Source organism: Pseudoalteromonas sp. SS15, from assembly GCF_049257195.1.
In the GTDB taxonomy this organism is placed as follows: domain Bacteria; phylum Pseudomonadota; class Gammaproteobacteria; order Enterobacterales; family Alteromonadaceae; genus Pseudoalteromonas.
The window spans coordinates 1-57671 of record NZ_JBMMUD010000005.1; the positions used below are offsets into that span (position 1 = coordinate 1).

General features: G+C 40.2%; 54 protein-coding genes. 39 read left to right on the top strand and 15 right to left on the bottom strand.

Features of this window, described 5'->3' with window-relative positions:
* Positions 1-666: 666 nt before the first annotated feature.
* Positions 667-2085, top strand: a complete 1419-nt coding sequence (locus tag AAEU28_RS11225; RefSeq protein WP_421964202.1) for an alanine/glycine:cation symporter family protein — start codon at positions 667-669, stop codon at positions 2083-2085.
* 67 nt (positions 2086-2152) lie between these two features.
* Here the strand turns inward: AAEU28_RS11225 and AAEU28_RS11230 are convergent, their stop codons facing one another.
* Positions 2153-2578 (bottom strand): exonuclease III, encoded by a 426-nt coding sequence (locus AAEU28_RS11230; RefSeq protein ID WP_138483030.1) that lies wholly within the window; start codon positions 2576-2578, stop codon positions 2153-2155.
* A 268-nt stretch (positions 2579-2846) separates the two neighbouring features.
* Between AAEU28_RS11230 and AAEU28_RS11235 the strand changes: the two genes are divergently transcribed.
* Together AAEU28_RS11235 and AAEU28_RS11240 are read left to right on the top strand one after the other, a co-directional pair.
* Positions 2847-5021, top strand: a complete 2175-nt coding sequence (locus AAEU28_RS11235) for a S9 family peptidase (protein ID WP_421964203.1) — start codon at positions 2847-2849, stop codon at positions 5019-5021.
* Positions 5022-5161: 140 nt separating this feature from the next.
* The gene (locus AAEU28_RS11240; protein WP_421964204.1) at positions 5162-5332 is read left to right on the top strand and encodes a hypothetical protein; all 171 of its coding nucleotides are present in this window, start codon (positions 5162-5164) and stop codon (positions 5330-5332) included.
* A 52-nt stretch (positions 5333-5384) separates the two neighbouring features.
* On the opposite strand, the gene AAEU28_RS11245 is transcribed toward AAEU28_RS11240, so the two are convergent.
* A complete protein-coding gene (locus AAEU28_RS11245) occupies positions 5385-6572 on the bottom strand; it encodes an alkaline phosphatase family protein (RefSeq protein WP_421964205.1) in 1188 nt (395 codons plus the stop codon).
* Positions 6573-6717: 145 nt separating this feature from the next.
* On the opposite strand from AAEU28_RS11245, the gene AAEU28_RS11250 reads away from it, so the two are divergent.
* Positions 6718-7545: a DUF417 family protein gene (locus AAEU28_RS11250; protein WP_421964206.1), complete on the top strand. Its 828-nt coding sequence runs from the start codon at positions 6718-6720 to the stop codon at positions 7543-7545.
* A gap of 39 nt (positions 7546-7584) precedes the next feature.
* Here the strand turns inward: AAEU28_RS11250 and AAEU28_RS11255 are convergent, their stop codons facing one another.
* A complete protein-coding gene (locus AAEU28_RS11255) occupies positions 7585-8250 on the bottom strand; it encodes a DUF1707 SHOCT-like domain-containing protein (protein ID WP_421964207.1) in 666 nt (221 codons plus the stop codon).
* A gap of 356 nt (positions 8251-8606) precedes the next feature.
* Here AAEU28_RS11255 and xthA point away from each other — a divergent pair, with 356 nt between their 5' ends.
* From xthA to rlmA, 3 genes are read left to right on the top strand one after another with little or no spacing between them, the layout of a single operon-like run.
* Positions 8607-9416 (top strand): exodeoxyribonuclease III, encoded by an 810-nt coding sequence (gene xthA, locus AAEU28_RS11260; RefSeq protein WP_421964208.1) that lies wholly within the window; start codon positions 8607-8609, stop codon positions 9414-9416.
* Positions 9417-9430: 14 nt separating this feature from the next.
* Positions 9431-10060 (top strand): energy-coupling factor ABC transporter permease, encoded by a 630-nt coding sequence (locus tag AAEU28_RS11265; protein ID WP_421964209.1) that lies wholly within the window; start codon positions 9431-9433, stop codon positions 10058-10060.
* Positions 10057-10857 (top strand): 23S rRNA (guanine(745)-N(1))-methyltransferase, encoded by an 801-nt coding sequence (rlmA, locus tag AAEU28_RS11270; protein WP_421964210.1) that lies wholly within the window; start codon positions 10057-10059, stop codon positions 10855-10857. Before AAEU28_RS11265 ends, rlmA begins: the two co-directional genes overlap by 4 nt.
* A gap of 74 nt (positions 10858-10931) precedes the next feature.
* Here rlmA and yfbV read toward each other — a convergent pair whose 3' ends face one another.
* A complete protein-coding gene (yfbV, locus tag AAEU28_RS11275; protein WP_421964211.1) occupies positions 10932-11384 on the bottom strand; it encodes a terminus macrodomain insulation protein YfbV in 453 nt (150 codons plus the stop codon).
* A 157-nt stretch (positions 11385-11541) separates the two neighbouring features.
* Between yfbV and AAEU28_RS11280 the strand changes: the two genes are divergently transcribed.
* From AAEU28_RS11280 to AAEU28_RS11310, 7 genes are all read left to right on the top strand, one after another.
* Positions 11542-12741: an acetate kinase gene (locus AAEU28_RS11280; RefSeq protein ID WP_421964212.1), complete on the top strand. Its 1200-nt coding sequence runs from the start codon at positions 11542-11544 to the stop codon at positions 12739-12741.
* Complete coding sequence (gene pta / locus AAEU28_RS11285; protein WP_421964213.1) at positions 12741-14897, top strand: phosphate acetyltransferase; 2157 nt, start codon at positions 12741-12743, stop codon at positions 14895-14897. The genes AAEU28_RS11280 and pta overlap by 1 nt, the downstream gene beginning before the upstream one ends.
* Positions 14898-14998: 101 nt before the next feature.
* Positions 14999-15379: an ACT domain-containing protein gene (locus AAEU28_RS11290; protein ID WP_390445990.1), complete on the top strand. Its 381-nt coding sequence runs from the start codon at positions 14999-15001 to the stop codon at positions 15377-15379.
* On the top strand, positions 15379-15888 hold the full coding sequence (locus tag AAEU28_RS11295; RefSeq protein WP_421964214.1) for a PTS glucose transporter subunit IIA: 510 nt from the start codon (positions 15379-15381) through the stop codon (positions 15886-15888). The genes AAEU28_RS11290 and AAEU28_RS11295 overlap by 1 nt, the downstream gene beginning before the upstream one ends.
* Before the next feature lie 9 nt (positions 15889-15897).
* Complete coding sequence (locus tag AAEU28_RS11300; protein ID WP_421964215.1) at positions 15898-16242, top strand: ArsC family reductase; 345 nt, start codon at positions 15898-15900, stop codon at positions 16240-16242.
* The gene (gene dapE / locus AAEU28_RS11305; protein ID WP_421964216.1) at positions 16242-17396 is read left to right on the top strand and encodes a succinyl-diaminopimelate desuccinylase; all 1155 of its coding nucleotides are present in this window, start codon (positions 16242-16244) and stop codon (positions 17394-17396) included. Before AAEU28_RS11300 ends, dapE begins: the two co-directional genes overlap by 1 nt.
* On the top strand, positions 17396-18076 hold the full coding sequence (locus tag AAEU28_RS11310; RefSeq protein WP_421964217.1) for a M15 family metallopeptidase: 681 nt from the start codon (positions 17396-17398) through the stop codon (positions 18074-18076). Before dapE ends, AAEU28_RS11310 begins: the two co-directional genes overlap by 1 nt.
* Before the next feature lie 2 nt (positions 18077-18078).
* On the opposite strand, the gene AAEU28_RS11315 is transcribed toward AAEU28_RS11310, so the two are convergent.
* The 3 genes from AAEU28_RS11315 to AAEU28_RS11325 all read right to left on the bottom strand — a co-directional run bounded on the left by AAEU28_RS11315 (position 18079) and on the right by AAEU28_RS11325 (position 19412).
* A complete protein-coding gene (locus AAEU28_RS11315; protein WP_421964218.1) occupies positions 18079-18393 on the bottom strand; it encodes a hypothetical protein in 315 nt (104 codons plus the stop codon).
* A gap of 68 nt (positions 18394-18461) precedes the next feature.
* Complete coding sequence (locus AAEU28_RS11320; protein WP_421964219.1) at positions 18462-18938, bottom strand: GreA/GreB family elongation factor; 477 nt, start codon at positions 18936-18938, stop codon at positions 18462-18464.
* A 21-nt stretch (positions 18939-18959) separates the two neighbouring features.
* On the bottom strand, positions 18960-19412 hold the full coding sequence (locus AAEU28_RS11325) for a hypothetical protein (protein WP_421964220.1): 453 nt from the start codon (positions 19410-19412) through the stop codon (positions 18960-18962).
* A gap of 306 nt (positions 19413-19718) precedes the next feature.
* Between AAEU28_RS11325 and ccoN the strand changes: the two genes are divergently transcribed.
* The 11 genes from ccoN (at position 19719) to ttcA (ending at position 29559) form a co-directional block, all read left to right on the top strand.
* Entirely contained in the window at positions 19719-21152 is a 1434-nt protein-coding gene (gene ccoN, locus AAEU28_RS11330; protein WP_058029593.1) for a cytochrome-c oxidase, cbb3-type subunit I, read from the top strand.
* Positions 21153-21166: 14 nt separating this feature from the next.
* A complete protein-coding gene (gene ccoO / locus AAEU28_RS11335) occupies positions 21167-21787 on the top strand; it encodes a cytochrome-c oxidase, cbb3-type subunit II (RefSeq protein WP_058029592.1) in 621 nt (206 codons plus the stop codon).
* Between the two features lie 6 nt (positions 21788-21793).
* Entirely contained in the window at positions 21794-21979 is a 186-nt protein-coding gene (locus AAEU28_RS11340; RefSeq protein WP_058029591.1) for a cbb3-type cytochrome oxidase subunit 3, read from the top strand.
* On the top strand, positions 21976-22941 hold the full coding sequence (gene ccoP / locus AAEU28_RS11345; RefSeq protein ID WP_421964221.1) for a cytochrome-c oxidase, cbb3-type subunit III: 966 nt from the start codon (positions 21976-21978) through the stop codon (positions 22939-22941). The genes AAEU28_RS11340 and ccoP overlap by 4 nt, the downstream gene beginning before the upstream one ends.
* A 115-nt stretch (positions 22942-23056) precedes the next feature.
* Entirely contained in the window at positions 23057-23560 is a 504-nt protein-coding gene (locus AAEU28_RS11350) for a FixH family protein (protein WP_421964222.1), read from the top strand.
* 5 nt (positions 23561-23565) lie between these two features.
* Positions 23566-25941, top strand: coding sequence for a heavy metal translocating P-type ATPase (locus AAEU28_RS11355; protein WP_421964223.1), 2376 nt, complete (start codon positions 23566-23568; stop codon positions 25939-25941).
* A complete protein-coding gene (ccoS, locus tag AAEU28_RS11360; RefSeq protein ID WP_130254465.1) occupies positions 25938-26114 on the top strand; it encodes a cbb3-type cytochrome oxidase assembly protein CcoS in 177 nt (58 codons plus the stop codon). The genes AAEU28_RS11355 and ccoS overlap by 4 nt, the downstream gene beginning before the upstream one ends.
* A complete protein-coding gene (locus AAEU28_RS11365) occupies positions 26101-26772 on the top strand; it encodes a sulfite exporter TauE/SafE family protein (protein WP_421964224.1) in 672 nt (223 codons plus the stop codon). Before ccoS ends, AAEU28_RS11365 begins: the two co-directional genes overlap by 14 nt.
* Positions 26773-26806: 34 nt before the next feature.
* Positions 26807-27541 (top strand): FNR family transcription factor, encoded by a 735-nt coding sequence (locus AAEU28_RS11370; RefSeq protein ID WP_138482988.1) that lies wholly within the window; start codon positions 26807-26809, stop codon positions 27539-27541.
* A gap of 90 nt (positions 27542-27631) precedes the next feature.
* Positions 27632-28555: a universal stress protein UspE gene (gene uspE / locus AAEU28_RS11375; protein WP_421964225.1), complete on the top strand. Its 924-nt coding sequence runs from the start codon at positions 27632-27634 to the stop codon at positions 28553-28555.
* A gap of 92 nt (positions 28556-28647) precedes the next feature.
* Positions 28648-29559 (top strand): tRNA 2-thiocytidine(32) synthetase TtcA, encoded by a 912-nt coding sequence (ttcA, locus tag AAEU28_RS11380; RefSeq protein WP_421964226.1) that lies wholly within the window; start codon positions 28648-28650, stop codon positions 29557-29559.
* Positions 29560-29935: 376 nt separating this feature from the next.
* Here the strand turns inward: ttcA and aspS are convergent, their stop codons facing one another.
* On the bottom strand, positions 29936-31717 hold the full coding sequence (gene aspS / locus AAEU28_RS11385; RefSeq protein WP_421964227.1) for an aspartate--tRNA ligase: 1782 nt from the start codon (positions 31715-31717) through the stop codon (positions 29936-29938).
* Positions 31718-31904: 187 nt separating this feature from the next.
* Here aspS and AAEU28_RS11390 point away from each other — a divergent pair, with 187 nt between their 5' ends.
* Entirely contained in the window at positions 31905-32753 is an 849-nt protein-coding gene (locus tag AAEU28_RS11390; RefSeq protein WP_421964533.1) for a DUF72 domain-containing protein, read from the top strand.
* 31 nt (positions 32754-32784) lie between these two features.
* Positions 32785-33294, top strand: a complete 510-nt coding sequence (locus AAEU28_RS11395; RefSeq protein WP_421964228.1) for a M48 family metallopeptidase — start codon at positions 32785-32787, stop codon at positions 33292-33294.
* Positions 33295-33343: 49 nt separating this feature from the next.
* Here the strand turns inward: AAEU28_RS11395 and AAEU28_RS11400 are convergent, their stop codons facing one another.
* The gene (locus AAEU28_RS11400; RefSeq protein ID WP_421964229.1) at positions 33344-34048 is read right to left on the bottom strand and encodes a DUF3334 family protein; all 705 of its coding nucleotides are present in this window, start codon (positions 34046-34048) and stop codon (positions 33344-33346) included.
* Positions 34049-34638: 590 nt separating this feature from the next.
* Between AAEU28_RS11400 and cmoA the strand changes: the two genes are divergently transcribed.
* The 5 genes from cmoA (at position 34639) to AAEU28_RS11425 (ending at position 38913) form a co-directional block, all read left to right on the top strand.
* Positions 34639-35364 carry a carboxy-S-adenosyl-L-methionine synthase CmoA gene (gene cmoA, locus AAEU28_RS11405; protein WP_138482976.1) on the top strand — a complete coding sequence of 242 codons (726 nt, stop codon included), beginning with the start codon at positions 34639-34641 and terminating at the stop codon, positions 35362-35364.
* 10 nt (positions 35365-35374) lie between these two features.
* Positions 35375-36343 (top strand): tRNA 5-methoxyuridine(34)/uridine 5-oxyacetic acid(34) synthase CmoB, encoded by a 969-nt coding sequence (cmoB, locus tag AAEU28_RS11410; protein ID WP_421964230.1) that lies wholly within the window; start codon positions 35375-35377, stop codon positions 36341-36343.
* Positions 36344-36516: 173 nt separating this feature from the next.
* A complete protein-coding gene (purM, locus tag AAEU28_RS11415) occupies positions 36517-37569 on the top strand; it encodes a phosphoribosylformylglycinamidine cyclo-ligase (protein ID WP_421964231.1) in 1053 nt (350 codons plus the stop codon).
* Positions 37569-38216: a phosphoribosylglycinamide formyltransferase gene (gene purN, locus AAEU28_RS11420; protein WP_421964232.1), complete on the top strand. Its 648-nt coding sequence runs from the start codon at positions 37569-37571 to the stop codon at positions 38214-38216. The genes purM and purN overlap by 1 nt, the downstream gene beginning before the upstream one ends.
* Positions 38161-38913, top strand: coding sequence for a DUF3108 domain-containing protein (locus AAEU28_RS11425; RefSeq protein ID WP_421964233.1), 753 nt, complete (start codon positions 38161-38163; stop codon positions 38911-38913). Before purN ends, AAEU28_RS11425 begins: the two co-directional genes overlap by 56 nt.
* Positions 38914-38974: 61 nt before the next feature.
* Here AAEU28_RS11425 and AAEU28_RS11430 read toward each other — a convergent pair whose 3' ends face one another.
* From AAEU28_RS11430 to AAEU28_RS11445, 4 genes are all read right to left on the bottom strand, one after another.
* Positions 38975-39739, bottom strand: coding sequence for a class II glutamine amidotransferase (locus AAEU28_RS11430; protein ID WP_349286090.1), 765 nt, complete (start codon positions 39737-39739; stop codon positions 38975-38977).
* 157 nt (positions 39740-39896) lie between these two features.
* On the bottom strand, positions 39897-41033 hold the full coding sequence (locus tag AAEU28_RS11435; RefSeq protein ID WP_421964234.1) for an ABC transporter permease: 1137 nt from the start codon (positions 41031-41033) through the stop codon (positions 39897-39899).
* A complete protein-coding gene (locus tag AAEU28_RS11440; RefSeq protein WP_421964235.1) occupies positions 41030-41764 on the bottom strand; it encodes an ATP-binding cassette domain-containing protein in 735 nt (244 codons plus the stop codon). The genes AAEU28_RS11435 and AAEU28_RS11440 overlap by 4 nt, the downstream gene beginning before the upstream one ends.
* Before the next feature lie 3 nt (positions 41765-41767).
* Positions 41768-43291, bottom strand: a complete 1524-nt coding sequence (locus tag AAEU28_RS11445) for an alpha/beta hydrolase (protein ID WP_421964236.1) — start codon at positions 43289-43291, stop codon at positions 41768-41770.
* 89 nt (positions 43292-43380) lie between these two features.
* Between AAEU28_RS11445 and AAEU28_RS11450 the strand changes: the two genes are divergently transcribed.
* The 3 genes from AAEU28_RS11450 to AAEU28_RS11460 are packed head-to-tail and all read left to right on the top strand — an operon-like array spanning position 43381 to position 45859.
* Positions 43381-43755 carry a GntR family transcriptional regulator gene (locus AAEU28_RS11450; RefSeq protein ID WP_421964237.1) on the top strand — a complete coding sequence of 125 codons (375 nt, stop codon included), beginning with the start codon at positions 43381-43383 and terminating at the stop codon, positions 43753-43755.
* A 2-nt stretch (positions 43756-43757) separates the two neighbouring features.
* The gene (locus tag AAEU28_RS11455; RefSeq protein ID WP_421964238.1) at positions 43758-44597 is read left to right on the top strand and encodes an ABC transporter ATP-binding protein; all 840 of its coding nucleotides are present in this window, start codon (positions 43758-43760) and stop codon (positions 44595-44597) included.
* Positions 44594-45859 carry a hypothetical protein gene (locus AAEU28_RS11460; RefSeq protein WP_421964239.1) on the top strand — a complete coding sequence of 422 codons (1266 nt, stop codon included), beginning with the start codon at positions 44594-44596 and terminating at the stop codon, positions 45857-45859. Before AAEU28_RS11455 ends, AAEU28_RS11460 begins: the two co-directional genes overlap by 4 nt.
* A gap of 263 nt (positions 45860-46122) precedes the next feature.
* Here AAEU28_RS11460 and topA read toward each other — a convergent pair whose 3' ends face one another.
* On the bottom strand, positions 46123-48768 hold the full coding sequence (gene topA, locus AAEU28_RS11465; RefSeq protein WP_421964240.1) for a type I DNA topoisomerase: 2646 nt from the start codon (positions 48766-48768) through the stop codon (positions 46123-46125).
* A gap of 237 nt (positions 48769-49005) precedes the next feature.
* The gene (locus AAEU28_RS11470) at positions 49006-53322 is read right to left on the bottom strand and encodes a hypothetical protein (protein ID WP_421964241.1); all 4317 of its coding nucleotides are present in this window, start codon (positions 53320-53322) and stop codon (positions 49006-49008) included.
* A 160-nt stretch (positions 53323-53482) separates the two neighbouring features.
* Here AAEU28_RS11470 and AAEU28_RS11475 point away from each other — a divergent pair, with 160 nt between their 5' ends.
* The 4 genes from AAEU28_RS11475 to sbcB all read left to right on the top strand — a co-directional run bounded on the left by AAEU28_RS11475 (position 53483) and on the right by sbcB (position 57656).
* On the top strand, positions 53483-54802 hold the full coding sequence (locus AAEU28_RS11475; RefSeq protein ID WP_421964242.1) for a dicarboxylate/amino acid:cation symporter: 1320 nt from the start codon (positions 53483-53485) through the stop codon (positions 54800-54802).
* A 228-nt stretch (positions 54803-55030) separates the two neighbouring features.
* Positions 55031-55303 carry a hypothetical protein gene (locus AAEU28_RS11480; RefSeq protein ID WP_421964243.1) on the top strand — a complete coding sequence of 91 codons (273 nt, stop codon included), beginning with the start codon at positions 55031-55033 and terminating at the stop codon, positions 55301-55303.
* Between the two features lie 43 nt (positions 55304-55346).
* Entirely contained in the window at positions 55347-55946 is a 600-nt protein-coding gene (locus tag AAEU28_RS11485) for a hypothetical protein (protein ID WP_421964244.1), read from the top strand.
* Between the two features lie 240 nt (positions 55947-56186).
* On the top strand, positions 56187-57656 hold the full coding sequence (gene sbcB / locus AAEU28_RS11490; RefSeq protein ID WP_421964245.1) for an exodeoxyribonuclease I: 1470 nt from the start codon (positions 56187-56189) through the stop codon (positions 57654-57656).
* Positions 57657-57671 lie beyond the last annotated feature (15 nt).

The window sequence follows — 57671 nt, forward strand, 5'->3', positions numbered from 1 at the left end:
CAAACTCTTCAATTAAAAGTTTTTTGTTTGAAGTAAACTTCAAACCATGCTCAATGAATTCTGATTTTGATTCTTTCGAATCGAATTGACTATGAAGTCACTCAGTTACATTTGAGACTCTAAATTTTTTGCTCCTGAATCAAGAGCTGTTAGAACTCAATCTGTACGAGTGCCCACACAGATGATTGCTTCATATTTTTAAAGAACATTCCGGTTACCGGATTGCGACTAAGCTTTTGCTTGTCGCCGCAGCCTTGCTGCGAACTAAGCTTTTGCTTGTCGCCGCAGCCTTGCTGCGAAGTGGGTCGCTATAATAACGACTTCACTTTTTATGTCAACACTTAATTTTAATCTTTTTCTTAAGAGAAAGTTTTAAGATTAAGTTTTATTTGACTAGACATCGTTTTGAGTTGCTTTTCAGCGTCTCGCCCCGTGTCAGTGGGGTCGCATTATAGGGAGAAATTAAAAGTGCGCAACCCCTTTTTAAAAGTAAATGCATTATTTTTTAAATATTTAAATATACAGAGTTACAAACCAGTTAATTACAACTTACCCACAAAACCCTGTGGATAAACCATGTTTTTGCCGCTGTTCTTTAGATTGCCTTCCTTATTTATGCTAGATTACGCCCCTCATTTATTTGTTCAATTTACTAGGCATTCAATTATGGCTGATATTTTAAACTTTATTAGTGGATTGTTATGGGGTCATGTCCTTATATATCTATTAATAGCAGCAGGTTTATTCTTTACCTTCCGTTTGGGATTCATTCAATTTAGACAGTTTCCTTATATGGTTAAGGTTATGGCTAATAGCAGACAAGGTTCTGATTCGGGCATTTCTTCATTTCAGGCTTTTTGTACTTCATTAGCTGCACGTGTTGGAACAGGTAATATGGCTGGTGTTGCTGTTGCACTCTATTTAGGTGGTGCTGGAGCAATTTTTTGGATGTGGTTAATTGCACTTATCGGTATGGCAACCAGTTTTGCCGAAAGCGCGCTTGCACAGCTATATAAAACAAAAGATGAAGATGGAAACTTCCGTGGTGGCCCTGCTTATTATATGGAGTATGGTTTAGGCAAGCGTTGGATGGGTGTGCTTTTCTCTTTATGCCTTATATTAGCATTTGGTCTTGTATTCAATGCAGTACAAGCAAACTCAATCACAGCCGCGTTCGAAGTGGCATTTGATATTCCAAAACACATTATGGGTGTTTTACTCGTTATCGGCTCTGGTTTTATTATTTTTGGTGGTTTAAAGACTATCTCTCGTTTTGCTGAGCTAGTTGTACCTTTCATGGCTTTGGCCTATCTAGCAGTTGCATTATATGTATGTGCTATCAATTTTGAGCTTTTGCCAGCTGTATTCAAGCAAATCATTTATAGTGCTTTTGGCATTGAACAAGCAGGCGCAGGTGCAATTGGTTATGCTGTCATGCAGGCAATGATCCAAGGAATTAAACGAGGACTCTTCTCTAACGAAGCTGGTATGGGTAGTGCGGCAAACGCAGCAGCTACAGCTACACCGAATCCTAACCACCCAGCATCGCAAGGTTATGTACAAATGCTTGGGGTGTTTGTTGATACTATTATCATATGTTCTGCAACTGCTGCACTTATTCTACTATCTAATCAACTAGTCCCTGAGTCTGGTGTTACTGGTATTGCCTTAACGCAAGCAGCTCTTGTTCAACATGTTGGCGAATGGGGTGCTATTTTCATTGCTATTGCCATTTTATTCTTTGCATTTACGTCTATCGTAGCTAATTACTCATATGCTGAAACAAACCTGATGTTTTTAGAACACAATCATAAACATGGCATGTTGATATTTAGATTATGTGTGCTGGGTATGGTGATGTTTGGCTCTGTTAGTGAACTGGGTTTGATTTGGACTATGGCTGATGTGTCTATGGGCATGATGGCGATTGTAAACGTAGCAGCCCTATTCATGTTATCAGGTGCTGTAATCTGGCTTTACAAAGATTACATCTCTCAGCTTAAACAAGGTAAAGTACCTGTATTCGACCCAAATAGTAATGAGAAAATTAAAGCTACATTACCTAAAGGCATATGGACTAAATAATTCATAAACATTAGAAAAGCCGTTGAAATATTCCAACGGCTTTTTTGAAATCTTTTCTAAAGCAATATTAGATTGCTGTTTTCGCAAACTCTTTTACAAATTCACGTACTGGAATATCGTTACAACGTAAGCTACGCGCTTTGTAACCAATTTCTTTAATTCCTTTTCTCGCCGCTGTCATACATAGAGACGTTTCTAAAGTTTGGTTTTTAGCAACTAATGTTACTTTTTTCTCTGAAGATGTATTCGCTTCACGCTCAGCACGTTCTGCAACTTTACGAATATCTTCGCCATTACATAATAAGCTCGGTGAGAAACGAGACACGTTTAAGCCATGTTTGCTTGCTTCTTTACGAGCTGCTGAAAAGCCTTCTGTTGAAGCAATAACACATACTTTCGTTTCTGCTGAGTTATCAGCTGACACGAATGCTGACGCTTGAGCATTCAAAGAAACAGTTAAACCAAAAGCCAAAAGTGAGATAGATTTAAGCATAATACACCTAATAAGAACGAGTTTGCGCGCATTATATAGCCACTTTTATTCTTGTAAATGCAATAAATCATTTATTTTGTACATTTAATAAACAGTTTACATTTGATTAAATGTCGTGTTCAAAGCATTTAAAACTTTATCTAATTTGTACAATTTGTTTAAAACTTAACGCATGCTTTTACTACTTTACATGTCTTTACAATCTTGGCTGGTGAGACTGTAAAATCTGAGTTAGCATCAAAAGGAATAATTTATAACAAGGATTACTATGAAACGATTTCTACCTCATGCTTTAAGCATCATTTCTTTGGCAGTATTAGCTGGCTGTAATAATGACAATAATACTCAAACTCAGCAATCAACTGCACAAGTACAAGATCAAGCTGTTGCAGCACCGATAGCCAAAAAAGTTCCACACGAAATGGAAATACACGGCCATAAACGTGTTGATAATTACTATTGGATGCGTGATGACGAGCGAAAAGATCCTGAAATCATTGCTCACTTAGAAGCCGAAAACGCTTATACTGCCGCGCAACTTAGTAACACCGAAAAGCTTCAAGAAACACTATTTGAAGAACTTAAGTCTCGGATTCAAAAAGACGATAATTCTGTACCGACCAAACGCGGTAACTATTTCTACTCTTCGGAAATGCGTGGTGATAACGAATACCCTATTTATGTTCGAAGCACTGACTTCAAAGGATCTGATAAAGTAGTCCTTCTTGACGTTAATGAACTTGCAAAAGGCCATGAATACTATAGTGCATCAGGCTTATCTGCGAGTCCAAATGACCAACTACTCGCTTATGGTGAAGACACAGTCAGTCGCAGAATTTATACTATTCAAGTTAAAGACCTAAAAACTGGCAAACTTTTAGACGATAAAATTGAAGGCGCGCAAGCGAGTGTTGTGTGGGCTAACGATAATGAACATTTCTACTATGTTAAGAAAGATCCGCAAACATTATTAGGCTATCAAGTATACCGCCATAAGTTAGGAACACCGCAATCAGCAGATGAACTGATCTACGAAGAAGCAGACAATACTTACTATACCTACATAGGTAAAACGAAAGATGGTTCAAATGTTGTCATTTACCATTCAAGTACCGAGTCTTCTGGCATGTCTTTTATAGACGCAAATGATAGTAAAGCAGAGGCCAAACGCTTTATTCCCCGTGAGAAAGGTCTTGAATATAGTGTTTCGAAACATAACGACATCTATTATATTTTAACCAATTTAAATGCGGTTAACTTCAAACTAATGCAAGTTAACGAAAAAGATTTAGGTGATAAATCTAAATGGCAAGAAGTCATTGCACACCGCCCAGCAGTTAAATTAGAAGGTATCGAACTTTTTGATAACCACCTTGTTTATCAGGAACGTAAAATGGGTCAGGTAAAAGTAATCGTTCGTTCTCTTAAAGATGGCAGTGAAAAAGCACTTAAATTTAATGATGACGCATTTGCTGCATATTTATATGGCAATAACGAATTAGACAATGACTCAATCCGTATTTATTACACCAGTATGACTACCCCAGGAACTCACTACGATTTCAACCTTGAGTCAGGTGAACCAAATATTCTCAAACAAAATAAAGTACTGGGTGATTTCAAAGTAGAAAACTACGCTTCTGAGCGTATTTTTGTTACTGCGAGAGACGGTGTAAAGGTACCTGTTTCTTTAGTTTACCGTAAAGACAAGTTCAAGAAAGATGGTACAAACCCATTATATCAATACGGTTATGGCTCTTATGGGGCAACGATGGATCCAAGCTTCTCTAGCAATCGACTTAGCTTGCTAGACCGAGGGTTTGTTTTTGCTATTGCACATATCCGTGGTTCACAAATGCTAGGCCGTCCATGGTATGAAGATGGTAAAAAGCTGACCAAGCAAAATACCTTTAATGATTTTGTAGACGTAACAAAACAGCTTGTTGAGCAAGGTTATGGCCATAAAGATCAAGTTTACGCTGTAGGTGGCAGTGCTGGCGGTCTGTTAATGGGTGCGGTGATCAACCAAGCACCTGATTTATATAAAGGCATTGCTGCACATGTTCCTTTTGTCGACGTAGTTACAACTATGCTTGATGAAAGCATTCCACTTACTACCGGTGAATATGACGAATGGGGTAACCCAAACGACAAAGCTTATTACGACTACATGCTAAGCTATTCGCCTTATGATCAAGTTAAGAAACAAGATTACCCTCATATTCTTGTAACGACTGGCCTACATGATTCTCAAGTACAGTACTTTGAGCCTGCAAAGTGGGTAGCAAAACTGCGCGACTATAAGACAAACGACAATAAGTTATTGTTTAAAGTAGATATGGAAGCGGGTCACGGTGGTGCATCAGGTCGCTTCAAACGCTTACATGATACTGCTCTAGAGTATGCATTCTTCCTAGACTTAGCAGGAAAAAATAACTTATAAATTAGTTATTCTGTAAATGTAAGGCCAGATTAACTGGTCTTACATTCTCTTACATTTGGCTACACTTCGACACACACTTTTCTGCTCATCATTGCTAAAATTAAAACATATCAAAAGTAGCTTAGGCTCAGGGAATTGTTATGTTTGCATCAGCGTATAAAAAGATTTTTAGTTTAGTTTTATGTTTTGGCTCAACCTCGGCTTTGGCTGAGCCTGTGTCTCATTTGAATAAACTAGATAAAAGTCACTCTCAATCAGCAAGCTTCAAACAAAACAATGGTGATAAAAAGTTTCCAACCAAAAAAGAGTAACCTCATGGTTACTCTTTTTATTTAAAATTTTAGTTTCCGAATTTTATTTTAATCATTCGTTTAGCGCTTTTAGAAGTGTTTCACCATTTGAATCTACATTTTGTATAAGCACTAAACCCAGTATTTTAGCTATTGTTGGGTATATTTCTAAATTACTCATTTCTTTAATTTGATAGCCCTTTTTAAAAGCAGGTCCGGTTGCTACAAACATAGCAGCCATATCATCTGTATTTGCAAATCCGTGACTACCTTTATAATCTAGTTTGCCATCAAGGCTAAAGACACTCGGGGCTTTAGTTTCTAGAATAATATCAGGGATCCTCGGAGTGCCATAGTAATGACGTTGCTTTAAAATCGTATCATCTAGCACTGCATAGCGGTTGTTCGAAATAAGACGGAGTTTTTGTTTTGCAACATTTATATCTTCAATTGAAGTATTATTCGCATAAATAAGTACTCTTGGACCTGTATTTTTCACCGTCCAAGCTTTTGGAATATTCAGGCTGTTAATCGAGATTGTTTTGTCTTCTTTCAATGAAGACATACCATGGTCTGCCACCAGCACTAAGTTCACATCATGAGGCAACTTTTTTAAGCGCTCATTAAACTGCCCGATTAGCTTATCCATTGTTTGCACGGCATCATAGACTTCTTTGCTATCAGGTCCAAAGTCATGACCCATACTATCGACTAATGAAAAATACCCTGCAACAAAACTTGGTCTTTGTTCCTTTGGTAACTTTAACCACTCAACCATTTGGTCGATACGCGTTTGGTAATCACTATGTTTAGAGTAATGATAGTAATAGTCAGGGGTCATGCCATTAAAACGCGCATCAGATTCAGGCCAGAAATAGGCAGCTGATTTAAGCCCTTGCATTTTTGCTAGATTCCATAAAGGTATACCATTGAGCCAAGTACTATCACCTTGCCCTTTACCCATCTTATAACAATCACCTCTTTGTTTATCACAGAACTTATTGTCGATAATACCGTGATTGACCGGTAGTAAGCCGGTAATTATGGATATATGATTTGGAAAGGTTTTACTTGGATATACAGGCCACATTTTAGTGGCTCGAACACCGCTATCAGCGATGCGTTTAATATTTTGAGCGTTATGTTTTTCAATATAATCCCACCGAAAACCATCAAGTGAGATAAGAACGACAGTTTGTTGCTTAGCGATACTGGGTATGGCTATAAGCAATAAGACACAATAAAAAAGTGTTTTGATCATTTAAAATTCCCGTGTTTAAGTGCGGTGTTATTTTGGTTGCTTAAAATGACAAAAGAAACAGTTTTCGATAAAAGATATTTATAAAATGAAAGAAATTTTCTTTATCTCGGTCTTATTGCGTATTCCCAATTAAAAAGGTTGTTAAATGAAAAAGTTGTATTGCAGTACCAAGGTGGCGCTTTTACTCGTTGGATTATCAAGTTTATTGATGAGCACGAGTATGTTACTGATGGGTAGTCATAGGCATATCGAAAAAACAGTCAATTTTTTTGGCTTAAACTCATTCCTAAGTTATGAAATTGCTAATATATTGGCTGCTTTATGCTTTTCTTTACTTGCTGTATTTTCGATACTTTCTATGTACTTTGAAAAAGCAAAACCGACTTTAGCATCTTTACTCATTATTGTGTCTGTAGTGCCTTTACTAAGCCTTTTTTCAACGGGTATGTGGATTGAAAGCATGGGCGGGTTTCCTGTCATCGGAGCAGGCCAAGGCGTCATTAAGTATTTTGCGTTACTTTCAATTGGCATCTGTCTACTTAACCCAAACCTTTCTAATCATGTAATGCAGTGGATAGCGATATTCCCAGTTTTGGTGGTACTCGTTTGGATCGGAGGTATGAAGTTTACCTTGATAGAAGCACAAGGGATCGAAGACTTACTGCAAACTTCACCATTTATGTCTTGGATGTATGCTGTTTGGGATTTACAAACTGCCTCGAATTTAATTGGTGTTTATGATTTGTTAGCTGTCGCACTTTTAATTGCAGCCATATATAACAAAAAAGTACTTTGGATTGGCGTGTTAATGTCACTTGCAGTTTTTGTCATGACACAAACATTTTTAGCTACAACCCCGGGGGCCGTTTCTTCATCGACAATTTTGTCCACGACAGGTCACTTTTTAATAAAAGACTTGTGGTTTATCGCGAATTTGATTTTCTTCTTAAAATTTACTGATCAAAAAGCATAATAAAAAGGGCATGTTTAAGCGTGCCCTTTTGAACCCTGTTTATTTATATTTACCATAACTGCCATCATCAAATAATGATTTGAGTTCATTGGCAAAGCTCACAAATTTTTCTTTAATTGTGCGCTTAATTTCAACGTCAACTGAGCCTAACCACAGTTTGCCTTTAACCTTTATAGTCGGTGCTTGTTTTGGCGCAATAGATGGCGCTTTATTTTCTACATTACCTAGAATACAAAACGCCTCACAGATCACATTTACGCCTTCGGGGATTAAAATTTTCTCTGAGCCAAGTACACAGTTTACGTTGACGGTGACTTCTTGATGTTCGAATACCGCGTCAGAAAAATCTAATGTTGTAGAACCTAAAACATTTAGTAAGTTTATCTCTTTAGGCACCGCCCATTTACCAGTTCGCGAACTGTTTCCTAAAACCGTTTTAATATCTAGCTTGTCACCTGCAGACTTTTGTCCGTAATTAATATTTAAGCTCGCATCTTTTTGCGCCGTATATTTCTCGTCAGCTTGCATAGTAAGATCTGCTGTTAAGGCGACGATTTCAGCATGAACTTGTGTACTCATTGCTTTGTCTAAACGTCTTTCAAATGCCTCTGCGGAAATAACACCATGGCTATAGTTATAAATTAGGTTATCTATTACTTCTTCTCTGACTTGTTCAATAGGTCTATCTTCTAATACGACGCTCATGTTATTTCCCTACTATGTAATACCAATCTGCAGTAACACTTAATTAAGCTGATTGATATAAGTGAGTGACTGGTTCAACTTAAGCATTCAATAAGTTGTACCATTAAAATTGCATTTTTTAAATTTAAAGCAATAACCGAACCAGAAATAAAGTCATTAAAATTCAATGTACTAATTCAGTTAGCATTTCTAGCTAGGTTACTTTCTCACCAAAATTTGAGTGTATTGACTAATAAATAACATATCTCCCAAATCGAAAAAGGTGATAGATAATTTAAATTGCTATCTCGGGCTTTCGCAACTCCCTTTCAATGTTAAAATGGTACATAAATTACATAGAACTATAAGCGCAAATTATGAAAGTAATCTCATTTAACATTAATGGCCTTCGTGCTCGTCTTCATCAATTGCAAGCATTAATCGACAAACATCAACCGGACGTAATTGGTTTACAGGAAATTAAAGTTCACGATGAAGCGTTTCCGGTTGAAGATGTAGAAGCTATGGGCTACCACGTTTATTTCCATGGTCAAAAGGCGCATTATGGTGTCGCATTGATGTCGAAGAAACCAGCTAAATCAATCAAAAAAGGGTTTTCGACTGATACAGAAGAGTCTCAAAAGCGTATGATTTCAGGTGTATTTGAGAATGATAAAGGTGAAGATGTGATCATTCATAATGGCTACTTCCCTCAAGGTGATAACATAAACCATGAAACCAAATTCCCATACAAGCGTCAGTTTTATAAAGACTTAATGACACACTTAAATGAAAATCACACGCCTGAAGAAAATGTCATTGTAATGGGTGATATCAATATCTCACCGGTTGATTTAGATATCGGTATTGGTGAGCCAAATAAGAAACGTTGGCTTAAAACGGGCAAGTGTTCATTCCAACCCGAAGAGCGCGAATGGCTTGCGACGTTAATGGATTGGGGATTTAAAGATACTTTCCGCGAATTAACACCAGAAAAAACAGAACGTTACTCGTGGTTCGACTATCGTTCAAAAGGCTTTGATGATAACCGAGGCCTTCGCATTGACGTAGTGTTAGCTACTGAATCATTGATGGCCAAATGTGTAGAAAGTGAAATCGATTACGAATTAAGAGGTATCGAGAAGCCTTCTGATCACGCGCCTATTTGGGCTGAGTTTAAATTTTAATTAGAACTCACTCTATGTTACTGACCCCGCTTGTTACCTTAATCATATTCGCACTTACAATCGATAAGCGCGAATATATAACGCTTTGGCAAAAGCCTATCCGACAAACTGGTGTACTTGCTTGCTCGGTTGTGTTGGCGCTACTTTGGCAAATCAAAGCGGGGATTTTGCCCTATTTAAATATCCATATATTGGGAATAACCGCAATTACTTTAGTGCTTGGTTGGCGGTTAGCAAGTTTAAGTGCCCTACTTACCAGTCTCTTACTACTTGTGTTTGGCAGCATTCAATCTTCTGAATTTGCCGAGTTTTATCTTTTTACTGCACTTCTGCCTATACTGGTTAGTTACGGCCTATTTGTATTTTGCTACAGCAAGCTACCAAGACATTTCTTTGTTTATATTTTTGTCTGTGCATTTTTATGCGCTGGCTGCATTGGCGCCTTCAAAATATTGTCGTCAGGTGCTTATTACTGGCTAATTGATGCATACACATTCCAACAGTTATTAGATAACTATTTGTTTTATGCAACGCTGATTTGGTTTCCCGAAGCCATGTTGAATGGTATGGCAATCACTTTACTTATTACTTATAAACCCCACTGGGTTAAAACCTTTTATGATAAGGAATACTTAGATAAATGACGCTAATTTATCACTGTCCGCTTTGTCAGGCTCCGTTAAATAAAACGGGTAATAGCATGTCGTGCGAGAAAAAACACCAATTCGATTTCGCTAAAGAAGGCTATGTTAATTTACTGCCTGTGCAGAACAAAAAATCAAAGCAACCCGGTGATAACTTAGACATGGTTCAAGCACGTCGTGCGTTTTTTGCAACCGACCACTACCATTTTTTAAGACAAGAAATCGCTAATTTAATTGCCCTATCTTCTCCTAGAACACTACTCGATTTAGGCTGTGGCGAAGGGTTTTATACGCATTTATTTGCCAATGAATTACCTGAATGTGCTGTATACGGGCTAGATATTTCAAAATCAGCCGTTAAGTATGCTGCTAAGCGATATAAAAAGGCTAATTTTAGTGTTGCTTCTGCTAAACAAGCGCCATTTGAAAATGAAAGTATGGACTGTGTTGTTACCGTATTCGCCCCCGTTTTTGAACAAGAATTACAAAGGCTGGTGAAGAAAACGGGTAAAGTAATTTTAGTAAACCCAGGCCCTAGACATTTATTTGAGCTTAAATCGTTAATTTACCCTGAAGTGAACTTACATACACATCCAGATACCCCTGCAGGGTTTGAATTAGTCCAACATCATGAGCTAGAGAAACAAGTTGAGATTAAAACGGAAATTATTGAGCACTTGATACAAATGACACCATTTGCTTGGAAATTTAAAGAAAGTCACTATGAAGCTTTAAAGGAAAAACAGAGTCACTCGATTACCCTATCTTTTTATTTAAGCGAATATCAGAAGGTGTGAACAATTCTGTGAAATTCGAGTCCTGTTAATTAAAAGACTTGTTTTGAAAAATTTGTATAACTAAAAAGAGCAGTTTAAAACTGCTCTTTCGTGAATGCCTTATCCATTTTCTCAAACATGTCTTTTAAAAGCTTTGCCAAAGTTCGATAAGTTGGTCTTCGAGATTGTAATTGCATGGGTGCATCATAACCATTGGCCACCATCTTATTAAACAATTCTTGATACCAAGTGTTTAGTGATGGATTAAGCGGCGTATCAGCACGTTTCCCCAGCCAAAGTAAACCTTGAGCAGGCAAAGATAAAAAGAAAAACGCAATGGCTAAAGATTGAGGTACATACTGATTTCCCAGCCAATTGGTTTGTAGTACTAACGTTATCACAGCAAGTAAAGGCATAACACTGATGGCAAGTTCAGTGGCTTTAATGACTCTAAATTCTGCAAAAATAGGCGCAAGCTCTTTGCGCATAGGCCATTCTTTGGCGTACTGTCGTCCAAGTTGCATTTGAGAAATGAGACTTTTTTGCATTAGGACTCCTACTAGAAGCTAACTATTCGGTCAAAATTGGGGTAAAATAATCAGTTAACACTGTCTATTATACCTTTGTATTACTGCGTAGCTTAAACCGCGACTTCGCTTTAAGCTTAATACGCATTTACTGTTATTGTCAAAATTGGAAATGCATATGCCCTCATCTCATGTACTGGTTTTAAATTGCGGAAGCTCTAGTTTAAAGTTTGCCATCATCGACACTGTGTCGGGTGACGAGCTTCTTTCAGGTCTTGCCGAACGTTTAGGCGAGCAAGATCCGCAAATCAAGTACAAGTTTAATGGTGACAAGCAACTTATCGCGCTATCACCAAACGATGCTCATCAAACTGCAATTGCAAAGTTAGTTGAACTAGTAAAGCAATTACAATTAGATTCAAGCCTCATTGCCGTTGGACACCGTGTTGTTCATGGTGGTGAGCACTTCACTAAATCTGCTTTAATCACACCAGATGTGATAGAAGCTATCACCAAGACTTCTTCACTTGCGCCACTGCATAACCCTGCTAACTTGCTTGGCATCGAAGCGGCGCAATCTGCATTTTCTCATTTACCGCAAATTGCTGTGTTTGATACCGCATTCCATCAAAGCATGTCGCCAGAAGCTTTCTTATATGCGCTGCCTTATACGCTTTACAAACAACATGGGATCAGACGCTATGGTTTCCATGGTACCAGTCATGCTTTTGTATCGGCAGAAGCTATCAAGACCTTAAACCTTGAAGAAACAAACTCTAAGGTCATCAGCGCGCATTTAGGTAATGGCTGCTCGGTTACGGCTATCAAAAATGGTAAATCGGTAGATACCAGTATGGGTATGACGCCGCTTGAAGGTTTAGTCATGGGCACCCGCAGTGGCGATATTGACCCAGGCATTTTCAACTACCTGACTGAGCAACTGAATTACTCAGCAAAGCAAATCGATACGCTTTTAAATAAAGAAAGTGGATTATTAGGCATTAGTGAACTTTCGAACGATTGTAGAACCATTGAAGAGTCTGCGGCTGACGGGCATCAGCAAGCAGCACTTGCATTAGATATTTTCTGTTATCGTTTAGCAAAACAAATTGCTGCGTTTGTAGTGCCTTTAGGTGGCTTAGATGCATTGATTTTTACAGGGGGCATTGGTGAAAATTCAGATGTTATACGCGCTAAGGTTGTTGCACATTTATCTTTCTTAGGTTTAGAAATCGACAATGATAACAACCTTGCAGCACGCTTTGGTTCTGAAGGTGTGATCACAAAGCAAACATCGCCATGTGCCATTGTGGTGCCTACCAATGAAGAATGGATGATTGCCAACGATGCAGCAAACATTGCACAGGAGCAAAAATAATGAGTCGTAGGATTATGTTAATCCCCATCTCTACTGGGGTTGGTTTAACGTCTGTCTCTGTTGGTCTTGTGCGTGCGCTTGAGCAAAAAGCGGTCAAAGTAAACTTCTTTAAACCCATTGCGCAACCTCGTAAAGATGATATAGGCCCTGAGAAATCGACGGTTATTGTGCAGCAAGGTTCAACCATTCAGCCTCCAATGCCGTTTGAACTTAGCTATGCTGAGCAAATGATTGGGGATGGTAAAGGCAATGATCTACTAGAAGAAATCGTTGAACGCTTCGAAAGTGCCATCAGTGATGATGAAGTTGCGATTATCGAAGGTATGGTTCCTACTCGTCTACAGCCTTATGCAGGTCGTGTTAACCGTGAAATCGCGCAAACGCTTGGTGCTGATATCGTATTTGTATTAACCCCAGGTAATGACACGAACGAGCAGTTAGAAGATAGGTTAGAAATTGCCTCAGGTAACTACGGCGGCATAGATCACAGTCGTGTACTGGGTTGTATTTTCAACAAAGTAAATGCTCCGCTTGATGAAGAAGGCCGCGCGCGTGCTGATTTAGTTGACCAGCATGAACCTGAAGAACTTGAAAATGAAATGAACCGTCTGGCGTCATTGCCTATTTTCAGAAAACACCCGTTTATGTTGCTTGGCGCAATTCCATGGGACTTCGACTTAGTTGCGCCACGTGTAGCAGACTTAAGTGATTACCTAAAAGCCGAAGTGATCAATGCCGGTGACATGGCCCACCGACGTTTACGCCGTGTCACCTTTTGTGCCCGAACGGTTTCAAATATCCTGAATCACTTTACCCCGGGTGCGCTACTGGTTACACCTGGAGACCGCTCTGATGTGTTAGTGGCAGCGTGTTTGTCCGCTATGAATGGTACCAAATTAGGTGCGATTTTATTAACGGGTGGCTTCAAACCTGAACCGCGCATCATGACTTTATGTGAACAGGCGATGGAAACAGGTCTGCCGATTCTAGCCACTGAAGCCGATACGTGGCGTACCTCATTGTTACTTCACAACTTTAATATGGAAGTACCAAGTGACGACGAACAGCGTATTGAAAAAGTAAAAGAGCATAATGCTGCGAACATCGACTCAGATTGGTTAGATACTTTAGCCAAAGACGTTGCGAAAACACGCAAGCTTTCTCCTCCTGCATTTAGATTCTTGTTGACCGATTTAGCACGTCAAGCAAAGAAAACCATTGTGCTTCCTGAGGGCAATGAACCTCGCACTATCAAAGCTGCTGCAATTTGTGGTGAACGTGGCATTGCCAAAACTGTACTATTGGGTGAAAGAGAAGAAATCGAACGTATTGCGCTTCAACAAGGTGTAGAGCTCAACGAAAACGTTATTATTAAAGATCCGAATGAGATCCAAGATAATTATGTTGCACCTATGGTTGAACTGCGTAAAAACAAAGGTCTTACCCCTGTGGTTGCTAAAGAGCAACTGCAAGACAACGTGGTATTAGGCACTATGATGCTCGCTGAAGACGAAGTCGATGGCCTTGTATCTGGTGCGGTGAATACCACAGCGAATACTATCCGCCCTCCTCTGCAGCTCATTAAAACTGCGCCGGGTTCATCTTTAGTGAGCTCTGTGTTCTTTATGTTACTACCTGATCAAGTATTGGTTTATGGCGACTGTGCGATTAACCCAGACCCAACTGCTGAGCAACTTGCCGATATCGCCATTCAGTCAGCTGACTCTGCTGCGGCCTTTGGTATTGAGCCGCGAGTTGCCATGATCAGCTACTCTACGGGTGAGTCTGGCCATGGTGCGGATGTAGATAAAGTACGTGAAGCCACTAAAATTGCTCAGCAAAAACGTCCAGATCTTGAAATTGATGGCCCACTACAGTACGACGCAGCGATTATGGAAAATGTAGCGCGCAAAAAAGCACCAAACAGTAAAGTTGCAGGTAAAGCAACGGTGTTTGTATTCCCTGACCTAAATACTGGCAACACAACTTACAAAGCAGTACAAAGAAGTGCTGAGCTGGTAAGTATTGGTCCTATGCTGCAAGGTATGCGCAAACCTGTGAACGACTTAAGCCGCGGTGCACTGGTAGAAGATATCGTTTATACCATTGCGCTTACGGCTATTCAGTCTAAGCAATTAGCAGATCAAACAAACTAACTCTGTTTGTGCAATTATAAAACTTAGCTAAGTGTTGAGGGTTTAACTTTTTAACACTTAGCTATACTATAAGACATATAGCCCAATAAACATAAGCGACTATGTCAAAGCAAACATTACAATTGTTAAAACAGGATTTTTCAATACATAGCCTTGACGTTGACCAAACAATTCCTAACCAAGTGTTAGCGTGTGATATTTTCTTTATTTCTAAAACACTTGAAGAACTCTCTATTGTTTGCCCTTCAGATATTGAAATTGATAGTTTTGCCACTGAAGCACATTGGCGAGCATTAGAAGTGATAGGTCCACTTGGTTTTTCTTTAACAGGGATCATGGCCAATATATCTGGTGTTTTAGCCAATGCTAAAATCTCAATTTTTGCCATTTCCACCTATGACACCGACTATGTTTTAGTCAAAGAACAACAAATTCAAGACGCAATTAATGCGCTGAAAAAAGACGGATACACGGTTCTTTAATGCAGTTTTCTCAATCAGTTCCTTTTGCACCTATCAATGAAATTGTTGACCCAGTTTTACATCTCGCCAGTCCGTTCAGCGGCAAAGTACAGTCTTTAAAACAGCACCCGCTTGCCCTATTTTCTTCTGGCATGATTGGAAGAGGCGTGACTGTAGAGTTGACCCAAGGAAAAGTTACCGCACCATTTGACGGTAAAATTGAACAAGTTAAACGCCATGGCTATGAGATTATACTGGTTGCAAAAAATGGCTTGAAGTTACTCATTCATATTCAGCCACCTTCAGAGCAAGCCAATACAAGTTTGCAAATAACCAGTGCCTTTGGCAAAAAAGAAGTCAAGCAAGGTGAATTACTTGCTTACTTCGAAACCACGCATCTAGACAAGCCATTGCTCGGCAGTTTGCTTATTGTTAATGCAGATAAATTAGGTCCTTGCTTTTACCCGCTGAAGCAAGTGCGAGCAGGGCTAGACCCACTTATTACAATTACTCAAAACCAGAATATTTAAGAGGCTCTTATGATCACTATGTATGGCATTCCGAACTGTGACACCATTAAAAAAGCAAAAAAATACCTTAGTGACAATAATATTGAATTTACTTTTCATGATTACCGTAAAGATGGCGTTTCAGAAGAGTTAGTTGCTGAATTTTGCAAAAACTTAGGCTGGGAGCAAGTATTAAACAAACGCGGAACAACCTACCGTGCTTTATCAGATGATGAAAAAAGCAACCTATCTGAGGCATCTGCCATTACTCATTTAGTTGCGGCGCCAGCGATGATCAAACGCCCTATTCTAGAGGTCAATGGTCAACTACATCTTGGTTTTAAAGCAGCCCAGTACGATGAGATTTTCGCTTAATGAGCAATCACAATAATACACCTCAACATTCTGAGGTTGTCTCATTAGCCCAAGCATTGATCCAAAAAAAATCAGTGACACCTGAAGATGCTAACTGCCAAGACTTAATGAACGAGCGCTTAGCTAAACTTGGTTTTAACATTGAAGAGCATTTTTTTGTCGATACATTAAATACTTGGGCAAGGAAAGGCACTGATAGCCCGCATTTTTGCTTTGCAGGCCACACTGATGTTGTGCCTACAGGCGATGAGAATGAATGGCAACATCCGCCTTTTGATGGCGTCATTGAAAATGGCATATTACATGGCCGTGGTGCCGCTGACATGAAAGGGTCACTGGCGGCTATGGTGGTTGCCACTGAGCGGTTTGTAGCAAAGCACCCTGATCATAAAGGCTCTATTTCGTTTCTAATTACATCGGATGAAGAAGGCCCATTCATTAATGGCACAACAAAGGTAGTCGATCTACTTGAAGCCAGAAATGAAAAAATCGATATGTGTTTGGTCGGTGAGCCTTCTTCACGTGACCGACTGGGTGATGTAGTCAAAAATGGCCGTCGAGGTTCTTTAACAGGACATTTAACTGTAAAAGGCAAACAAGGCCACGTTGCATATCCTCACTTAGCGCATAACCCCATTCATGCGGTGTCTCCTGCTTTGGCAGAGCTGAGTCAAACTGAATGGGATAAGGGCAATGCGTTTTTCCCGGCAACTAGTTTTCAAATATCAAACATTCAAGGCGGTACTGGCGCATCAAACGTCATCCCTGGCAGTGTGTATGTGCAGTTCAATTTTCGTTTTTCAACAGAATCAACGGTTGAACAGCTTCAACAACGCGCAATCGCAATTCTAGATAAATTCGGCTTAGAGTACGACTTAAACTGGATTGTAAATGGCCTACCATTTTTAACTGAGCCTGGTGAATTGCTTGATGTGACGTTGGCTGCCATCGAAGAAGTAACCGGTTTGCCGAGTACACCAGAAACAACTGGCGGCACATCCGATGGTCGTTTTATTGCGCAAACGGGCTGTAAAGTCATAGAGCTCGGGCCAATTAATGCAACCATACATCAAGTTGATGAACACGTTAGCTGTGATGATTTAGACCAACTGGCTTTAATTTACGAGAAGATACTCGAGAAGTTACTTAGCTAATGACTTTATCTGATATGGCCGCTTGCGCTTGCGGCCTTTCTGAAGCGCATTTGACCGAATACAAAGGCAAACAACTTCATCAAGAGATCGTCGATGATTTTCGAGCTTTAGAAGTAGCCGCTAAGCATGCAGGATTTGATTTAGAAATTGCATCTGCTTATCGAAGTTTTGAACGCCAATCTCTTATCTGGAATAACAAGTTTTCAGGTAAGCGCCCTATTTTAAATGCGAATAACGAACCTGTTGACATTGCTAACCTCTCAGAAATCGAGATTATACAAGCTATTATGCTTTACTCGGCAATGCCTGGAGCGAGCAGGCATCACTTCGGTACTGACCTAGATGTGTTTGCACCTAACCTATTAAAGCTTGGTCAAACATTGCAGCTTGAACCGTGGGAGTATCAATTTGACGGGCCATTTTATACACTTAATACCTGGTTAGACGAGAACCTTTCTAAGTTTGGCTTTTATCGTCCCTACGAAGAGTTTAGAGGTGGTGTAGCTGAAGAACCTTGGCATATAAGCCACATATCATGCAGTAAAGATTTGTTTGAATATCAGAATATTGAAAATATCAATCAAGCTCTAAAAGCATCAAATGTACTTGGCCACAATATACTTATTGAAAATATGCCTAGCCTGTATGAGCGTTTCGTGAGTAATGTTTGCGAGTTATAAACCTAACTCGCATTTCCCTCAATTAATGTAAGTAAGTGCTTAAAAAACTCTTCTTTTCCAAAGATTTTAAACCCTGTTTCACTTAACACTAAGCGCATCTGAACCCTACTCTTCGACTTCAAATAGCTAAACCTAACTTCGTTTTGAGCATAAACATGGCAGTGTATCTTAAGCGGGCTTTCTCCCATAACCTCTATATGCGTATCTCGCTGTAAGTCATTTAACTTAGAGCAAATTGGCACCAAACCATGAGAGTTTAGCAATTCGCATAAAAAGTCTAATTGCTCGTTTGCTTTTGGGGTAATTTCCGATGACATAATTAATAAGCTTAAGAGTACATTGCTTAATATTAAACCACAGATTTAAATTGGTGTTTTGATATTAATTAAAGAATTCTTGTGATTTCGAATTCCTGTGTTGCGCCATGCATAGTCCATTCAAATTCATCATGCACTTTTTTATTCATGAGCACCTTACCAAGTGGTGATGCGGGTGTGATTGTCCAAACGACTGTGCTTTTTATATCTAGTTTCAAACCACCTTCTGTTGGCCCAATAAAGTACCAATACAAGTCACCCGCTTCATTCTCGCAACTAATTAAACTGCCAATGACAATCGATTCAGAAGGACACAACTCATAAATCTCATTAAAAGCTTTAATTGCTTTGTGCGCGTCGTCTACACGCTCACTCTGGCCCTGTGCTAGATAGGCTGATTCAATACTCAGAGAATCATATTGCGTTTCTGCTGCACTTTGTTCGTGCGTTGCATCTTCTCTCGCAGAATTTGCCGCTTGTACTGCCTCTTGAAGTTTTGCTTCAAGTGCAAATTTTAAATGTTCGATGAAATGCTGTTTGTTCATATTATTTTACTGCTTAAATACTCAACTCATTGGTAATGTAAGGCTAATTTGCTTTACAACGTCATCAATCGAATAATCAATAACGATTTGCCAGACCATATCGTCGGTGTCACATGCGCCAACAATACCCTGTGTTATGTATGTGTCTTTATTTGATTGTGAAAAGAATAGTGGGATATAGCCCATATTCATTGACTTACCATTAATTTTGGCACCTTTAATCTCAAAGGGCCTACCCTGTTCTACTCGAAGACGAATTAAAAACTCAGATTCTGCTTGTATCTTCAAATTATCATCGACCCAAAGCATGACCCCATCCGCTAAATGACAGGTTGAAATGTCGACGCAGTTTTCAGGAGGAAGATAACTTTCACTTTTTTCTGAACTTTCATGTATAATTGTATTTGAGTCTGAACAAGCGATTGCTAACAGGCTCGAAACCAATATAAAGAAGTGATGAAAAGTCTTTGTCATACTAGTTTTAGGTTGGATTTTAAAAGGCAAGTCTAAGCTTTTCTAAAATTGAACGCTACTAGAAGCCGTCATTATTTGCGATCACTGCAAAAAATTGATTGATGTCATGATTTCACTTCTTTTAGGTATCTTTTTTTTTGCAAAAAAATTACTATTACCATGCAAAAAAAAGGGTTTCTCAAGCTTGTTTTTTAAGCGTTTTTATCAAATTTCAAACGTTTTCATGACGAGTTTGTGAAATAAATAATAGGGCCTGCTTGCAGGTAATTCATTTCTAATCGCAACAATTGCAGCGGAATCCAGAAAATGAGCCAATCAGTAGCATCACAATCTGAGTACAACTACACGGTTGTACGCCAATTCGCTATCATGACAGTGATTTGGGGCATTGTTGGTATGGGTGTAGGTGTGCTTATTGCAGCACAGCTTGCTTGGCCAGCTTTGAACTTTGACACTCCATGGTTAACGTACTCTCGACTTCGTCCGTTACATACGAACGCTGTTATCTTCGCATTTGGTACTAGTGCGCTATTTGCAACATCTTATTATGTTGTACAACGTACCTGTCAAACGCGTCTTTTCTCTGACAAACTAGCCGCTTTCACCTTCTGGGGTTGGCAAGCTATCATTTTAGCTGCAGCTATCACTCTTCCTCTTGGTTATACAAGTGGTAAAGAATATGCTGAGCTTGAGTGGCCAATCGATATCGCTATCGCGGTAGTTTGGGTAAGCTATGCAGTCGTATTCTTCGGTACTCTTATTAAGCGTAAAGTATCTCACATCTACGTAGCTAACTGGTTCTATGCTGGTTTCATCATTACTGTTGCTGTTCTTCACATCGTTAACAGCATGGCAGTTCCTGTATCTCTAGGTAAATCTTATTCAATTTACGCAGGTGCAGTAGATGCAATGGTTCAGTGGTGGTACGGTCACAACGCAGTAGGTTTCCTACTTACAGCTGGTTTCTTAGGTATGATGTATTACTTCGTACCAAAACAAGCAGGTCGTCCTGTTTACTCTTACCGTTTATCAGTAGTTCACTTCTGGGCACTTGTTTCTCTTTATATTTGGGCGGGTCCTCACCACCTACATTACACAGCATTACCTGACTGGACTCAGTCTTTAGGTATGGTTATGTCTGTAATCCTATTCGTTCCATCTTGGGGTGGTATGATCAACGGTATCATGACGCTATCTGGCGCATGGCACAAACTACGTACTGATCCTGTTCTTCGTTTCTTAGTTGTTTCACTGTCTTTCTACGGTATGTCAACGTTCGAAGGCCCAATGATGGCTATCAAGTCTGTGAATGCATTATCACACTACACAGACTGGACAGTTGGTCACGTACACTCAGGTGCGCTTGGTTGGGTTGCGATGATTTCTATCGGTGCAATTTATCACCTGATCCCTGCACTATTTGGTCACGGTAACATGTACAGCGTTAAGCTAGTTAACACGCATTTCTGGTTACACACTGTGGGTGTAGTTCTTTACATCGTAGCAATGTGGATCTCAGGTGTAATGCAAGGCCTAATGTGGCGTGCAGTTAACTCTGACGGTACGTTAATGTATAGCTTCGTTCAATCTCTAGAAGCATCTAAGCCTTTCTACATCATGCGATTTATTGGTGGTGTATTCATCGTAGCGGGTATGTTAGTAATGGCATATAACGTTTACCGTACAGTTGCAGCGAAGAGCGGTTCTTTAACTGCTGACGCTAATACTCAAATGGCTTAAGTGGGGTGTAATGTATGAGCAATAATAACTCTACCAACAAACATGAGATTGTCGAAAAGAACGTTGGCCTTATGGCTATCCTAACTGTTTTCGCTATCAGCTTTGGTGCACTTGTAGAAATTACACCACTGATGTTCCAAGACGATACGACTAAACCTGTTGATGGCCTCCGCCCTCTTACAGCTTTAGAAATGGAAGGTCGTGATATTTATGTGCGTGAAGGTTGTTACAACTGTCACTCACAAATGATCCGTCCATTCCGTGACGAAGTTGAGCGTTATGGTCACTACTCTGTAGCTGGTGAATCTGTTTGGGATCACCCGTTCCAGTGGGGTTCTAAGCGTACTGGTCCTGACCTTGCTCGCGTTGGTGAGCGTTACTCTGATGACTGGCACTATGCACACTTAATGGACCCGCGTTCAGTGGTTCCAGAGTCAAACATGCCAGCTTATCCTTGGTTAGATGAAAATGTACTAGATGGTAAAGACACAGCTAAGAAGCTTGAAGTGTTCAAAGGGTTTGGCGTGCCATACACCGATGAAGACATTGCAGGCGCGGCAGAAGCGGTTAAAGGCAAAACAGAAATGCAAGCCCTTATTGCTTACTTGCAGCAACTTGGCACTCACTTGAAGTAATTTATTATGGATTACGGCACATACAGAGGCATTTTGACTCTGGTAATTTTGGTACTATTTGTTGTGATTGTTGTGTGGGCGTATAGCAAGCGTACAAAGAATCGTTTCGACGATGCAGCTAATGCCATCTTTGAAGATGAAAAGAAGCACAACAACACAATCTCTAATGAGGAAAAGGAGTCTGAAAAATGACTAGCTTTTGGAGTATTTGGGTCATCGTATTGACCGTAGCGTGTCTAGCTCTAATCTTCGGCTTACTTCTATGGAACCTGAAAAACTATACAGGTGTTAAAGAAGGCGAAAGCTGTGGCCATGAGTTCGACGGTATTGAAGAATTAAATAACCCACTGCCTAAGTGGTGGACTTACTTATTCTTCGCAACTTTTGTTTGGGCAGTTTACTACCTAGCAATGTACCCTGGTCTTGGTAACTTCCAAGGTTTCCTAAAATGGACAAGTTCTAACCAAGGCGTAACTTCAATGGAAGAGTCTAAAAAGGCGATTGAAGAAGCAAAAGCCAATGGTGAATGGGTTCAGTTAGACCAAGAGTATGTTGCAGCTGATGAGCGATTTGGTCCTATCTTCCAAGCGTTCGCAAAGCAAGACATCGAAACACTTGCAACGAACGAAGAAGCACTTGAGATTGGTCAACGTCTATACGCACAAAACTGTTCTCAGTGTCACGGCTCTGATGCACGTGGTGGTATGGGCTTCCCTAACCTAACTGACAACGATTGGCTATACGGTGGCAACCCTGATCAAATCAAAGCAACACTTCTTCACGGTCGTGTAGCTGCGATGCCAGGTTGGGAAAGTGCACTAGGTGAGCAAGGCATTAAAGAAATGACAGCTTACGTATTAAGCCTTTCAGGTCGTAAAGTGAATGCAAAAGACGCTCAAGCAGGTCAAGCTAAGTTTGCAATGTGTGCAGCGTGTCACGGTATGGACGGTAAAGGTTCTGTTGCTAACAACAATCCTTTCGGTGCGCCTAACCTAACTGACAATATCTGGCTATATGGTGGTTCTCAACGTGCTGTTGAAGAAACACTAATCAATGGCCGTGCTGGTGTAATGCCGGCTTGGAAAGATATTCTTGGTGAAGACAAAGTTCACTTACTTACAGCATATGTATATAGCTTATCTCAGAATAAATAAGCGAATCGCTAAGATTATTTGAGATCAAAAAAGCCTCCATTTGGAGGCTTTTTTTTAGGTTTTTAAAGGTAAATAAGATACTATATCGACACTGTTTTTTAGCTATGAGCACACTATGAAACCCACCCCTTGGTATAAGCATTTTTGGCCTTGGTTCTTAATGTTCTTCCCTGTTGCAACCATCGTTGCATGTATTGGTCTAGTTATATTTGCGGTTGGTAATGGCCCAGATATGGTGGTTGATGATTATTATAAAAAAGGTAAAGCAATTGACCTTGAATTAAGCAAATTCAACAAGGCAAAAGCGTTATATCTTCATGGTGATTTAAATGTAGAAAGTGATTTTGTCGAATTTAAATTTACCAAAGGCGATTTCAGTAAGGTCACAGCCCTGAAAGCCTCTTTTTATCACCGTACAATCAAAAAGCATGATTTCGAAGTTAACCTACTTGCCAATGCAAACGGCAGCTTCACCGCTGTACTCGAAGGCATCCAATTAGGTGCTTATACTATTTTTATTGAGCCTATGGATGGCAGTTGGAAAATGAAAGAAGATCTACTTATTCCAACTACAGAAACCATTGAAGTTTCACCTGAATACAATAAATCACTGAAGTAGTTTCTATGTCTAATTCTTGTTTTCATTGCTTAGAACCAATTCCTGCTGGTTTTGATGACCATATTGAGTTTGAAGGCAATAATGAAGCAGTATGCTGTATAGGCTGTAAGGCGGTCGCCGAGACCATTATTAACCAAGGTATGACCGACTATTATAAGTTCAGAACCGATAGTGCTGGCAAGGTTGAAACCTTAGTCCCTGAACAGCTCAATTTTATAAAAAGCTATGATAATCAAGAAATTCAAGATGATTTTGTCACTAATCAAGGTGACTTATCTGAGGTGCTATTAAGTGTTGAAGGGATCAGCTGTGCAGCGTGTGCATGGCTGATAGAAAAGCAACTTTTAGCGCTGCCTGGCGTTGCTCGTGTTGACGTGAATACATCGACTTACCGAGCAATGATTTTATGGAATAAAGACAAAATATTACTCAGTGAAATCATCAAAGCATTAATGGAAATAGGCTATAAAGCCTATCCTTTCCAAGCTGATGATGAAGCCGCGCAAAAACAAGCCACAGCCAAAGCATACATTAGAAGGTTAGGTGTTGCTGGCCTTATGACCATGCAGGTCATGATGTTCGCTTTTGCGATGTACTTTGGCATGTTTTCTGGCATGGAAGAGGACTTCGAGCAATATTTCAGATGGATCAGTCTTGTTCTGGCTACCCCTGTGATCCTCTACTCAGCTCTCCCCTTCTTGACTAATGCAGTTAATGGCCTAAAAGCTAAACAGTTAAACATGGATCTACCTGTCTCACTAGCAATATTTGGTGCTTATGGTGCCAGTTCATACGCGACTGTCATGGAGGTTGGTGAAGTCTATTTTGAATCCATTTGTATGTTTACCTTTTTGCTCTTGTTGGGCAAATACCTTGAGTTTAGAGCCAGACTTAAAGCCTCTGAATTTACTGCTAACCTGCAAAAACTATTACCTTTAACAGCCAGAAAACTGTTGGACGACGGTACTGAAGATGTCATCGCTGCTCGTAATCTAAAATTGAATGACAGAGTACTCATTAAGGCCGGTGAAACCATTGCAGCAGATGGTATTGTCATTGATGGTAGCAGTACAGTCGACGAATCTATGATGACCGGTGAACATCTGCCTGTTAAAAAACAACTAAACAGCCAAGTATTTGCGGGTACAGTCAATCACGATGGTTTGATGACCATTAAGATCAATAAAATTGGCCAAAATACACTCCTGAACCAAATCATTCGTTTGCAACATAATGCATTAAGCAAAAGACCAAAGTTGGTTGAAGTAACAGACAAAGTAGCTCAATGGTTTGTTGCGTGTTTACTGGTATTTGCTTCAATGACCGCAATTGGCTGGTATCAGATTGATCCTGAACAGGCTTTTTGGGTGACAATCGCCGTGCTTGTTGCCACTTGCCCTTGTGCGCTCAGTTTGGCTATTCCTACCGCATTAACCTGTGCTGTTGCCACATTGACAAAAAAAGGCATATTAATCAAAGAAGCCCATGTGCTCGAAACACTAACAAAATTAACTCGTGTCGCATTTGATAAAACAGGCACTTTGACCGAAGGTAAGTTTTCAATTGCAAAAACAGAGCTATTTTCATCTGAATTCACAGAAGAAAAAGTGCTCGCTCTAAGTGCTAGCTTAGAAAAATACTCTGAGCACCCTATTGCCGCTGCCTTTTTAGAACATGCTTCTGAATATCACGAGCTTAACGACGTGACTGTTCATCCTGGTATAGGGATCAGTGCTAAACTTGGTACAGACGAGCTTTCACTCGGCAAAACTGGTTGGTTTGGAGTAAGAGACAGCCAAGCTCAGGCTACCTTATTTATCAATCAACAACCAATTGCTGATTTTTATCTCACTGATAAAGTCAGAAGTAATGCATCAAGTGTTATCGAGCACCTAAAAGGCTCTGGTTTAACTTGTCATATGTTAACCGGCGATAGCTCAAATGCCGGCGAAACCTTATCAAAACAGCTGAATTTAGATAGTTTCCAGTCAAACTGCTCACCAGAAGAAAAGCAAAAAGCCGTTGAGTCGTGGTCAAAAAACAATGAAGTCGTGGCCATGATCGGGGACGGTGTTAATGACAGTCCGGTGTTTAATAGTGCGCACTTATCAGTTGCTATGGAAACAGGCGCTGACATATCAAAAAATACCGCTGACGTCGTGTTACTAAAAAGTGATTTAAACTCAATAAACACATTGAGAGAAGTCGCAATTACCACTCGCCGTATAGTTAAACAAAACCTCGCTATTTCACTATGTTATAACGGTTCAATTTTACCGCTTGCTGCATTTGGATTAATTCCACCTTGGATTGCTGTAATAGGCATGACAACAAGTTCGATTGTAGTGATCTGTAACTCTCTAAGGTTATTAAAACTATGAGTATCATATATATCTTAATTCCAATTGCGATTCTGTTTGTGATCATCGCAATTGGCATTTTTTTCTGGGCTGTGAGAAGCGAACAGTTTTCAGATCTTAATAAGCAAGGCCACAGTATTTTATTCGAAGACGACAAAGACAAGCATACTAAAAGCAGTAATGAACGAGATTAGTTTATTCAGTGCATTTATTATGGGCCTAGTTGGTAGCGGTCACTGCATTGTCATGTGCGGTGGAGTTGCTTCTAGTCTGCAGCTTGCAAGTAAAAACCTGTCGGCTATCAAAGTCAGTTTAGCTTATAATTTTGGTCGTCTAACAAGTTACTGTATTGCCGGCATGCTAGTCGCGACCTTAGGTGCGAGTTTTGCTAAACAAAACACCCACTTCGCCCTAGGCGTTAAAATTTTTAGTGGGATCTTTATGATCTTGCTTGCGCTTTACGTGATGCGCCTTGCTAACACACTCAAATTTGTTGAAAGCATGGGTAAAACCCTACTCTGGCAACATATCGTCAAATTCAATAAACTTTTCTTGCCCGTGGATAGTTTAAAAAAAGCATTTGGCTATGGCATGTTATGGGGGTGGTTACCCTGCGGGTTAGTGTATTCAGCTTTAATTTGGACTTTGCAAGCAAAGTCAACATTGCATGGTGCAAGCATAATGATGGCATTCGCCTTGGGTACTCTACCAGCTATGTTAACCATTGGGCAATCAGCCCAACATCTTAGCCGCTTTTTAAATCACAATCTGGTAAGATTAGCGCTAGGCAGTATTTTTGTATGGTATGGAATCTATCTACTAATCATTGCAACTGATAAACTAGTACATTAATCTATGTCATGCGTCTAATTTTAATGGATTTATTATGGATTTAAGCAATCAAAACCGTTCTAAAGGTAACTGTACTATCAGTTGCAACAACTGCAGTATCAGTCAGTTATGCTTACCGTTCTCTTTAAATGGTAGCGAAATGGACAAACTAGATGAAATCATTGAGCGTAAAAAACCGCTTCACAAAGGCGATTTTCTTTTTGAGTCAGGTAATGCGTTAAACTCAATTTTTGCAGTAAGATCTGGTTCGTTTAAATCCTATACGCTTTCTGAGCAAGGTGATGAGCAAATTACTGGCTTTCATTTAGCGGGTGATTTAGTAGGCTTTGATGCAATTAATAAAATGCAGCACCAGAGCTTTGCACAGGCACTTGAAACATCAATGGTCTGTGAAATTCCTTTCGATACACTTGACGAATTAGCAGGAAAATTACCAAAACTGCGTCAACAAATCATGCGTCTAATGAGTAATGAGATCAATTATGATCAAGAGATGCTATTACTTTTAAATAAAAAGACCGCCGAAGAACGCTTAGCGACATTCATTTATAACTTATCAAATCGTTTCGGTGAGCGCGGTTTTTCACGCAAAGAGTTCAGATTCACCATGACTCGTGGTGAAATTGGTAATTACTTAGGCTTAACGGTTGAAACCATCAGCCGCCTTTTAAGCCGTTTCCAAAAGGCTGAGATCATTAAAGTTGAAGGTAAGTTTATTACCATTTTAGATATACCAGGTTTAGCTAGAACTGCTGCAATTAGTTGTTGATCTACTACAACATTTACAACGTTTATACTTTCACCTTTGGCTAGATGCGTTACACTAAACGTGTACAATTTAGCCAAAAAGGTGAACTCCATGGACCAAATTAAGCACATATTAGCGGTTGTAGACCCAACCAAAGAACAACAACATAGTTTACAACGCTCTGTCAGTTTAGCCCAAAAAACTGGCGCCAAGATCACCGCTTTCCTCTCTATTTACGATTTTTCCTATGAAATGACTACTATGCTCTCTAAAGAAGAGCGTGATGCTATGCGAGACGCTGTAATTAAAGACAGAGAAGCATGGCTAGATGAGTTAACAGCTTCCTTTGTTGATATAGAAATTAACAAAAAAGTAGTTTGGCATAACCGTCCATTCGAAGCCATTATAAAAACTGTTATTAACAGTGATTTCGACTTGGTCGTAAAAAGTACCCACCAGCATGACACCTTGAAATCTGTTATTTTTACGCCCACAGACTGGCATCTTATTCGTAAATGCCCCACTCCTGTGCTGCTCGTTAAAGATCATGCTTGGCCAGAGCAAGGACATGTGCTTGCTGCCGTGAATGCTGCTTCTGATAATGAACAGCATCAAGCGCTTAATAGTCGAATTATTACCGATGCTAAGTTCATTTGTAATATTGCTGATGCGAAACTTAGTATTGTAAACACTTACCCTGCTACACCTGTGAATATTGCTATTGAGATCCCAGAATTTAATCCATCTCAATATAATGAGGCTGTAAAAAAACATCATGAAGATGAAACTTATGCCTTGGCTGAAAAGTTTTCTTTAGAACGCGGTCAATGCGTTATCAAAGAAGGTTTACCTGAAGATGTAATTCCTTATGTCGCAAAAGAGTTTAAATCAGAACTTGTTGTGATTGGTACTGTTGGCAGGACTGGTTTAAGTGCAGCTTTAGTCGGGAATACTGCAGAGCACGTTATCGATAGTTTAGATTGTGATGTTTTAGCGCTAAAACCTGATGGATATAAAAGCCCATTAGAAGATTAATTATACTGCCCCAAACCACCTTAAACGTGCAATTTAAGGTGGTTTGGGTATAATGCGCCCTTATTTTTTCCGTCATTTAAATAGGGGGCCGAGTGTCTCACTCAAAAGAAGCCAAAACCGCTTATAACCTGAATAAACTTCAAAAGCGTCTGCGTCGATTAGCTGGTCAAGCTATTGGTGATTTCAACATGATCGAAGAAGGCGATCGTGTCATGGTTTGCCTTTCTGGCGGTAAAGATAGCTACACCCTATTAGATATACTTCAACATCTTCAACGTGTTGCCCCGATTAAATTTGACGTGTTTGCGATCAACCTAGACCAAAAGCAGCCCGGCTTCCCAGAGCATATTTTGCCTGAGTATTTAGATAATCTAGGCATTGAATATAAGATCGTTGAAGAAGACACTTATAGCATAGTAAAAGATAAGATCCCTGAGGGTAAAACAACTTGCTCACTGTGCTCACGTCTTCGCCGCGGTATTTTGTACCGCACAGCAAAAGAAATGGGCGCGACTAAAATTGCGCTTGGTCATCACCGCGATGACATGATTGAAACCATGTTTTTGAACATGTTCTACGGCGGTAAGTTAAAAGGCATGCCAGCTAAACTCATGAGTGACGACGGCCAGCATATGGTGATCCGCCCACTAGCTTACTGTAAAGAAGCTGATATTGAGCAGTACGCAACAACACAAGCGTTCCCGATTATTCCGTGTAATTTATGTGGCTCTCAAGAAAACCTCCAACGCAAACACGTTAAAGCCATGTTACATGAGTGGAATAAATCAAACCCAGGTCGTATTGAGAGTATCTTCACTGCGATGCAAAACGTCGTACCTTCGCATTTAGCAGATGGTGAGTTGTTTGATTTTAAAAACCTGCAAACAGGTGAAGTGATTGACGGCGGTGATATTGCCCTTGATAAACCTGAGTTTAAAGAGCCTGCAATGGAGCAGGAAGAAGAAGATAACTCAGTAAAAATCCAACCTATCGAGTTGGTTTAATCCTTTTTAACTGAGCCGCTAATTCACTTAGCGGCTTTAAACGTCACTAATCATAAATCACAGCAACAACTCTTCACGTAATTACTACTCATCTAAACTCATAACTTAAAGAATTTGTTAGACGAACAAATCTAAATTAGCTTTATACCAACCCTCTTAATTCAGCGATCTATTTTTAATCGAGAAAAACTTGTCGATAGCAAGGCGAAAATTTTGCTATTTAATTGTTCTAAATAAGAAATTTTCAATGACGCTAGCGTCAGTTTTAGTCCCTCAAAAAGATTGAGTATTATTGAGGATTGGTATTAAATCTGTTCATAAATCTCAGGCATAAAAAAAGCGACCAATTGGCCGCTTTCTTCATTCAAAACAACGGTTACGCGTCGTTTTGCTCTTCCTGTGCTTTTTCAACTGAAATAGCTAGTTCAGTTAATGCATCTGGGTTTGCAACACTTGGCGCATTTGTCATTAAACAAGATGCCTGCGTTGTTTTCGGGAATGCAATCACATCACGAATGTTGTCTGTACCGCAAAGTAACATAACTAGACGGTCAAGACCGAATGCAAGACCAGCATGCGGTGGTGTACCGTACTTAAGTGCGTCAAGTAAGAAACCAAACTTATCTTCTTGCTCTTGCTCTTCAATGCCTAAAATGCGGAATGCAGCTTGTTGCATATCGTTATTGTGAATACGAACAGAACCACCACCTACTTCATAGCCATTCAGTACCATGTCGTATGCATCACTGATAGCTTCTGCTGGGTTAGCTTCAAGTTCTGCTGCAGAGATATCTTTTGGTGCAGTAAATGGGTGGTGCACTGCATGTAGGTTTCCTTCGTCGTCTTCTTCGAACATCGGGAAGTCTACAACCCATAATGGTGCCCACTTGTTTAGATCTGTAAGTTCAAGATCTGAACCCACTTTCAGACGTAACGCGCCCATGGCTTCATTTACTACATTGCGCTTATCTGCACCAAATAGGATGATGTCGCCCGTTTGAGCATTTGTGCGCTCAAGCAGTGAATTAATGACTTCTTCATTTAAGAATTTAGCAATTGGAGATTGAACACCTTCAACGCCTGCATCACGGTCATTAACTTTCATCCAAGCAAGACCTTTCGCACCGTAGATACCTACAAACTTTGTGTATTCATCAATTTGCTTACGAGAAAGCTTTGCACCACCTGGTACAGTTAATACTGCAACACGACCTTTTTCATCGTTTGCAGGTGCAGCTAATACTTTGAACTCTACATCTTTAACAATATCAGCAACATCAATAAGCTCTAACGGGTTACGTAGATCTGGCTTGTCTGAACCAAAACGACTCATTGCTTCGCTGTATGGCATTACCGGGAAAGCACCTAAATCAACGTCTAGAAGCTCTTGCCACATTTCACGAATTAAACGCTCGGTGACTTCACGAACTTGATCAGACGTCATGAATGACGTTTCTAAATCGATCTGTGTGAATTCAGGCTGACGATCAGCACGTAAATCTTCATCACGGAAACACTTAACGATTTGATAGTAACGATCGAAACCAGACATCATCAGTAATTGCTTGAATAACTGAGGAGACTGAGGTAACGCATAAAAACTACCTTTGTGCACACGACTCGGTACTAAATAGTCACGGGCACCTTCTGGCGTAGCTTTAGTAAGCACTGGCGTTTCGATGTCTAAGAAATCATTTGTATCTAAGAAACGACGCACAAAGCTGCTTGCTTTAGCACGAAGCTTAATTCTGTCTGACATTTCAAGGCGACGAAGATCTAAATAGCGATACTTTAAACGACGCTCTTCAGAGTTTTGCTGGTTAAAGTCTAGTGGTAATGGCTCAGAACGGTTAATTACCTTTAAACCTGTGCCTAAAATTTCAACTTCACCCGTTGCCATATCTTTGTTAATTTGGCTTTCAGGACGCGCACGAACAGTACCCGTTACTTTTACACAGAACTCTTGACGTAACGTATTCGCCACATCCATCAGACCTTCAACTTCAGGGTCAAATACCACCTGAACTAACCCTTCACGGTCACGTAAGTCGATGAAAATTAGACCACCTAAGTCACGACGTTTGTTGATCCAACCACATAGTTCTACTTCTTGACCAACATGGCTGCTGTTTAAATTTCCGCAGTATATAGAGCGCATAGCATTCCTGTTTGTTCAGCAAGCTTTGTGCTGAACTTCGTTTAATGAAAAATTGCTCCAATTATATAAAAATCGCCGTTAATGTCATCCTTGAAGTGCCGAGCTTTCGCAATAGTTTGTAAATTTTCCAACTAATGCACCTATTTGCTACACTCCCGTGCTCATATTAAGTCATTTATTCAAAAATATGCTTTATTTAGGTTGTCCACAATGGAGTAGCACTCACTGGAAAGGTCGTTTTTTTTCGTCTAACTGTGCGCCAAACAATATGCTTTCAGAATATGGCCAAATTTTTAATACAGTTGAAGGTAACACAAGCTTTTATGCAGACCCCAAACCTGACACTATAAGAAAATGGTATCAGGCAGTGCCCGAAGATTTTAAATTTACCTTTAAGATACCGAAGCGCTTTAGTCATGACATGGCGTTGCAACATTGCCAAGATGACTTAAAAGCTTGGCTTGATTTGTTCAGCCCACTTTTCCCAAAAATCGGACAAGTAATGCTGCAATTACCCAAATCATGTGGCCCTGAATATTTACATCGCATTGAAAAATTCTGTGCTTTATTACCAGAAGAGCTTAATCTTGGCGTTGAAGTAAGGCATTTAGGCTTTTTTGATAAAGGCAACAATGAACGCAGTTATAACCAATTCTTAATGAAACATAATTACAACCGCATCATGATGGATACACGCCCTCTTTTTAGTGAAATGCCAAACACCGAAGCCATCATTGATGCTCAGGCTAAAAAGCCTAAAGTACCACTGCATGTCATAGCCACCAGCAATGCACCTATCATCAGGTATGTCGGCACATCAAACCTTGAAGACAATAGAGCTTTTTACAAACCTTGGTTAAATAAAATTCGTTTGTGGCTTGAAGAAGGCAAAACCCCCTATGTGTTTTTCCATACCGCCGATAACTATGACTCACCACTTCTAGCAAGACAGTTTATTGCTGATTTAGGTCTTGAGCATACTGTCAGTTTGCCATTTCCTGCTGAAAAAGAAGCAAAGCAAAACTCATTGTTTTAGAATTGAATCAAATTAGAATAGAGAACAAATCGTGCCTCACCCTTATACACACTATTTCAGTCATTACCCTGAAAATATTCAAGCGCAAGTTAATATGCTTATCAGCAGTAATAAGCTACTTTCGTTTTTCAAAAACAAATACCCTGTCGGTCATACTCTGAAAAGCGATAAATTACTTTTTGAATTCACCAATGTTCTCAAGCAACGATATTTAAAGAATGCCCCTAAGTTACAGCAAGTACAGTATAAGAAGCAGAAAGATTTAGTAAAAAATGCACTGGGTACACATACCTTTAAACGGCAGCAACACGGTGGCAAGCTAAAAGCTAAGCATGAAATTGCCATTGCTGAGCAACTTCGTTTAGCACCTGAGCCACTCTTAAAAGCTTTAGTTGTCCATGAATTAGCACACTTCAAAGAGAAAGATCACAATAAAAGTTTTTATAACCTCTGTTGCCATATGGAACCGGAATATCACCAACTTGAACTAGAGTTGAGGTTATTTTTAGTACTGCAGCAAGAGCAACTCAGTTTTTACTAAGCACAAAAAAAGCAGGCCGCGCCTGCTTTTCTGTTTAAACTTTAATTTCTTACAAACCTAACTCTGCTAAAAAGTCATCATCAGCATCATCGCTCACATCATTGTTAGCTGCTGCTTTTGTTTTAGAAGTATCTTGCTTCGCTTTATTTACTTTAGCTTGACTTTCAATAATTGAATCTGGATCCACCGATTCAGCAATGTCGAAATCATGCAGTTTAATAAACTCAGTCTTGTCCATCGCGAGTTCAAGATAGAAGATATTCTGATTTTGTGTCGTAAATGTAACACGACGCGCTTGAGGGCGATCCATTGTCGTATCAACAGAAATTTGGACCTGCTTGTTAATCGCCATCATCTTCGGCTGGTTCTGCGTTATAGATGTGTGAAGTTGCTCACGAACCTTACCAGTGAAATCACCGACCATTTGGTTCATTAATTCACCTAATACATTTGATACGTCATCCGACAAATGACTCTGCGCTATTTCCTCTTCCGGCATACCCATGTTACGCATGTAATCTTGATAAATTTCCATCGCAGCTTGTTGCGTGAAATTCATCACAACCAGCCCTGTGAAACCACCGTCAAACAATACAAAACAACCAATATCAGGTCGCATACAAGTACGCGTTATTTTTTGCACCATTGCTGAATATGAGATTTGATTGCCACTTGCTGAGGATAAAACTTCGGTCACCGAGTGGCACAGGGTTGATAAAATATCTTCTGTGCTAATCACTTTGTTTCTCGCCATTTTTTTCTCTTTCTTATCTAACCGAACTTACAGATAAGATATGTGACAAGTTAATAACTTACAACAATAATGTAGCGAATAAAGTCATTCGCTACATTATTAGAACAATTATTAAGCTAGCTTTGGCTCTGAAACTATTAAACAGTGACTGAACCCTACATATCTGAAAATTCCGATAGCGTTTATTTGTATCTTGTCTTGTTTAGTCGTGAAATTCTTGCAAGTGGCCAAGTCATCAATAAGCAAACCACCATCACGGCAATACTTTCCGTTTTATCTAATGCGATTGAATAATAAGTACTACCTATAATTGTAACTATAATTAAAAGCCAAAGGGCTATGTAAAGAGATCGAAATTTGTGAAAAAAATCGCATAGTTTTAAAAACAACATGCTGAGTTCCTTGCATCGAATTACATGACTAGAGAATAGTCCACTTCAGTGGATTAATAATTGATCACATCGACATTTTAAGCAAATTTTTAATAAAACATTTCATTTTTTTAACCTGTTTACTCTTACGCAATTAACCCCTGACTAATTTTTCAAAAATGCTAAAATACCCGCATTATTTTTAAAGAGAGATACACAGTGACTGGCAAAGACAGCATTTACGCCAATCAAATTGAAGTGAAAGACTTTACTTTCGATGCCAATGTCGTCGAAGTTTTTCCTGACATGATCCAACGCTCCGTGCCAGGTTATGCAACAATCGTCAGCACCATGGGCAAACTTGCAGGTCAGTTTGCACAAAGTAATTCTAATTTATACGATTTAGGTTGCTCTTTGGGTGCGGTGACTTTGAGCATGCGTCGCAATATCGAAAAAGAAAACTGTACTATTATCGCCATCGATAACTCTGAACCTATGGTAGAGCGCTGCAAACTTCATCTAAAAGGCTTTAAATCTGACGTGCCTGTTGAAGTAAACTTAGCCGATATCAATGATGTTAACCTTGAAAATGCCAGCGTTGTTGCTATGAACTTTACCTTACAGTTTATTCCACCGGAGCAGCGCAGAGCATTACTAGAGAAGATATACAACAGCCTTAAGCCTGGTGGTGTACTTCTTCTCAGCGAGAAATTTCGTGGAGAGAATGAACAAGCTGATAATTTACTCATTGACTTGCACCACGACTTTAAACGTCATAACGGCTATTCAGAATTAGAAATAAGTCAAAAACGTACTGCTATCGAAAATGTGATGCGCACAGATTTATTGAGCACTCATCTGACGCGCTTATCTGATATTGGCTTCAGTCAAACTCAAGTTTGGTATCAATGCTTCAACTTCTGCTCAATGGTTGCGATTAAATAACGGAATTAAAATGAATACTTGGTTTACAGATTTTTATGCGGCCATTGCTAAAGGGCCTCTTAGTCACTGGTTAGATACACTTCCGGCGCAATTAACACATTGGCAAAAAGAAGCCCAACATGGCGATTGGCCAAAATGGGAAAAGGTACTTAAGAACTTACCAGAATCAAACACGCAGCATGTTAATATCACAGATAAAGTCGAGATTGGTTTAGAAACAGAGCTATCTGACGGTCACACAAAGCAGCTTACCCACTTACTAAAGCGCATGATGCCGTGGCGCAAAGGCCCATTCCATATCCATGGCATTCACATTGATACTGAGTGGCGCAGTGATTGGAAATGGGATCGTTTAGTTGAGCACATAAGTCCTCTTCACGGACGCACTGTTTTAGATATCGGCTGTGGCTCAGGTTATCATTTATGGCGTATGAAGGGCGCGGGTGCAGAGTTTGTCGTTGGTATTGACCCATCAGACTTATTTTTATCGCAATTCCAAGCCATAAAACATTTTAACCAAGATGAAAACGTACACCTTTTACCACTGGGAGTTGAGCAACTTCCTGAGCTAAAGGCCTTTGATACCGTTTTTTCAATGGGTGTTTTATACCACAGACGCTCTCCGATTGATTTTCTGGCGCAGCTGAAAGCCCAGTTACGTAAAGGCGGCGAACTTGTATTAGAAACACTGGTGGTTGAGGGCGATGTACATACTGTATTAGTACCTACAGATCGCTATGCGAAAATGCGTAATGTCTGGTTTATTCCAAGCACAGCAGCATTAACCTTATGGCTTGAGCGCGTCGGGTTCAAAAATATTCGTGTAGTCAACGAAGATGTAACGTCATTAGATGAGCAAAGACGTACTGAGTGGATGGAGACAGAATCTCTGGCTGATTTCCTTGACCCGAACGACCCAACTAAAACCATTGAGGGTTACCCTGCCCCACTTCGCGCGATAATCATCGCAGAAGCTTAATATTCAATATTAAGTACAAATTGCTTTAAAAATACGCAGCAGAATTAGCTGCGTATTTTATTTGTGAAGGATATCTGTCCTTACCACTTAGATTCAACTAGCCCCTCCTAAGCAATTGTTGTAAAATACGCGCGTTTCTAAGCAACCCCTATTAGCAAATTTGAGGAAAACCTGTGAGCGAGAATAAACAGTCTCTTAGCTACAAAGACGCTGGCGTTGATATTGATGCGGGTAACGCACTAGTTGAGCGCATTAAAGGCGTAGTGAAAAAAACTCGTCGCCCAGAAGTAATGGGTGGCATCGGTGGTTTTGGTGCACTATGCGAACTTCCAACTGGTTATAAAGAGCCTGTATTAGTTGCTGGCACAGATGGTGTTGGTACAAAACTTCGCCTTGCTATCGATCTTAAAAAGCACGACACAGTAGGTATCGACCTAGTTGCAATGTGTGTAAACGACCTTATCGTTCAAGGTGCTGAGCCACTATTTTTCCTTGACTATTATGCGACAGGCAAACTAGACGTTGACGTTGCTGCTGACGTAGTAACAGGCATTGGTAAAGGTTGTGAGCTTTCTGGCTGTGCACTTATCGGTGGTGAAACTGCTGAAATGCCGGGTATGTACGAAGGCGATGATTATGACATGGCTGGCTTCTGTACTGGTGTTGTAGAGAAATCAAAAATCATCGACGGTACTAAAGTAGCAGCTGGCGACCAGCTTATCGCACTTGCTTCAAGCGGCCCTCACTCAAACGGTTACTCGCTTATTCGTAAAGTACTAGAAGTATCAGGCGCTGATACAAATTCAGAATTCGAAGGTAAAACATTAGGTGAGCACCTAATGGAACCTACGCGTATCTACGTTAAGTCTATCCTTGAGCTATTAAAAGACGTAGATGTTCATGCGCTTTCTCACATCACTGGTGGTGGTTTCTGGGAAAACATTCCGCGCGTATTACCTGAATCAGCAAAAGCAGTTGTTAAAGGTGATAGCTGGCAATGGCCTTCAGTTTTCAACTGGCTACAAGAAAACGGCAACATTGAAACACACGAAATGTACCGCACATTCAACTGTGGTGTTGGTATGATTTTAGTTGTTCCTGCAGACAAACTTGAGCAGAGCCTTGAGATTTTAAAAGCACAAGGTGAAGACGCGTGGCACATTGGTGAAATTCAAACTGCAGCCGCAGGTGAAGAACAAGTAGAAATCATTGGTGGTGCTGAGTAATGTCAGCATCGCGTATTGTTGTTTTGATTTCAGGCAGTGGGTCAAACCTGCAAGCCATTATGGATGCTTGCCAAAGTAAGCAAATAAGTGGTGATGTTGTGTCTGTTATCAGCAATAAGGCCGATGCTTACGGCCTAACACGCGCAGAGAACGCAGGCATTGAAACCTGTGTTCTTAGCCACAAAGATTTCGCATCACGCGAAGACTATGATGCACAACTTGCACAATTAATTGACTCTTTTAGCCCAGATCTAGTTGTATTAGCTGGATTTATGCGTATTCTTACTCCTAGCTTAGTGCAAAAATTTAAAGGAAAAATGTTGAACATTCATCCTTCTTTGTTGCCTAAGTATCAAGGGCTGAATACCCACCAAAGAGCAATAGATGCAAAAGACGACGTGCATGGCGTAAGTGTCCACTTTGTAACAGAAGAATTAGACGGTGGACCTGTTGTTTTACAAGCTAGAGTACCAATTTTAGCGGATGATACAGCAGAGTCACTAGCCCAGCGGGTTCACGAACAAGAACATATAATCTATCCTTTGGCGGTCCAATGGTTCAGCGAACAAAGACTAACAATGGAAGCAGACTATGCCGTTTTTGACAATCAACCCCTTCCACCGCAAGGCGCGCACTACCCAGAATAAAAATATCAGCGCTTGGTTTATTGCACTAAGCGCTATTTTCTCAACATCGGTTTTGGCCGACACACTTACTCCCTATCGTGCAGAATATGAAGTTAGCCGTAAAGGTTCAGTTCAAGGCAGCGCACTTCGTGAATTAACAAAGAACGCTGACAATACTTATATACTCACTTATCAAAGTGATATTGAGTGGATGATTTTCTCTGATGAGAGAAACGAACGCGCAAAGTTCAAAGTGAGCAAAAATCAGGCTATTCCTCTTGAATACGCAATGTCGCGAAAAGGTACTGGGCCAGATAAACAATACAACCTAATATTTGATCAGAATAAGAAGCAAATCTTTTCAAGCAAAAAGAAACATCCGCTAAAAATTGACTGGAAAGCAGACCAAAAAGATCTACTCACTTATCAATTTCAATTGCGACAAGATTTAAAAGCCGGAAAAACTTCATTTAGTTATCCGATCATAGATAAAAATGGCAATCAGCGTAATTATGATTTTGAAGTGGATGGAAAAGAAACCATCACACTGCCTATTGGTAATGTTGAAACAATCAGAGTTAAGCGTCTGTATGATAATAATAAAAGACAAGCAACAGCTTGGTTTGCCCCAGAATATGATTACTTACTTGTAAAAATGTATAAGGGTAAAGAAGGAATTGAACAATTCCAAGTCCAGCTAAAACAATATGACAAATAGAATGACTCGCTGAGATAACAAAAAGCCAAGCATTCGCTTGGCTTTTTGGCACTGTAAAATGCTAGATTTTTTCGCCTAACTTAAACAACGCAAATTCGCCAGGCTCCATCTTTTGCCATTGTTCATCATTAGTCAGTGGACGAGTTGCAATCACAGTCACCACATCGTTTGGTGTCGTCTCTTGTTGAAAATCAACAACCATATCTGCATCAATTAAAGTCGCTTTACCAAATGGTGCTCTTCGGGTGATCCAATGCAAATTATTTGTACAGAATGCCAAAACAAACACACCATCTGTCAGTAGCATGTTGAAGACGCCCTTCTCTCTTAATTCGTTAGCGAGCTTTGCAGCATAGCGAAACACAGAAGCCATATTAGAAGGTCGCTTTGGATACTTTTCACGGATTTTGTCTAAGATCCAACAAAAGGCCAGCTCACTATCGGTATTGCCAACAGGTTTGTAAAACTCTGGTTTTAAATCTTGGTAATTCGAAAGTTGGCCATTGTGTGCATAGGTAATTTCGCGACCCCAAAGCTCTCGTGTGAACGGATGTGTATTTTCTAAACACGTGCGACCACGATTGCCCTGACGAATATGGCTTATCACCGAAACACTTTTAATCGGGTAAGCTTTGACTAGTTTTGCAATTTCAGATGTGCAACTTGGCTCTGGATCTTTAAAAGTACGGCATCCTTTACCCTCGTAGAATGTAATACCCCAACCATCTTTATGAGGACCTGTATTACCACCGCGCTCTAAGAGACCTGAAAAACTAAAACATATATCCGTAGGAACGTTGGCAGACATGCCCAATAGTTCACACATTCACAAAACCCATGAAAACAAAATTAAAACCAACCATATTATGACAGTATTCGAAAAGGGTTAACACTAGGAACATTAAGGTTTATATAACCAATTTATCGAACTTATAAAAAAGCCCCGAAAAACACGGGGCTGATTGGGAGAGTTTTTTAATTGATTATAAACCGAATACCACTTTTTCACTTTTCAGCATGCGGCTGCTTAGGTAACTAAACACACCGAATAGTCCTAAAGTAACCAATGTTGATAATGCCAGTTGTGCAACAGGAATATCATTACCTTTGATAAATTCAATCATGGCGTATTGTTGTGCTGCAATTGGTAGCCACTGTACAACGTCTGTGGCGATATCATAGGTTGTTACCATGCTAAGACCCATAGGTACAAATAAAACCATAGTTACATAGGTTTGCGCTTCTTTGAACGACTTAGCCATGAACGACACAAACACTTGCAAACTTGCTGACATCAACGCAATTGGTAAACCAATCACAAAACAGAACAACATAAATTCAATGCTTAAGTTAACACTAAAGCCAAGCTGTTCCCAAGGCACCATGCCATAGGCAAACTTTGATACCACTAAGATAAGTGCAAGACCTAACATCGAGAATGTTGCAATAGCGCCAGACTTTGCTAGTACAATTTGTAGTGTACTAATTGGGTGGCTTAGTAATAAAGCGATAGAATTACGCTCACGCTCACCAGCACTAGTATCAATGGCTAAGTTCATTGCCGCATAAAACAGAGTCAATACAATCGATAGTGTCGCGATACCTAAGAACATACCGCCTTTAGAGTCAGGCGTCGCTTGATCATGCACTTGTACATCAACGGCTCTCATAAGCGTTGGATCAACACCTCTTGCCAATAAACGTAAACTCGCTACCTCGGAGTTATAACGTGCAAGTGAGCGTTCTAAACGAGAAATTGACTTACGCAACTTATCATTAGACTTATCTGCAATCACAGTCACCGTTGCAGGGCGACCTTCAGACATCTTTTCAGCAAAATCATCGCTAATCTCTAACACGATATCTTTAACATCCTCGCCAGTACCATGCACAATTTCTTTACTTTCAAGATATTGAACTAGATTAGGAGCTTGCTCTGCGTTTTTAATGGTAATTTTTAAATCTTCTGGTGAAGCAAATTGCTTTAACATCACTGAAAATAGTAAACACATAATAATGGGTGTACCAATGGCATAATACAAACCTGCCATTACCGAACGCTTGTCACGGCTTGCATCCAATACTTCTTTTTTAAATAAAACTGACAGTAACTTCATCATGCTGCAATTCCTTCATCACTACCGATTAATTCAATAAACGCTTCTTCTAGGCTTTCTTTACCAGTTCGCTCGCATAATTCAGCTGGTGAGCCTTCTGCCACAACTTGCCCTTTTGCCATCACCACAACATGATCACACAGTGCGGCCACCTCTTGCATTACATGGCTTGAGAACAACACGCAGTGTCCCTGCTCTTTCAGCATTAGTAATAACTCACGAAGGATGCGCGTGCTCATTACATCAAGACCTCGAGTAGGCTCATCCAGTATAATGTTTGTCGGCTTATGCACGATTGCTTGCGCCAGCGCCGTTTTCATATGCTGGCCTTGCGAAAAGCCTTGGCAGCGTCTGTCAGCAATGTCGTCCATTTTTAATTTACTTAAAACATCTTGGGTTGCAGCTTTTGCAGCACCCGTTTCCATGCCACTTAGTTCAGCATAGAATTGAATGTACTCGCGCGGTGTCAAACGCTCGTATAAGCCACATGGATCTGGAAACAAGCCCAACTTTTGTTTTGCAGCCATCGGCTCTTTTGCGACATCAATACCGTCAATCTCCGCATTGCCACTGTCAGCTTTTAGTAAACCAAATACGGTACGTAAACAAGTGGTTTTACCTGCCCCATTTGGCCCCAGCAAACCTGTAATTTTGCCGTTTTGCGCAGTAAAGCTCAGGTTATTCATGGCTTGTACTGAACCGATTTTCTTTTCTAAGTTATTTACAGAAATCATTTCTTACTCCTTTTCACTCGATTCAGATGCACTGTCAGTATGCAATGCAACACCGTTTAAGTTCATGAAAAACTGCTTGCGATTGTCTTTTTCTAAACAAGTCGCGTCTAATTCTTCAGTCCCATTCGAGTCAATGAATTTACCGACGATACTCGCAGCACAGGTTTGTGATACCACACCGTGAGTTGCACTCTCAGCAATCAGGTGTTTAGCATTACTCATTTCAACCATTGCCATTTCAGCCCAACTTACTGGTGTAGCCGGATCTAAACCACCTGATAATAAGAGCGTAGGAATATCAGTTTTAACTGGTTTATAGAAAGATTTATCTACAGGCTTGGCATCCCAAATAGGACAGGCTAAGTCAAAGCCTTCAATCATCATTCGTCCCATATAGGCTTGACCATGATCTGCGCGAGATGCATCGGTTAAGCTTGGCCAATCTTCAGCGCAGACAATCGCACTGTGCATACCCATCGCCATGCTATCCATCATATCGGTTGATGAAAGTAACCCAACAATCGGTGAATAATTACCATTTAATGCTTCACTAATTGCTAAAGGCACTAATGCACGTGTGGTGTGACTGTATAAGGCCATACGAACAGTGCTAAACACCTTCATTTTGGTCAATACTAAATTTATTTTCTTGTGTGTTCTTGGATGACGAACAGTTGTTTCAATGGCTTGTTCATCTAATTGTTCAAGTAACTTATAGAAGTTCGCTTTAAGATTTGGGTAATTTTTTGAGCAATTTGCATCTGCTTCACATCTATCAAGTAAAGCATTCATCGAATCATCAATCGCCTTACCTATTGCTGTTAGGCTTTGCTGCATAGGTACAACACCATCTAGCGTACTGGTAAGCACTGAACTCGGGAATTGACGAGTGTATTCTTGCGCTATACGTGTACCATACGATACGCCGTATAAGTGAAGTCCTTTATAACCTAACGCTTCTTTAACTGCTTCGAAGTCTTTTGCCGCCGCAACAGTTGAATAATGAGATAAATCAGTATTCAGTTTGTCTTTACACTTTTGTGTGTCTTCTTTACCAAAAGCAACCATATCTTCGGTTAAATCATTAAACTCAAATTGAGATATTAAGTCTGCTCCATCACATTGCAGTTTATTAGATTTACCTGTGCCACGTTGATCAACTAATAATATATCTCTAGATTCACGCGCAAAGCGCAGGTTTCTATCAAAAATAGCAGCTAACTCTGTCGCTGACTGACCTGGACCTCCAGCAAAACCAAGTACGGCTTCATCAGGTTTACTTGGCTTGATTGCAGGAATGATTGCAAAATGAATGTCGATTTCACCGTCCGCTGGGTTGTCTGAAACTGGCTGCTTAATGCTGCCGCATAATAATCTGTCATCTAAACCCTTTGCATAACATGGAGTAAGCTCTGGTTTTACTTTATTTTCTTGCTCTGCATTAGCTGAAGATGAAAGCCCCATCATTAACGGCAAAGCCGCTAACTTAAAAAGACCTATTTTTGTCATGTTACTTCTGCTCATCATTGAGTTCCTTGTTGCTTTTTACACACACTATGATACTTTTAACTTAGTGTATTGGTGTATTATTGTATTAATACAGTGAGTTTAGATTAATGCTAGAATTTATTAATGTCAACCCCAGTAGTGGCGATCCAATTTATAAGCAGTTACACGAGCAAATCGTTCGTTTAATTGTTGGTGGCCAAATACAAGCTGGAGAAGAGTTGCCATCCGTTAGAAAAATTGCAGAATATTTCACCGTAAACCCGATGACAGTGTCGCGGGCTATTGGCATGCTTGTAGATCAAGGTTGGTTAGAAAGGCGAAGAGGCCAACCTACTCGGGTTGCAGAGCAGCAACCTCAGTCATCAGAACAAGGTCAAACACTTCTTTATGAAGGGGTAGATCAACTAATACAGCAGGCAAAACAGCTTGGTGTAACCGTGAACGAACTAAATGACATAATCTCACAAAGATGGGAGCAATAATAATGACAACCGCCCTTTTAGAATATAAAAACGTTCATAAGATATTCAATCAAAACATGGTGTTAAAAAACATCGATTTAACCATAGAGCCTGGCATGGTTGTAGGTTTACTTGGTAAAAATGGCGCTGGTAAAACCACCCTTTTGCGCAGTGCCCTTGGACTTATTGAGGTAGATACGGGCGAAGTATTTACCCTCGGGGAAAACCCAACTCAATTAAATGCAGAATTAAAATCACAAGTAGGCTATGTACCACAACAAGCATTTGGATATGAAGGTTTTTCGATTAGAGAAGCGTTAGATTTACACTCAAGTTTTTATAGCAAGTGGGATAACACACTAGAGCTAGATTGGCTAAAACGTTTTGAATTAAATCCCGATGATATGGTTGAAAACCTATCAATTGGCCAACGGCAAGCACTTGCATTAATTATGGCTATGGCATATCGGCCTAAACTACTTATTTTAGATGAACCGGTGGCCAGCTTAGACCCTATCGCGCGTCGAGAGTTTATGCTTGATCTTTTTGACCTATCGCTCGAATCAGGCTCTGGAGTTATCTTCTCAACACATATCACGTCAGATATTGAACGAGTCGCGACCCATGTTGCACTTGTTAAAGACGGTGAAATCAAACTCTTCAACGAATTAGATGAACTCAAGACATCAGTGCGGAAAATCAGTTTCTCCAACGAAACGTCGGTCAATTTGAGTGACTTTGATATTCTTAACAAACAGAGTAACGCAGCAATCATCTCGGGTTACCAAAACCAAGATATTGCTGGTGTAAATCATGTTTCGACATTATCTCTTGAGCAATTATTTGTGGAGTTGCACGCATGAGTAATACGCTAAACCGCACTTGGCATAAAGGGTTTTATGCCTATTGGTTCAAAGAGTGCGGCAGCTTAAACTACCTGCTACCCATGTTTATTTTTGTCATTATCAGTGTTCTTGTTATGGCGAAAGGGTTAAGCGAGGCGCTGCCATTTACAATCTGTTTTACCAGTATTTGTGCTTTCGCTTCAGTATCTTGGCAAAGCATTCGCCTGCAAGCCACAGAGTGGCATAGTTTGGTACCAGGTTACACAGAGCACATAGTCAAACAAGGCAACATCATTATTGTTGCACCACACGTGATTTTGATTACAAGTGCCATTATTTTTGAACAATATGACGTATTTAAATTGCTAAGTGTCTCGGTTTTAATAGGCACTTTGTTTTATTTAAAGTGCCGAGTTACGAGCAAAATGTTTAACTCTAGTGCCTACTTTTTCTTTGCAATTATCGGGTTTACTATTGCTTTCAAAGAAGTACCTACTTGGCTGGCCGCTTTAGCTGTGATCTTAAACATTAGTTTAGTGCTGTTTAGAAAACACTTTGGTACAGCGTTCAAATGGCAAGCTCAAGCGTTAGTTGATTATAAACACGCACTTCAGTCTGGTTGGTCTCCTATCCCTAAAGGTTTTTTAAAGGGTTATGGACAAGGATTAAATAAATTCTTTTTCCCATTGAGCTATTTTATGGGTCGCTCACTCATACAATACACGGTACTCGTGCTGATCATATTTGTTGCCTTACTTACTCTAAACTATTTTTATGTAGCGGGCAGACCTAGCTTGTTTATATTTTCTAACCTTGTATGCATTCTTGCTTTTATGATCTTATGGACAAGAATACAGAGGCAACAAGCATGGGGAACATTGATCACTTTGCCAATCTATAGCAGCGTCAATGAAGCGAAAACAGCCTATGCAAAAGCATGTGAAAAGTATGCGCTTTGTATACTGGTTTGCTCTTTGTCACTGGCTGGAACCATAGAGTTTCTCAGATTCGATGAGCCGAATTTCAGATTTACTGCTGCTTATGCATTGGTCAATACAGCTGGCGTACTCTTATGTTTTTCAGTGGGTAACTATTGTAAAAAGACCGCTTTTTTTAGTATTGCTTTGGTCTTTACATTGGGTTTTGTACTGGCAATTACTGGTGTTGTAGTTGAAACAGAAGAGGTCTCAACAGGGAGTCTTGGTTTAGCTTGCTGCTATTTTATTGTTGCCTGTTTTGCAAATCGAAATTCATCTAAACAACTATATACCAACCTCTAAACTATGTTTTTCTTTTAAGTAAGCGCTCTATATGAGCGCTTACTTATCGCTTCTGAACAAGATTCATAAATAAACAAGCTTTTCAAACTCCACCAACTTTAGGACATTGATATACATGTAGAAACATTCGCTTTTAGTCGAGTGTTCGACTCGATCACTACATGTAAATTTCGTATTTCCGCTTAAAAAATAAAATGAATTAAGAAACACATATAAAAAACCCGAGCTGAGCTCGGGCTTTTACGGTTAAAAGCTAAAGAATATTATTTAGCAGCCTTTTTCTTTTTTGGCTTATCTTCTTCAACCCATTTACCGTTTTCATACGTTGCTTTCCACCCTGTCGCTTTACCTTCGACTTCAGTCATTACATACTGAGTCTTGGTTTTACGAGAGTAGCGAACAACAGCTAAATTGCCTTCTGAATCTTTCTCAGGTGCATCTGCAAGGTAATAAAACTTGGGCGAAATTCTATCTCTGAACTGTTTTAGCTCCGCGACTTTAGGCGCACGCGTTTCCCTTGATTTAGGGAATGTATGTGCCGCTAAGAAGATACCCGAAGCACCATCGCGTAAGACAAAGTACGCTTCTGATTTTTCACAAGGAAGTTCTGGTAAATGCACTGGATCTTCTTTCGGTGGCGCTGGCTCACCGCTTTTCAGAAGTTTACGCGTGTTTTTACAGTCTTCGTTGGTACAACCAAAATACTTACCAAAACGACCAGATTTAAGCTGCATTTCTGAACCACACTTATCACAGTCAATAACTGGACCGTCATAGCCTTTGATCTTAAACGTGCCTTGTTCAACTATATAACCGCTACAACCTGGGTTGTTACCACAAACATGAAGCTTACGGGTTTCATCAATTAGATAAGAATCCATCGCAGTTTCACAAATTGGGCAACGTTTCATCTGCATCAGGGTTTCAGTTTCAACATCTTCTACATCGGCAGCAACCGCTTCATCACCAGAAACTAAGTTCATCGTTGTCGTACAACGCTCTTTCGGCGGTAAATTATAACCTGTACAGCCTAAGAAAACCCCTGTAGAAGCAGTGCGAATACCCATCTTGCGATTACAAGTCGGGCAATCAATATCCGTCTCAACCATGACATTCTGACGCATACCGCCATTTTCTTCGTCACCACCGGCAACTTCTAACTGCTCTTTGAAATCAGCGTAGAACTTATCTAGTACCTGAGTCCAGACACGCTCACCTTCAGCGATGTCATCTAAACGCCCTTCCATCTTAGCAGTGAAGTCGAAGTTCATTAAATCGTTGAAGTTCTCTACTAATCGGTCAGTAACGATCTCACCCATTTTTTCAGCGAAGAAACGACGGTTTTCAACGCGTACATAACCACGGTCTTGAATGGTTGAAATAATTGCTGCGTATGTTGAAGGACGACCAATACCACGCTTTTCAAGCTCTTTTACTAAACTGGCTTCAGAGTAACGTGCAGGCGGTTTAGTAAAGTGCTGCTTAGGGTCTAAAGCCACTAAGTCAACATTATCGCCCACCGCTACCGCTGGTAGTGATTGATCTTCTTCGTTTTTCTTACGCACTGAAGGCTGTACTTTAGTCCAACCATCAAAACGTAGTACTCGACCACGGGCTTTTAGCGTGTAATCGCCCGCACCAACCGTAATGGTTGTTAAGTCGTATTCTGCTGGCGTCATTTGACACGCTACGAATTGACGCCAAATAAGCTCATATAGCTTTTTAGCATCAGCATCAACGCCTTCTACATGACCTGATAATACGTTTACATCAGATGGACGAATTGCTTCGTGCGCTTCTTGCGCATTGCCTTTTGCACTGTATTTAATCGGATTCTCTGGCAAATACTTATTACCAAAGTTATCTGTAATGTAATCACGACACATTGCAACCGCATCATTTGAAAGGTTGGTTGAGTCAGTACGCATATACGTAATGTAACCCGCTTCATAAAGACGCTGAGCCAACATCATGGTCTTCTTAACACCATAACCTAAGCGCGTACTTGCAGCCTGCTGCATAGTCGATGTGATGAATGGCGCGCTTGGCTTACTCTTGCTTGGCTTTTCTTCTACTTTAACAACACTTAATGAAGAAGACTCGATAGTATTGACCGCTGCCATAGCTTGAGCTTCGTTCACTGGCTTAAACGCGTTGCCTTGGAACTTAGTCACAGCAAAGCGAACATCTTCAGCTTTGGTTTTTGTATCTGCGTGAATATCCCAATACTCTTCAGGAATAAACGCTTTGATTTCACGTTCACGTTCTACCAGAAGTCTTACTGCAACTGACTGTACACGGCCCGCAGACAAACCACGAGCGACTTTCTGCCATAATAAAGGTGAAACCATGAAACCAACGACACGGTCCAAGAAACGGCGTGCTTGTTGCGCATAGACCATATCAGTGTTTAATTGACCTGGTGCTTCGAAAGCTTGCTGAATCGCGTTTTTGGTAATTTCGTTGAAAACAACCCGCTTATACTTTTCTGGCTCACCACCAATGATTTCTTCAAGGTGCCAAGCAATTGCCTCTCCCTCTCTATCCAAATCGGTTGCGAGATAGATGTGGTCAGCATTTTCTGCGAGCTTTTTAAGTTCTTGTACGACTTTTTCTTTGCCTGGAAGTACTTCGTAATGTGGCTCCCACCCTTTTTCAGGATCGATCCCCATACGAGCGACTAGATTTGCGTAATCTTTGTTCTTCTTATATATGGCTTTTTCTTCCGGCGACATTTTTCTTACTTCTGCCGGAGACTTGGTCGCAACCCCTTTTGTTTTGCCTGCACCTGAGGTCGGAAGGTCGCGCACATGACCTACACTTGATTTAACAATGTAGTCTTTGCCTAAGTATTTATTAATTGTTTTCGCCTTTGCAGGTGACTCTACAATTACTAACGATTTGCCCATAGCTGCCTATTCTGACTCATCTTGGTGTATGCCCATCGGGCGTGAATATTTATAGGTATATCTACAAACACCTATTGTTACAAGCTTTTAATACAAAGTTTTAGCTGATTAATGATTAATTACACAGTTTTTGTTGCAATTTTAAGCAAAAATGTATCAAGCAATAAGTAAGCTGCGCAATATAATGGAAACAATACAAAAATGCCAACCGTTAGGTTGGCATTTTTTCAAGTAGGGTTATGGGTTGGCGTCCAAAACGTCAATTGCTTTAGTGACGACCTTATTTTCACCATCAGGTTTAGTGAAAGTAAATTGAATTGTTAACAAGCCTTTCTCTTGACCGTTAGATTCAACTTCTCTAGAAAGGGAAGCTATTGCGTAATCTGATTCAACCCTACCTGTATTAGGTATCACTGAGTTAAGACTACTTACATCCAACTTACCATTCGTACTGGTGATCTCAACTTCAGTACCTGCTGGAAGGGGGTTACCATTTCTGTCTGAAAAATAAATATAAACATTTAATCCTTCAACACCTCTATCACCAAGAGTAACTTGTTTTATGTCACACAAGTCATCATGGCCTGCAATTGGTTCTAACTGTTGGATAATATCGAAAATTACATTGCCTTCACTGTCACGCTCAACATTTCCATCATCATCGAATGAAGGTAACGTTACGTCATCACAATTAGTATTAGGAGAAATGACATCCACACTACCATCTAAGTCAGAATCGGTAGTCAAATCAACACTCGACTTTTCTACAGCAAAGCGAACAAATGGATCGTCATCTGAAAGCACGAGCTCTAGGTTGCGTCTTACTTCAATGAGACCTTTGTTACATTTACCAGATACTTGAGCTGCCTCACTACAGAGTAAACCGTCATAAACATTGTTTACATTAGTGTATAAGCCATCATTATTGAAGTCTCTAAAGGTTTCAAATACTCCACCGTCTGATTGTTTAGGCTGACACTCATCAGTATTTGGGTCAACATCATCTTCAGAGCCTTGAGAGCAAGGGCTCTCACCATCGAATTGACCATTTCCATTCAGGTCTATGAATGCTTCGGGCCTATCAAAACTATAATAGAACTCTCCCTCATCGAAGCGACCATTCCTTCTTTCTAATGTAACTTCTCCATCATTATTTACATCACTTGGCCTATCAATAAAACTTTCTTGTCCTTTAGCAACAACTAAAAAGTTAACTCGCCCACCTTGTACAATATTGTTGATGATGTTTCCATCATCATCTGTGACACTGCCGTCAGTAGTTGGGTAAGCACCAATACATGGCGCAGGTTCGCCAAAGTATTTATCACATACATCACCGATTTGGTTACCCCAAGTACTGTCAGAGAAAGGAACATCACCTTGCCTTCTCCAGGTTAACGTACAAGTTGCATCTATGCTTGAACAATTATATAGCGGCGTTAAATCTTCCCCGTCGAGGGTTCCAACTACACCTGAACTTGCAACAACCGTAGCTGTAACACCATCACCGCTGAGTTGATTAAATTGATCTCCAAAGAAGATGTTAATATCCACCGTTGCGCCGACATAATCTAACGCATTTATGTTTGTTGTCACTAACTCTGCATCAAAGCTATCTTGATCTGTAACACCAGAACTTAAAAGAATTCTTGAAGACACACCTGTGATCTGTTCTGAAACTGGCACAAGTACATAGCCACCCGCAGGGCAATCGTCAGGGCGAGGATCTACATCACAACGATCAAACTCATCAGGCCAACAAGTTACTTGTTGATTTGTGCCCTCAACTTGCTCAATTAAGTTATCAGGAATATAACAAGCTTGTACAACAAGTGGACCTGGCACTAGGCCTGACGTCACTGTCGTTTGCGCTTTACCTTCATTATCAGTACTGCTAGACGACTGTGTTAATCCTGCAGCACCAATACTGTCAGTAAGCCTGAAGTCGATTCGCTTTTGTTTAATCGGATTTGTGTCTTCATCTAAAAGTTGAAATTCAACGACTGATAATGTTGGCGCGCCACCTTCACCAGGAGGTAGTGCAATAAATTGCTCAAAGTTTTCATTGGTTGTTAAAAATTTGAGTGCTTGCGCTGGCGACTCGCTGACTGTCAATTCGATTGAATTTACAAAGTTATTTCCACCCGCTTCGACAGTTGCAGTAATTGTATCTGTAATGCTACAACCATTCGCTCGGTATGTTGCTGTAGCCTCACCATTGGATGATTTAACTTGCGCATCTAGTTGTGCTTCTTCATTCGCAGCACACACTGAAGAGAAGTTAACGTCGGCAGGTGTTAGATATAAGTTACCTTCTTCATCCCGAAGCGTTGCTGTAATAACTGTACTACCACCAGCTTTGAGTTCAGTTACACCTTCGTCTAAGCCGTTATCAAGGCTGATTTCTAAATCGACCACCCCGACAGAGAAGTTACTGGTGTTTGTCTCTCCATCATAACTCGCAGAAACAGTACCAGCACCACCACTATCACCTGGCTGAAGCTTTAAAAGGGCAACTCCAAATTCATCAGTTAATGCTGTGCCACTGCTTGGTAAAATTTGGCCTATTGTTGTGGTTACATTCACAATTTCGCGAGTCAGTGCTGTACCGCTTTGTTTAGATGAAAGCTTAACAAAGACTTCTGCCAGTTCATTGGAACTAATTCGGCTCGAATCAGAACATCCAGTATTTACGTCATCAGGGTCTAATTCAACTGTTGCACGGTTCGCATCCCAGTCAGCATTACAACCAGTTAAAATGCGCACATCTATATCATAAGTACTTGTTTCTTCTCTTGGGTTGCCCGATGAATAAAAATACGCTGTTTCTGTGAATATTAGGTTTTCAGTTTGTTGATACGTTACAGTAAACTCACCTAGACCAGCTTCAGTAGTTGGCACTAATTCGAACGTTGCTTGCCCGTTCGTGTCTGTAGCAACCTTACCATTACTAGGGCGTGTCGTTGCAATTGCGTCACCTTGAACAAGGATCAGTGCATTGTTAATGGGTAAATTATTTTCTGTCAGTGTTACAGTAACGAAACCATTGGTGTTCGCTGAAACAGGGTTTTCCTTAGTGATTGGTTGATTTGCGTCATCTAGCACCTGAGCAACAGATAATGAAATACCGCCAGTACCTGCACTATCAAAGAAGATGTTTGAAGATATTGTGCTACCGTCTGGCTTTTCAAAACTGACTGTCGCTTTACCTGCCCCTTCCAAATCATTATCAAGTAAGTTAACTGACGCAATACCTTCTTGATTGGTTAAGATTGAACCTGAAGAGTGATCTAACCTTGCATACTGGTCAACTTCGAATTGTAAACGCGTATTTGTTACTGGCTCATTGTTAAGTAAAACCTGTGCTTCTAACGTTAACGCACTGCCACCAGCTAGCATATTTGATGGCTCATTAGTTAACGGGTTTTTCGCAGTAAATGAAATTTTGTAAGGATCAGCATCAAATTTAGGGTTACTCGCCGTGTAGTATGGCCTAACAGCTACAACATCAGTGTCGTTATGTGTATAGGTTGCTGTCAGTGCATCAACTCCACTTTCTGTGTTTGCCAAAAGTGTGATTGTTGCCTGACCGTTTAAATCAGTTACAACACGACCATCTGCAGGAACAGTAATCCCCTTATTACCTGCGTTAATAGTAATAAATTTCTCAGATAATGGCTTAGAGCCCTCTAATAATGTAACAACAACAGAGGCGTTTTTATCTTCACTTAGACGATTCGAAGTTGTAATAGGATTGCCATCTGAATCTGACATGTCAATATTCAAAGAAATACTACTGGTACTAAAACCTTCGGTGAAAAAGTAACCTCTTGCAATGACGTCGTCACTTTGCTCATTGAGAGTACCTTTGTAAGTAACGGTAACAAAACCTGGGCCACTTGTTGTGTTAGGTGTCAAAAAGAAAACCGCTTTACCATCTGATTCTGTTAAACCACTGTCGTAATCCAGCTCAGCTCTTTCATCAGTATCTAACTCCACCACAGCTTGCGATACTGGGGTGTTATCAGTCATAACTTCAACAGTGACAATAGCAGGCTTTGAAGTTGAAAGCGGATTATCTTGGGTAATTACGGCACCATCAGTATCTTTTATAGTCACGCTAATTTTTAAACCGCCATCTCCAAGCGATGTAAAATCAATCTGCTCTTCTAATGTTGTTTCAGCAATAGATACTGACGCACTCACTGCGCCTGCGCCTTTTTGATCTGTTGGTAACAACTTAACCGTCGCTTTACCTTCACTGTTGGTCAACACTGATGCCGGACCATCAAAACGCGCATATTCGTCAGCCGTGAAATTAATACGGGTATTGGCTACAGCCGCTCCGTCATTATTCAGTGTAGCTTCAATAGTGAGGGGAGTCTGCAGAGAAAGCTCTGTCGTTTGTTCTAAAATCGATAACGTAAGTTGGTAATCGCTTGAAGAACCACCACCTCCAGTATTATTGTTTGTTTTATCTATTGTTCCACCGCCGCCACAAGCTGTGACTAATAAGGAAAACAACAAAATGCTAAACCAGCGCATCAAAGGCATTACCCCCTCTCCCTAGCTGAATTAAAATTATTATCTCCTCATGTTACCTTATAAAGTGATTAAAAATCACAACTTTTTCTTAACTATTTAACGTTTTTTTTTGGTCTCAGCGCACCATGCTGGTAGGCTATTATGAATTTGAAAAAATCTAACAATCGATATGACACAAAATAACAAGATGAGTTTAACCACTCGCATCATGCTAGGCATGGTTGCGGGTGTTTTTCTAGGCCTCCTTTTCCAATTTATTCTTGGTGATAAAGAAGACGTTTTAATCCCTCTTGGGCTATTTGATCTAGCCGTTAAAGGCTTCTTTGTAGACGGCTTATTTCACATAGGCGGGCAAATTTTCATTGCCAGCTTAAAAATGCTGGTTGTGCCTTTAGTTTTCATTTCTTTGGTGTGTGGTACATGTAGCCTGAGTGACCCTAAAAAGTTAGGTCGCTTAGGTGGTAAATCAATCGCACTTTATTTAACTACGACAGCAGTAGCCATTACCGTCGCAATCTCACTTGCTTTGTTAGTGAGCCCAGGTGTGGGGTATGACGTACCTACAGAAGCAGCATTTGACGCAAAGCAAGCGCCAACGCTGACTCAAGTTATTATTAATATGTTCCCTACTAACCCAATCAATGCGATGGCTGAAGGTAACATGTTACAAGTTATCGTATTTGCGCTTTTATTTGGTATTGCAATGGCACTAAGTGGTGAGCCGGGTAAACGTATTGCTAAAGTATTTGATGATTTAAACACGGTTGTGCTTAAACTTGTGACTATTTTAATGAACCTAGCGCCAATTGGTGTTTTCTGTTTAATGGCTAAGTTATTTACAACCATTGAAATGGGTTTGATCCTAGGTTTAGCAAAGTACTTCTTTACTGTATTAGCCGCTCTATTTATTCATGCACTGATCAACTACTCTGCACTTTTAAAAATTCTAACAGGTTTAAGCCCTGTAACCTTCTTAACTAAGATGAAAGATGCATGTATGTTTGCGTTTAGCACATCAAGTTCAAGTGCCACTATGCCAGTTACGCTTGAGACAGCCACTAAAAAGTTAGGTGCGCACAACTCTGTTGCCTCTTTCACCGTGCCACTAGGCGCGACTATTAACATGGATGGTACTGCCATCATGCAAGGTGTGGCGACTGTATTTATCGCGCAAGTTTTCGCTGTTGATTTAACTATCAGCGATTACCTCATGGTTATTCTTACTGCTACGCTTGCTTCTGTAGGTACTGCTGGTGTGCCTGGTGTTGGTCTTATCATGCTGGCAATGGTATTAAACCAAGTAGGCCTACCAGTTGAAGGTATTGCTATCATTATGGGCGTTGACCGACTGCTTGATATGACACGAACAGCTGTAAATGTAACGGGTGACTGTATGGTAACTTGCGTTGTTGCTAAGTCTGAAAACGAATTCGACACACATGTTTTCAATGACCCAAATGCTGCTAAGAATTTAGAAAAGCTAGACTAAACACTTAAGTTAGCAATAAGCCTCGACACACAGTAGTCGAGGCTTTTTTATACCTTTCTATTACCTGATCCACCATCACAATGCATTCTCTGAATTGATAGTTAAATTTAAAAAATTGAATTATTACAACGTGTATTAAACGTGATTTATACGCTGTTACAAATTAGCTATTGTATTCAGTTCACACAGCCCATACATTGAAGTTATTGATTAATTCGAGTGTGTTGTATGAACATAGTTAAGGTTATTGCGCTACTTTGCGTTATCAGCTTGCTAAATGTATCAACAGCTAAGGCTGTTCAGTACGATACAATGCCGTCAGTAACTTCTGTTGTTGCTGACCTTGATAACTCGAATAGCACTGATCTTGATGACAGTATACTTAGCGAACTTCTACCTTCTGATGCTACGGGTGAGGTTTGTGAGTTTACTTATTCTCTACTTCTTTCGACACAGTCAAATCGTCACTTATCAATAAGAGCTCCTCCTTATCTAAATTAATTCCGATTTTTCGTGCTTATTAATTTATATTCAGAGGTGACTTATGAACGCTTTTACGACTTTAAAAACTCAGCCTGCAGCAAACTTAACATTTGTAACTGAGCAATTACCTTCTCTTACAAACCAGCATTTACTTGACGCAAATGAACCTGCATTGCAATTGATGCGCAACCTGATACTTAATCCTATTCAACATATTGAGTTAGGCGCTGATATTGATGAAGCAAGTTTAATTTTGAATCGCACACATCATAAAGTCAGCTTTGTGATTGATACTCATAACAATATCGTCGGGCTAATTTCAAAGGCAAGAATTGGTAGTCGATACATTTTATCAATTGCCGACAGACTCAATTGTAACCGTAAAGATTTAAATGTTGGCGATGTGATGCTCCCAATTCAATCATTACAGCAAATTTCGTTTCAACAAGTTGAGCAGTCAAATGTTGGTCACATTGTCAAAACCGTAGAACAAAGCGGTGCTGACTTCTTATTAGTTATAGACGACACAAACTCGTCGTTTGTTGGTTATTTTGATTTAATCGATTTAGCAAAAATTTGCGGTGCAAATATTAACACTGTAAAGCCTGCAAACAAGTTCAGTGACATAGTAGATACCCTACTCCATCACGCAGAGATTTAACCATTATCCCAAAGTAATGTACGTTAAAGTTCAAAGCGCCTGAGGGCGCTTTTTTTGACTTTTTAATTGCTTTCTTTTCTTAAGTACATTAAAAATACCCAGTTTGAAAATGAACGTTTCAAGCTAATACTTTGCTCAATCCTCTTCACATTAATTTTAAAAATCGAAGCCATTTATCATATGTGTTACTATGCTTGCGTTATGAACCCACATATAAGCACCATAGATAGCTAAAGATTTATGCAAGAAAACAATCAATTACACACACAAGAAAACGTTGAAGATATCCCTACTATCTATTGGCATGACTATGAAACTTGGGGGGCTAGCCCACAAAAAGACCGCCCAAGTCAATTTGCAGGTATTCGCACCGATTACAACTTAAACATTATCGGTGAGCCTTTAATTGAATACTGCAAACCTGCCCCTGATTATTTACCTCACCCTGAAGCGTGTTTGATAACTGGTATTACTCCTCAACACGCGCTTAAACATGGTTTGGTTGAAGCTGAATTTATGGCAAAGATCCATGCTGAGTTTAGTCGCCCTAACACTTGTGTGGCTGGCTACAACAGTATTCGCTTCGATGATGAAGTAACGCGTTACTCATTGTATAGAAACTTTTATGACCCCTACGAGCGCGAATGGCAAAATGGTAATAGCCGCTGGGATATTATTGATTTAGTGCGTGCCTGTTACGCATTAAGACCTGAAGGTATTGAGTGGCCATTAAAAGAAGATGGCTCACCAAGCTTTAAACTGGAAGAGCTAACCGTAGCCAATGGCATCGAACACGCAGCTGCGCACGACGCGCTGAGCGATGTAACTGCAACCATTGCACTGGCTAAGTTAATCAAAGAAAAGCAGCCTAAACTGTTTAACTTCTTCTTTGGATTAAGAAATAAGAAGGCGTTAGCTGATCTCGTTGATGTCTATAACATGCAACCACTGGTGCATACTTCTTCGCGTATTCCTGCGACTCAAGGCTGCACAAGCTGGATAGCACCAATGAGCTTTCACCCAGTGAATAAAAACGCCGTGGTGTGTTTTAACTTAACTGAAGACCCTCAAGTGCTGCTTGATTTAGACGTTGAGCAGTTGCGTGAACGCCTTTATACAAAACATGCTGATTTAGGCGAAGATGAATTACCGGTAGGTCTTAAGTTGGTGCATTTAAATAAGTGCCCTATTTTGGCGCCAGCTAAAACCCTACTTCCTGAAAATGCAGCACGTTTAGGTATAGACAGAGAAAAGTGTCTTGAGAATTTAAAAGTGCTAAAAGCACATCCTGAGTTAAGAGACAAAGTAGCGGAAGTATTTAACGATAAAGCAGACTTTAGCAGCACAACGAACCCTGATTACCAGCTTTATAATGGCTTTACGTCAAAAGCAGATAAAGCCAAGTTTGCGATGATCAGAGATGCCGCACCTGAGTCGTTAAGTTCATTTGATTTAGAGTTTGATGACGCCAAATTTACCACTATGTTATTTAGATACAGAGCCCGTAACTGGCCTCATACGCTCTCGCCACATGAATTAGATGTATGGCGTAAATATTGTCAGAACAAGTTGATGCATGGTGAAGATAGCCCTTCTATCAGCGCTGAAGACTTTATGTTAACACTAGAGAATTTATTGCATCAACATGATGGTAATGAAAAGAAAATGAGCATTTTAAAATCTTTGTACATGTATGCACAAAGCCTGTAAGTCTTGGTTCGACCT

Bases quoted from the DNA above. Each gene is read 5' to 3' on its own strand.
- AAEU28_RS11225 (WP_421964202.1), top strand. From the start codon at position 667: ATGGCTGATATTTTAAACTTTATTAGTGGATTGTTATGGGGTCATGTC.
- AAEU28_RS11230 (WP_138483030.1), bottom strand. From the start codon at position 2,578: ATGCTTAAATCTATCTCACTTTTGGCTTTTGGTTTAACTGTTTCTTTG.
- AAEU28_RS11235 (WP_421964203.1), top strand. From the start codon at position 2,847: ATGAAACGATTTCTACCTCATGCTTTAAGCATCATTTCTTTGGCAGTA.
- AAEU28_RS11240 (WP_421964204.1), top strand. From the start codon at position 5,162: ATGTTTGCATCAGCGTATAAAAAGATTTTTAGTTTAGTTTTATGTTTT.
- AAEU28_RS11245 (WP_421964205.1), bottom strand. From the start codon at position 6,572: ATGATCAAAACACTTTTTTATTGTGTCTTATTGCTTATAGCCATACCC.
- AAEU28_RS11250 (WP_421964206.1), top strand. From the start codon at position 6,718: ATGAAAAAGTTGTATTGCAGTACCAAGGTGGCGCTTTTACTCGTTGGA.
- AAEU28_RS11255 (WP_421964207.1), bottom strand. From the start codon at position 8,250: ATGAGCGTCGTATTAGAAGATAGACCTATTGAACAAGTCAGAGAAGAA.
- xthA (WP_421964208.1), top strand. From the start codon at position 8,607: ATGAAAGTAATCTCATTTAACATTAATGGCCTTCGTGCTCGTCTTCAT.
- AAEU28_RS11265 (WP_421964209.1), top strand. From the start codon at position 9,431: ATGTTACTGACCCCGCTTGTTACCTTAATCATATTCGCACTTACAATC.
- rlmA (WP_421964210.1), top strand. From the start codon at position 10,057: ATGACGCTAATTTATCACTGTCCGCTTTGTCAGGCTCCGTTAAATAAA.
- yfbV (WP_421964211.1), bottom strand. From the start codon at position 11,384: ATGCAAAAAAGTCTCATTTCTCAAATGCAACTTGGACGACAGTACGCC.
- AAEU28_RS11280 (WP_421964212.1), top strand. From the start codon at position 11,542: ATGCCCTCATCTCATGTACTGGTTTTAAATTGCGGAAGCTCTAGTTTA.
- pta (WP_421964213.1), top strand. From the start codon at position 12,741: ATGAGTCGTAGGATTATGTTAATCCCCATCTCTACTGGGGTTGGTTTA.
- AAEU28_RS11290 (WP_390445990.1), top strand. From the start codon at position 14,999: ATGTCAAAGCAAACATTACAATTGTTAAAACAGGATTTTTCAATACAT.
- AAEU28_RS11295 (WP_421964214.1), top strand. From the start codon at position 15,379: ATGCAGTTTTCTCAATCAGTTCCTTTTGCACCTATCAATGAAATTGTT.
- AAEU28_RS11300 (WP_421964215.1), top strand. From the start codon at position 15,898: ATGATCACTATGTATGGCATTCCGAACTGTGACACCATTAAAAAAGCA.
- dapE (WP_421964216.1), top strand. From the start codon at position 16,242: ATGAGCAATCACAATAATACACCTCAACATTCTGAGGTTGTCTCATTA.
- AAEU28_RS11310 (WP_421964217.1), top strand. From the start codon at position 17,396: ATGACTTTATCTGATATGGCCGCTTGCGCTTGCGGCCTTTCTGAAGCG.
- AAEU28_RS11315 (WP_421964218.1), bottom strand. From the start codon at position 18,393: ATGTCATCGGAAATTACCCCAAAAGCAAACGAGCAATTAGACTTTTTA.
- AAEU28_RS11320 (WP_421964219.1), bottom strand. From the start codon at position 18,938: ATGAACAAACAGCATTTCATCGAACATTTAAAATTTGCACTTGAAGCA.
- AAEU28_RS11325 (WP_421964220.1), bottom strand. From the start codon at position 19,412: ATGACAAAGACTTTTCATCACTTCTTTATATTGGTTTCGAGCCTGTTA.
- ccoN (WP_058029593.1), top strand. From the start codon at position 19,719: ATGAGCCAATCAGTAGCATCACAATCTGAGTACAACTACACGGTTGTA.
- ccoO (WP_058029592.1), top strand. From the start codon at position 21,167: ATGAGCAATAATAACTCTACCAACAAACATGAGATTGTCGAAAAGAAC.
- AAEU28_RS11340 (WP_058029591.1), top strand. From the start codon at position 21,794: ATGGATTACGGCACATACAGAGGCATTTTGACTCTGGTAATTTTGGTA.
- ccoP (WP_421964221.1), top strand. From the start codon at position 21,976: ATGACTAGCTTTTGGAGTATTTGGGTCATCGTATTGACCGTAGCGTGT.
- AAEU28_RS11350 (WP_421964222.1), top strand. From the start codon at position 23,057: ATGAAACCCACCCCTTGGTATAAGCATTTTTGGCCTTGGTTCTTAATG.
- AAEU28_RS11355 (WP_421964223.1), top strand. From the start codon at position 23,566: ATGTCTAATTCTTGTTTTCATTGCTTAGAACCAATTCCTGCTGGTTTT.
- ccoS (WP_130254465.1), top strand. From the start codon at position 25,938: ATGAGTATCATATATATCTTAATTCCAATTGCGATTCTGTTTGTGATC.
- AAEU28_RS11365 (WP_421964224.1), top strand. From the start codon at position 26,101: ATGAACGAGATTAGTTTATTCAGTGCATTTATTATGGGCCTAGTTGGT.
- AAEU28_RS11370 (WP_138482988.1), top strand. From the start codon at position 26,807: ATGGATTTAAGCAATCAAAACCGTTCTAAAGGTAACTGTACTATCAGT.
- uspE (WP_421964225.1), top strand. From the start codon at position 27,632: ATGGACCAAATTAAGCACATATTAGCGGTTGTAGACCCAACCAAAGAA.
- aspS (WP_421964227.1), bottom strand. From the start codon at position 31,717: ATGCGCTCTATATACTGCGGAAATTTAAACAGCAGCCATGTTGGTCAA.
- AAEU28_RS11390 (WP_421964533.1), top strand. From the start codon at position 31,905: ATGCTTTATTTAGGTTGTCCACAATGGAGTAGCACTCACTGGAAAGGT.
- AAEU28_RS11400 (WP_421964229.1), bottom strand. From the start codon at position 34,048: ATGGCGAGAAACAAAGTGATTAGCACAGAAGATATTTTATCAACCCTG.
- cmoB (WP_421964230.1), top strand. From the start codon at position 35,375: ATGAATACTTGGTTTACAGATTTTTATGCGGCCATTGCTAAAGGGCCT.
- purN (WP_421964232.1), top strand. From the start codon at position 37,569: ATGTCAGCATCGCGTATTGTTGTTTTGATTTCAGGCAGTGGGTCAAAC.
- AAEU28_RS11425 (WP_421964233.1), top strand. From the start codon at position 38,161: ATGCCGTTTTTGACAATCAACCCCTTCCACCGCAAGGCGCGCACTACC.
- AAEU28_RS11430 (WP_349286090.1), bottom strand. From the start codon at position 39,739: ATGTGTGAACTATTGGGCATGTCTGCCAACGTTCCTACGGATATATGT.
- AAEU28_RS11435 (WP_421964234.1), bottom strand. From the start codon at position 41,033: ATGATGAAGTTACTGTCAGTTTTATTTAAAAAAGAAGTATTGGATGCA.
- AAEU28_RS11440 (WP_421964235.1), bottom strand. From the start codon at position 41,764: ATGATTTCTGTAAATAACTTAGAAAAGAAAATCGGTTCAGTACAAGCC.
- AAEU28_RS11445 (WP_421964236.1), bottom strand. From the start codon at position 43,291: ATGATGAGCAGAAGTAACATGACAAAAATAGGTCTTTTTAAGTTAGCG.
- AAEU28_RS11450 (WP_421964237.1), top strand. From the start codon at position 43,381: ATGCTAGAATTTATTAATGTCAACCCCAGTAGTGGCGATCCAATTTAT.
- AAEU28_RS11455 (WP_421964238.1), top strand. From the start codon at position 43,758: ATGACAACCGCCCTTTTAGAATATAAAAACGTTCATAAGATATTCAAT.
- AAEU28_RS11460 (WP_421964239.1), top strand. From the start codon at position 44,594: ATGAGTAATACGCTAAACCGCACTTGGCATAAAGGGTTTTATGCCTAT.
- topA (WP_421964240.1), bottom strand. From the start codon at position 48,768: ATGGGCAAATCGTTAGTAATTGTAGAGTCACCTGCAAAGGCGAAAACA.
- AAEU28_RS11470 (WP_421964241.1), bottom strand. From the start codon at position 53,322: ATGCCTTTGATGCGCTGGTTTAGCATTTTGTTGTTTTCCTTATTAGTC.
- AAEU28_RS11475 (WP_421964242.1), top strand. From the start codon at position 53,483: ATGACACAAAATAACAAGATGAGTTTAACCACTCGCATCATGCTAGGC.
- AAEU28_RS11480 (WP_421964243.1), top strand. From the start codon at position 55,031: ATGAACATAGTTAAGGTTATTGCGCTACTTTGCGTTATCAGCTTGCTA.
- AAEU28_RS11485 (WP_421964244.1), top strand. From the start codon at position 55,347: ATGAACGCTTTTACGACTTTAAAAACTCAGCCTGCAGCAAACTTAACA.
- sbcB (WP_421964245.1), top strand. From the start codon at position 56,187: ATGCAAGAAAACAATCAATTACACACACAAGAAAACGTTGAAGATATC.